Below are 42,264 nucleotides of genomic sequence, written 5' to 3'. Positions count from 1 at the left end.
CTTTACCTCCTGGCTAATTCGTTTAGCCATATTGTTGGCAATGATTAATTTAAATCCTTATTGATTCTATTTTAAACCATTGCCGCTTTATGTGGAAATAGGTGTCCGAATTTTGGGGTGCATTCCACACAGTGTAAGCACTCAAAATTTTTAATTTCTTTTTTTAAATATTTTTCGACTTGTTCTATAGTTTTTTCAATCTCATTAATTCTATAATCGTGATTCGCCTTACCCTTTTCAATAGATTTTTGATGTTGAATTGTTATATATACCGCAAACTTTGAGTTATGCTGAATAGCATATTCTGGCAACTGCTTAATACAACCGTGAAGATAGGCGGGCTCCTTTGTCTTTCCAGTCGGCTGAGAATTGCTTAGTTTTTTTAATTCAATTACTACATTACACTCTTTATAGGCTATAAAGAAATCAACGAATCCATCACCTCTACTTACCTCATTTAGAAACATAATTTCATTATTATTCCTAAACCAGCTTAACCCCATAGCATAGAATAATCGACCCACAGCATCTTCATTGCATTCTTTCTTAAAAACTCCATTAACTTTAATCCATAATTCTTTCCATCCTCCATGGTGCAGAATATATTTCTGAAAAAAATCTAAAAATTCTAAAAAAAATCTTATTAATGACTCACAATTATCAAGCTTAAATTTTTTATCAAACTTGTAGTAATAGTTTTTTATCGCAAGTAATTTATAAGGATCCTTGACAAAATCATATTCTCCTGGATTATTTATTTCTAGTTTATTTATTATATCTTTTATTAAATGTAAATTTTGTTTTAAAATAAAATGTATTTCTTCGGGTTTAATATCGGTTACATTCTTTTCTATAAATTCAGAAAATTTAAATTTTAAAACAGGGTCTAATTCAAGTGCCTGCTGTAAGTTTAATGCAATATTACGATCAAAAATTATGTCATAACCTCTCAACAATCTCTTTGGAACCAGGATAATACTTTGCTTATTGAAGGGATTTTCAGGTAACAAGGCATAACCATCCATCCATTCCTTTTTCGTGAAATTAAAATGCTTAGGCACTGGGAGTTCCTTGCGTGGTATTTTATATTTTTTACATATAAATTGAGTATAAGATATTAGATAATCTAAGACCAAGGAACCTGATAAATCACTAATTGAATCGGGTCCAATGTTTTTGGCTAACAAAGACAACACTAATGGATTCATTTTATTTAACGGGTATAACTCTTGATCTTCTAATACTTTTCTTAATGAAGTATCGATAAAAAAATTAAAAAGATCTTTTGCAAAACTTTTTCCAGGCCCTTTTCCTTTATTAGAGCTTGCTGTATAACCCAGATAAAGAGATTTACATTCTCCAAACGTTATATAATTTAAAAAATATTCTTTCTCAATTTCATTTTCAAAATTATATTTATGTAATTGCTTTATTGCATGATTAAAAAAAATTCCAAATCTATCAAATAACTTTCTTTCATCTTTCACTCGGCTGTTTTTTAATAAAAACGGATCAATAAATAGTGGCGTATCAAATTTTAAATTCACATCAAAAAAATCTAAATTTTTTTCTTTGATATTTAGTTTAAAAACTTGGGTAAAATGAAATTTATTTTCTTTTTTGGGCATATATTTTTATATTAATACCACTCGGCTACCCCGCCATGATGCGAGCAGGTTCCGCGCCTGGATTGGCTAAAGCTATAGGTTCCGTCATTACATTGAGCGGACGCGCCAGCAGGAATCGACGGAGCGTAAGCCGGAGAATGGACTTCATTGCCAGCGGAATTAATATAAGTATTATCATTTGAAAGCGGGACCTCGGCTGGAGTTTCTTTTTTTGTTTCGACTTTTGGACTCTCGACATTCTTCTCTACTTCAGTCTTTTCAGGAGTTACTACCGTTTGCTCAATAGGGGCTATTGTTTTCTGATCGACTGGAGCTTGGCTTTGAGGAAGATTGGCATCAACACAGCCGGTGATTAAAAGAACACTAAACAATAAACCAAGGTAACGCAATTTCATAGTTTTGCGCTACGACAAGCATCAACGTAACTGTTTTTTAGCAAAAAACCGGCAAAAAAGCCGGCCATAGGGTTTATGAATTATTCTGGTTTTGTCGGGTAATCCGCATATGTTTTACCCGTATATTTTATTCCTTATCTCGGCATTAGTCAATAACTACCTGTCGGTTATGACAACCTTTTTCTTGCTCTGATAACTTTCAGAAAAAATAGGGCTTACTACCGGAATATTATCTGCCATAATTACTTCGCAATTCCCGCCCTGCGTTTTCTCTATTGTCTTTAATTTTTTGATAAAATCCTTTAGCTTCATATAACTTTATATTTACCTCGCCCTAAGAAATGCAAATAATCCTTATCTCTTAACAACTGCAATTGCTGGCGAATTTTATCCTTGATATGCCTGTTTTCCGGATGCAATCGGCTCAATTCGTTTTCAAAAGCATATACTTCGTCAAGTGTAAATTCTTTTTTACCGAGTTTATCAACACATCGCATAACATCAAGCAACCAGCCTTTTGCCGATATTTCTTTTTCTTCTCTTAAAAACAAGGTCTTCTTCCAATCAGTCAGCACTTTCTCTTTCGGCTCTATCACTTTATCGCGAACAAAAAATATCTTGCCGGTTTGTGGAATATTTCTAAGAATAATATTGCAACCGACCCAGCCTGCACGTCGAGCTGTTAATGCAAGCGGCTTTCTCTTTTCTATTATTTCCGGGACAAAAAAATGCTTAGGAATAACCAAAAAATTTACAACTTCAAGATTCGCTAGATCATAATTTAGCAGGAAAAAATTTGGGTTATTACTGCTCGTGAGCCGTTCAATCATTGTGCGGTATGCGCCGTCAACAATTTTTGTGCCAATTGTATTTTGTTTACTTTTTAATTCATATTCCTCACGGCAATTTAAGCAGTAAAAATCGGCGACAGGCTGATTGTTTGGATATTTATCAATACTGAAATTTCCGCAATTCGGACAAAAAATAGAATTATCAACCCATTGTTCCGTTAAAACCCGCACTTTTTGCGATGCGTTTTTATAATTACTTGCAATTTTTTCATCAAAAGCTAAGCTGAAATGTGATTTGTTCATAACCATATAGTATCCTTTTCCGGCCTAAGTCCTCATTTTTATTTTATATATATTTAACTAATATTAGCTATATTTTTATTATTTATCGAAACTTTGCAGAAAAATGGCGGAAATTTCATTGAAATTTAATGGACTTTGTGCTATCCTATATTTAGAATCACTATGAAAAAGCACCTCTTAAGGTTCCGTCCTTAAGCGGTGCTTTTTCTTTATATAGGAGAATTTACTCTCTAAATTATTCATGAATACAATCTTTTCCTTGGCTGATTTGCGAAGCAATACTGAACACTTGCCCTGATTAGGACTAATAACAATTTCAAGCTTATTATTTTTATATAAATAATCAGCCAAACAATAAAAATCTCCATCACTGGTCACTAGAACGGCTTTTTTATATTTATTAAAATCTATCATAGCTTGTAAGACCAAATTAGCATCAACATTTCCTTTAGCTTTGCCATCGCAATCCTTCATCACAGTTTTAAATATTAGAATATAGCCATATTCCTGCAAAGATCGGTATAAATTTTGATTTTCAATCAAAAATCCAATAAATAGATAAGCTTTATCAACGCCGTATTTTTCCTTAAGGTAAATCCTGAATTTTTTATAATCCAGCCTCCAGCCCAAATCCCTTATCCCTAAGTTAAGATTTTGACTATCAATAAATGCGTAATTGTTATTTTTTACCAGCATTTTTTTGATATTATTTAGACCTGGCTTAAGTTTGACAAATTATTTCCCTTGAGTCAAACAAAAAGATTGCGAACTTTAGCAATCTTTCTAAATGCTATCAAAAGCTAATATAAAACCACCCTGATTGAAGATGCGATTTTATAGCTTGAATAAGGAGTTTTTTTATTCCGTCGCGATCGGAATTTTGCCGCATTTGGATTGGACGGACTGGTACAGGCTGATGATTAAATCCAGGGTCGGCTCTACGGTTTTTAGCCGGCGGCGGTCTTTTAGGAAAAGAGTTACCTGGCGGTCATGGTTTTGGGAGAGTCTTTCAGCTTCGCAGTTATTAATCTTGGCTTCGGCTTCCGGCCAGGACAGATCGGTTTGGGCCGGACAAACGACCGTACATTTATTTTCGAGGCAAAGCGAAGTAAAGGGACAGCGCGATTGGAGTATATATTCTCCCGACGTGAAGCAGTCGGTATTTTTTACGCAGGCCATATCTAAAACTTTCTCTATTTTATAGGAATCAAGGGAATAACCTTTGGGCAAGGATAGGGCGGCATTAGTTTCCGGGCAAGGCACAAATTCGCAATTGGGTCCGATGCGGCCGACCGCTGACCCGTCCGGGCAAAGCCTGGCTTCCATAGTGCAGTTAACTTGTTCCGGTGCTTTGGCGGCTAACTGCCAAATTGAATAGTTTAGATATCCGGCGAAACTGACCCAAAGGATATAAGGGAGTAAAAGCCAGGCGGCCGATTTGGAAATCCTATAGAAGGAGATGATAGTGGCGAGGATGGCGAGCCACAAGACAATCAGCTCGAAAAAGGCCCCCTTGGGATTATGGAGGCCGAAAAAAATAAATGACCAAAGAGCGTTTAGGACGAGCTGGCCGATGAATATGGCCAAAGCGATTTTGACATCCTTGCGCTTTAAGCCTTTTTTCCAAATTAGAAAGGCCGCGATGCCCATTAAGGCAAAAAGCGCGGTCCAGACCGGAGCAAAAATCCAAGCCGGCGGGTTAAAGGCCGGCTTGGGAAGTGTAGCGTACCAGGATGGAATGGACGGAGCGGTAAAAAATGATCCGATGATTCCGGCTGCTTCGGCGATGACAACGGCGATGGCCAGCTTAATGAAGTTATCCTTATGCATGAGTATATTATACCAAAATAATCGCCATTAAAAAACCGCCCCAAAGATGAGGCGTTTTTCATGATTGAAGCCCTCTTCGGCAAAGCCTATCAATATTCCAGTCATCCGTCATTTAAACCAAATCTTTCTTCTTCTCCTCAAACTCCTTCTTGTCTATTTCGCCTTTGGCATAGCGCTCTTTTAGGATATCAAGCGGAGCGTGGCCGCGATGCGTGGGCGAACGCCCGGATTGGTCTAACGACCATTTGATAAGAAAAACAATGCCGACTATTATTAGCCCCCACAATATTATCATAAAAATTGATCCAAACCCTCCCCAATACATTGGATTGTACCCGTAATTCCACATCATAAGGTTATCACAGGACTTAGGCGCGTAAGTCCTATATCAAATAAATTAATATCTTACATGCCTTTAGGCTGGAGCATGCCGACCCGATTGCCTTCGGTGTCGATAATGGAAACGTAGAGCCCGACGCCGGGAATATCATCCGGTTCGCCGGACTTTGCCATCCCGCCGAGCACTTTGCCGCCGGCCGCCTTTACCTTTTTTATGCTTTCGTTTATGTCGTCCACCGCGATAACGACGGACGGGTGCATCTCGCCCATATCAGCGGTTTTTTCGTAAAATCCGCCGTTAATCGCCCCGGGCTTTTTAACCATTTTCTTCTCGTCGGTTTCGGTCGTAGTAACGACTACATACTCCCCCATCTCCGGGCCGAGTATTTCGGTTTTCCAGCCAAAAACTTTGCTGTAAAAATCCGCCATGCGCTTTTTATCTTCCGCCGGCATCTCGAAATGCACTACTGGATTCATTTTGTTCATAAGTTTGTAATTAAATCTATTTGAATTAGTTATTGACCATACAAATTAAGACGCAACACCTGGCATTAGCTTTCGTAAACCCGAAACTAATTCTACCGAGACGTCCGTCGGGCATAATGAAAAGGCCCTTAACGCGTAAACGCTAAGGGTCTTTGTGTACAGGATCTTGCCAGGCTGTCACCGCCAGGCAGTTAGCCGGCATTGGCCACCAGTCCGATTTTTTGTACATCTTCCGGATCAGCGTCAGCCGGTTGGTCGGCCGTCCAGGCATCGAGAATCGGCTTTTCCGGGTCAAGAAGGAATAGGTCAATGGCCTTGAACGGCGGCGGCAGCTTCTCCATGGCTATGACAAATTCTTCTGGAGTGCCCACTTCAAAGCTGTCAATATACCCTTCGGCCTCAAAAAACAGCGCCCTGACCTCAACAATCTGAAAATCCGGATGCTTAGCAATTAAGGTCTTGGACGATATCTCATAGTGCTCTTTGACCTCAATTAGCCACCTGGAAAAGGAGAATCTTGAGCGAATGTAATCGGAAACGTCTTTCTTTCCGCATTCTATTCTCCCGAACTCGTTCTCGCGGTAATGCTTAAGGGAGCCCTCCAAATAACTCCATTCATTAACCCCGTGACACCGAATAGTCCAGCCGCTGATTAACGCGATTGTCTTTTCTATCCGGCTCTCCAGCTGGCTTCGGTAATTTTCCTTGAGCCTCTTGCGGCCGGCCGCGATTTTCTTTTGTCGGTAGACAACGCAGCCAATTATTAAGGCCGCGATCACCATGCCAGCAAATAAGTACGATGCAAATTCATTCTGTACCATAATCCTTCCTCCTTTGCTGTACCGAGACAAAAAAGCCAAAATGCCCTCGACTATATGCCCAAGCCTAAAAGCGGCGTTTAAAAAGTGCGTTAGATGAGCTTAGCTTATATTAAACGTAAAATCAATACCGATGGATCAATGCCACAGGCGCTGAATATTAACAATTGTTTAAAGCTTACTCATATATTAATCATTCTATTCTCCGTTTTCGCATAGAGTTCTGCTGTTGTGATTTTACCGCTTTTGATCCGGCAACAAAGCCGGTGGTCCAGGCCGCTTGCAGGTTGTAGCCGCCGGTCGGGCCATCTAAATCTAGAATCTCTCCGGCAAAGTACAAGTTCTTGATTATTTTAGAGCGCATTGTGCCAGGATCTATTTCGGCCAGTGAAACGCCGCCCGAAGTTATATAGGCCCGGTCAAAGCCGGACAGGCTACTGACTGACAGGTTTAGCTCTTTTAATAAATGGGCGAGCTTTTTTCTTTCGTCTTTGGTTACTTCGTTGGCTTTCTTTTGCGGGTTAATTCCGGCCAGCTTAAGTATCGCGTCAACCAGCCTCGGCGGTATAAGGCTTGGCAGGATATTTTTTAATAATTTATTCGGCTCTTTATTAAAGCTCTCCTGCAGGCAACGGTCAAAATTAGAAAATTCCTGGTCAGGGAAAAAATCTATCTTAAGGGAAATATCACGCGTGTCTTCCCGGGCGATTTCCCGGCTTATGTTCATGATTGCCGGCCCGCTTAGCCCGTTATTGGTAAAAAGAATATCGCCGGAGATAGAATGTAATTTTTTGTTTTGTTTAAAGACGCTTATTTTTACCTTGCTAAAACTTAAACCCTGGAGGCTCTTTATATATCGGTCTTTTAGTACGATTGATGTCAGTGCCGGCTTAGGTTCAATAATAGTGTGCCCGAGCTCTCTTGCCCACTTATAGCCGTCGCCGGTTGATCCGGTTTTTGGGCAGGATTTGCCGCCGGTCGAGAGCACATAGTTGCGAGCCGCGATTTCAGACCCGTCAGCCAGTACTATTTTTTTAATACTACTGTCCTCTTTATTAATTTTTTTCACTTCCACTCCGGTTTTAACTACTACCTTTCCCCGCTTCAGATATGCGATTAGGGCGTTTAAAATATCCCCGGCCTTGTCGCTAACCGGAAATACCTTGCCTTCATCTTCTACTTTGGCCTTAACGCCATGTCTTTCAAAAAAATTAACCGCATCGTCGGTGCCGAATTGATGCAGGGCGGAAAATAAAAACTTTCCGTTTTTTCCAAACCGGCGCGTAAATTCTTTTGGCCCATGCTTTTTATTGGTAAAATTGCACCGGCCGTTTCCGGTAGTTAAAAGTTTTATCCCCAAATCCTTATTTTTTTCAGCTAAAAGCACCCGGGCGCCTAGCTCCCCGGCCCGTCCGGCGGCCATCATTCCGGCCGCCCCTCCGCCGATTACTACAACATCATACTCCATAAGCCCAGTATATCATATTGCCCAGTATTTTAGAGAAGTGGTATAATGAAAATATCAATAATAATTACTTTTCGCGCGTATATTTAAGCCTGCTTGAATTTACGCGCCTGCTACTATTATGAAAAAGCAATCAATCTCCTGCCTTTTGATGGCGGCCCTGATGGGTTCGCTGGGTTTTATCTCTCCTGCCAATGCCGCCCGGCCGGCGACCCTTTCACTCTCCAACACCTCTGGCGACGCGGTCCGGGTGAGCGTTACCGGCGATCCGGAGGTTAATGTCCAGCTGTCATTCTTGCCGCCCGGCGCTTCAACCGTAACCAGCTTCCTCTTCGGCGCCACGGACGCAAGCGGCGCCCTTACTAATACAATAAGTTCCGGGGCTTACGCCATCCCGGCCGGCTCCCCGGTTTATGTCTCGATTAACGGTATGCAGTCCGCGACTTCTCTCTGGCCGGCCTATGCCTCTACCCTTGTTCTGGAAAAATCCAGCGTCCAGGCGGCGGTAGGCCAAAGCGTAACAGTCAGCGGGTCAAACTCCCTGATCTTGGCGGCAAATAGCTCAACCGCCAACATCGGCACTGCCATCTCCGGCAGTCAGGCGACTATCACCGGCCTGGCCGAGGGCGCCGGGACAGTAATACTTTGCGCTACTAACGCCGGATGCCAATCGCTGGCGGTCAACGTAGGCGGCGTCGGCCAGACCCAGGTTTCTTTTAACCTGAATAACATTGTTATGAACTACGCTGATTCGAAAACCATAACGATTTTCGGCGGCGGCAACAACGGCTTCAGGATTAAAGCCAATACCAATTCCGCTTCGGTTAACGCCAGTATTGCCGGCACCTCGGACATTATTTCTCTCTACGCCACCCGCACGGCCGGAACAACGGCCATCGAAGTCTGCGCGGCTAATGATGACTCTAATTGCGCCAGCTTGAATATCACCAATTTAGGCGAATCCAATAATAAAATCTCTTTTAGCCAAAACAACCTTAACCTGATACCGGGGCTGAACCAAAGCATCTCGGTTTCCGGCGGGCCGGACAATAATTATTTCATTTCCTCCAATTCCAATTCCGGCGTCGTCTCGGCCGTAATGTCCGGCAATACTATAACGGTTACCGGCGGATCCAATACCGGGACGGCCGTCATTGTTGTCTGCTCGGCCACTACCAATAACTTATGCGGCAATTTAAATATTACCACTAACGCCAACACCACTACCCCGTCAGCCGTCACCCTTTCCTTTAGCCAAAACGTTGTGGCTGTGGCCGCCACCGATACTTCCAACGTAACGGTTTCCGGCGGCACCGGCACTGGTTATGTCATCTCCGGCAATACCCATCCGGAAAAAGCCACCGCCATAATTAACGGCAGTGTCGTTGCAGTCACCGGCGTGGCTGTCGGCTCTACCCAAATTACCGTTTGTTCGGCTTCGGTTTCCACCACCTGCGCCAGCTTCTACGTTAATATCTCGGCCGCTTCGACCAAGCTTTCTTTCAGTAAAACCAGCATTGGAATTGCTTCCGGCGAAAAGCAGGTGATAATTATCAACGGCGCGACCAGTACGGCCAGCAATGTTATTACTTCAAATACCAGCTCCGTAGTCCAAGCCAGCTTAAGTAATAACGGCGGTACCTTGATTATAACCGGCGGAACGGTGGCCGGAACTACGAACATTACCGTTTGCGCCGGTTCAGGATCGAGTAACTGTGCCACCATCCAAGTAACCAACACTGTCCCCAGCCCTCAAGCCAATACTAATAGTAACACTAATACCAGCACCGATACCGGCAATACCAATAGTAATCAGGCTGTCCTTTCAGAAAAAGAAACCGCGGCCTCGGTCCAGCTGGGAAAAATTCTGGCTGAAGCGTCAAATATTTTGTCCGGCGCCGGAATTACTAAAGACTTAACCCTGGAAGGAAAAATAAATACCGCCTACGTAAAGGCTTTAGTTGCCGGCGCGGCTAATAGCGAAACCGCCTCCAGCCTCATCACTAGATTTATCGCCTATGGAACCGAGACCACTAAAATATTAGGGGAAGGCGAACGGGCCGGCGTAATCAGCTCTTACAAAAAAGCTTTTGGCAAACTGCCGGCCACTGAAGCCGAATGGCAGGATGCGATAAAAATAGCCAATGGCCGCTGGCCCGGTGCCGCGAGCTCTTCTGCCCTGGAATCGGCGAAAAAAGAATTTAAGAAAGTTTATAACCGCGAGGCTAACATGAATAATGGGCATGACAACGCCGCCGTCTCTATAATCGCGTACGGCTTGAGGCCAACGGCGAGAAATACTAATTCGGAAAAAGCCGCCATTAAAACCTTTAAATCAATCTATGGGCACAATCCCTCGTCATCTTTAGCCTGGGATATTGTTAGGGCCATCGCCTATTCGGGCGCGACGCGCTAAAACTCATTTCGCGAGAAACATTATTTACTAACTCTAGCTTATTAACCTTCATAGGCCTTTTTTAAGACCGCAATATCAATTTTGGTCATCTGAAGCATAGATTTTCTTATAAAATTGAATTAATCAAGTGGCATTAAACCGCGTCATTAATCATAAAGACGCCGCAAAAAACATTAGCTTTCGCTTATGCTTTTTTAGAAAATCTATGTAACAAAACTTTATGTTTTACGTATATATTAATAGAGACAATATGTGCCAAGAAATTTTATAAAGGGATTTTAAGACGGGTGCAGATAAATATATTGCCTCGCGCCAAACTTTTTAAGTTTGGTAATCTCTAAGGTAAATTTTTACCTTTGATTGTGATAAAAAATATTACGTGCTAATAGCTTCCTCTCCGTACGAAAAAAGCCATCCTAATCGGGATGGCTTTTTTCGTACGGGGTTTCCTGATAAGAAAATAAAATCTAATTATTACCCAAGCCAAATTTTATTAATAGAAAAAGGCGTTAAACGTAAATCAATAGATTGTCTTACTCTATCTTGAATTATTATTCTTATTGAAATAACCGCAGTTCAGACTCACGTTTAAGTTATCGCCAACCGGCTCGCTTGGGGCGTCGGCATTGTTTTTCAATTGGGCATGAAGAAAATTCAAATCGCAAGCCATGTGGCCAATATAATATCCGCGCCGTCCTCCTTCTGCCCCGTCGGCTTGATTATTATTATCCGATTCGCAAGTGTCGTTAAGATACTTTTCAATTTTACTAAAATCAGCCATCTTCACTCCCGAAACCGCATAGCTAATCCCGGAAATTTCAGCGTTAGCGGTTGCGCTGTTTTGCCCGACAATCCAATTAAAAGTTTTCTCCCCGGCGTACGCGAGACCGACGCCCGATTCTTTCTTGATTGAATCGGCGAGTGCCGCCACCGAGTCGGAGCAGAACTCTTCAAATACCCTTAAGCATTTTTGCTTGGCCTCGCACCAAGTGTAGCCGGCCGAACCGATACAGCCGTGCGCTTCGCGGTAGCCACCATCCTTATTTCCAGTTGTCGAATTATCAGGCGTCAGGTTAGTTAATTTTTGGAAACCGCTAGGGGCGGTTTTACTTTTAAAAATAATATACCCAACAGAGGCAAGAGCCAGAACGATTACAACTGTAATGATTACATTTAATTGTTTAGTCATAATTTTGGCAGTTAATAATCAGCTTTGTTAAATTATATCAAAAAAATGCCCCTTTAGTAAGGTGTTTTATTTTCACTCGCGGCTTGGGACGAAGAATGTAATTTAGCGGAGTTTGTCGGCCCCCAGTAGAAATCAGCAGGAAAATAAGATATAATTAAGCTGATCTTTATCTATCTGGCCAAAACAAAGGTCGAAGGCCAAAAATATTATCTATAGAAAAATTTTTAAATTTATGAAAACAGCTTCTTATATTCTAAGTATTGTTTTGGTTGCTACTTTAGCCGCCTCTAACTTTGCTTTCGCGTTAATAACCTGCCCGGCCGGAAGCCATACGTTTTCGGGCGGCACCCAGGCCTCGGGCTATGATATGTGCATCCCAGACGTCCCTGGATCATCAGGTTCATCCGGATCGTCTTCAGGGTCTTCGGGCCAATCAAGCTCGACTTTCATCCCTTCTTCTAAAGGGACAATAACTCCGTCCGGCACTACTTACGATACCCAGGTGCAAGGGACTGCTTTGGATGCGCAAGTAGACACGGAAGTGAATAGATTGTACGGCACTAGTATTTATGACCAAGCCAAAGCGCTCTACGACGCAAGCATAGTGACTAACCGGGCCGATTACAATTCAGTGGTTGAACAAATCAAAGGCCTTGACTATGACGCCGCCGACTCGCTCAAAAGAGCCTATAATGTCCGCGCCATTGAAAGATTAAACCAGGTCTGGACCGGAATAATCGCCCTGGAAAATACTTACGCGGAACAGCAAAAACAACTAATAACTACCCCTTCCACCATCTCCCCCACTCCGATCAGCCCGACTCCAATCTCCCCCACTCCGATTACTCCCACTCCAATCAATCCGACTTCCGTTATTCCCCAATCCATAAGCGCTTCTGACCTTAAGCCCGGCAAAACTTTTACTGCCCCGGCTAACCAGCCAACTAGCATTGTTAAGCCGGATCAGAGCATATTTCTCAAAGCCGGTTCGGCTATCAAATATATCGACCAATACACTTGGCAGACGGTCAACGGAGTTTTCCGCTTCTTGGAAAAGACCGCTATAAACGGCCGGTACAAAGTCAGGGTCAACGGCGGAAACGCGGTTGTATCAATCCGCGGCACGCAATTTATCGTCAATGAAACAAAAGATACTACCACCTTGACGCTGATTAAAGGCTCGCTAACCATAAAACCGGCGAAAGGCGCTTCTGTTACCTTAAAAGAAGGCTATCAATTAGTAGTTACCAAAGGAGTTTTGGGCAAGGCGGTTAAATACAATGCCGCTAAACTCGACACCTCGTGGTACTTAAACATCCAGCCCGCCGCCAATTTCACCAATTCTTCCTGGCAAAAAACATCGGCGGCGGCTAATTGGTCAAGCGACTGCACTACTACGGCCCGCCAGGCGGCGGCCGCTGAAACTTTGACCGCTGATGAACAGACCCAGCTAGACTTATTGAACCAGGCCATACCGGTTTTTAAAGCCAGGGAAATTGACTCACTTGAACTGCCAAACAAAATTTCAGCAAACTTGGAAAAAACAACTGTAAGCGTCGGCACCAAGTACCTAAAAGCTACAGTTATTGGAAAATCCCTATTTTATTCCAATGACAAAACCGGCAAAGTCTGGAAGGTTTTCCAGGATAAAAGTACGACTGACGGCATGCTAAAAAGCGCCAAAAGCCATAATATAGTTTTTGGCATTAATAAGAGCACTATGGCTTTTGACCACTGGGAAAAAAGCGGTAATACCCGCATTGCAGTCTTTAGCGCTGCGCTCACCCAGGACGGAACCGACAGTCTAATCAGCGGCTCCTTAAGTTCGGAAGCCGGATCCAGCGCTAATTTAGGCAGCGTTAATATATACATTAGCGAAGACACCCAGCAATGGATTAAGACTCAAGTTAAAGTTGATTATCTGACCGGCAAAGTTATTATGCCCATTTATCAAACCTGTACGTACGCATATGATAAGGTCAAAATCAAAGCACCCAAAGCAAAATCCGTAACTTCCAAAGCCGGCATTGCCGAAATGCAGGAAATTTATAACGCGGCGCAGTAGTTAAGAATTTCTATTGCAGTTACGAGGGCAAAGCGGCTACTGGCTAAAAAACTGCTTAGCGATAAAAAAACAAGGCTGCTTCTAGCCTTGTTTTTTGTTTGCTCCCGGGGTGGGATTCGAACCCACGACCAATTGATTAACAGTCAACTGCGCTACCGCTGCGCTACCCGGGAATATATTAAATCCTTAACGAATTCTCTTCCTCTGTAACTTTTTAATTGCTTTTCTCGTTTTAAAGCACTGACTCTACTTGGACAACTTTCACTATATACCAACTCCCACCCTCCATCAAATTTTGCCGTATAACCTTTAAAAATCTTATCATTGTGCAGGTATAACCTAGATGACAAATCTCTCGTCTGTCCGATATAAAATTTATCATTCTTCTGGTTGTAAATGGCGTAAACCTTATACATACAGTCAACTGCGCTACCTCCGCCGGCTGGCGGAGCGCTACCCGGGAATATTCAATTTTCACTTTTCCGAGCCAACTGCTCCGCACCTGCGGTGCGGATGCGCTACCCGGGAATATTCAATTTCTTGTTTATTTACATTTTGCCATCTTCCCTGCCGTTATTCATTAACACAACTGCTTTGATGTGTAAACAAAAAATGCCTTTGGGCACTAGCTATATATTAAATAATCTTAGCCAAACTGTCAACAAAGGGGGAGGTTTTACCTCCCCCTGATTCGAATATTAGATCTGCGGGCGGGGCGAAATTACTGCCCGGAACCGGAATTTGACTGGGCCGGAAGCATAACAATTGTCCTTGCGGTAATGGCCGCATTCCTTCGGTTGGCCACTCCCCTCACCCGAATTCTTCTTCCTGCCGCCAAATCGGAAAAATTAATGGCTTTCAGGCTGGCAGTGATTGTCTTATCGGCGCTGGCCATTGTCCTTTCATAAACTTTTCCGTTCGCCTCCAAAGCAACAGTAAACTCTTTTCCGTTCTTTCCGTAAGCGGCGGTCAAAGTATTTTTCGCCGTATCTATACTTTTGACTATTGCTACCCGGGTAGCGGCGCCCAAGGCCTGGATGGCGTTATTTTTTATCATCTTGGCGTCCAGCTGGCCGGTCGTTTCATTTAATCGGCCCAGCACCAAGACAGCATCGCCTTCGGAAAATTCTCCGAGTTTTGACTTCCCTAAAAATTTTCTCCGGAGCTGGGTATTAGCGTCAACCTTTACTTCAAGCTTGTCGCCGGGCGCTCCAATTAAATTATTGACGTCGCCTTTTTGATAAAATTTGGAATCCAATATTTCAATAGTAACGATTCCGGTATTAGCCGATAAGTCTTCAGGCAGGCTGACGATTTTCCCCGGCACCACCCAGCGCGAAACCTTCATAAACAAAGCCGCGCCGCGCCTTAATACTACTAAAGTTTTCGCGTCCCAGGTAAGGCCGTTCCCGTCATTATCTTCAATTACGCGGGCGCGGATCCGGTCCCCGGCTTTTAGATCAGCGGCCGTAGCGGGATTTTTCAAACCGGCTGCCATTCTGGCTTTGACTATATCCAAGGTGTAAATCACTTTTCCGTAAGTGATATCCACTTCATTTTTATCGGACCGGACTTCTTTAATCCAGCCATTCACCCCTTTATAGCCTTTTTTCACGGCTAAATTTTTTATTTGCGAGGCCTTCAGCTCCCCGCTATTTTTATTTTTAATGGCTTTGAATTTCAGCTGGTCGCCGGCAATCCAATCGTCCAGACTGGATTTTTGGCTGGCGTCATTAGTCAAACCGGTGGAATTAGTTATTTCCAAAGTTTCGTCAGTGGTTCCGCCCTGGCTGTCCGGCACCCTTACAACGACCGTAGTGCTCTCGGCCGTCGTATTGCCGATTTCAACCATCGTGCCGGTTGTTTCAATTGCTTCGGTCGGCTCGCCAGAAGCGCCGTTGATCGCCTGGACGCTCGCGCCAGCGTCGCTGGCTGTTGCCTCGACTGACGAAGATAAGTCATCTGCTTCCTCGCCTAAAACCGCCGTAGGATAGGCGGTAAACATTGTCGTTACCAAAAGAAGCGAAAGCATGGGGTATTTTTTTCGCATAAATTCTTGGTTTAAAAAATATTTAATTTTTAAAAATCCTGAAGCTTCTTGATTTGGGCGTGGCGGCGGATGCGTTCTAGCGCCTTGGCTTCGATTTGGCGGATCCGTTCGCGGGTAACGTCAAACTCCTGTCCCACCTCTTCTAAAGTATGGGTAACGCCGTCAATTAAACCAAAGCGCATCTCCAAGATTTTTTGTTCGCGCGGTGACAAATCAGAGATCACCTGCTTTACGTAATCTTTTAAAAGACTCAAAGCGGCGGTCCGGTCCGGTGTAACATTTTTTACATCTTCGATAAAATCTTCCAGGGTAGAATCATCATCATCTTCGCCGACTGACGTTCCTAAAGACACTGTATCCTGGGAAATTTTAATAATATGGCGCACCTTGTCGATTTCCTCGCTCATCTCCGCGGCGATTTCCTCCGGTAATGGCTCGCGGCCCAGATCCTGAATCAGCTGGCGTTCGACTTGCTGGAAGCGGTTGATCGTTTCCACCATATGCACCGGGATGCGGATGGTTCGCGACTGGTCGGCTAATGCCCGGGTAATTGCCTGGCGAATCCACCAGGTAGCATAAGTTGAAAATTTGTAGCCTTTGCGGTATTCAAATTTTTCTACGGCGCGGAACAGGCCGATATTCCCTTCCTGGATTAGGTCTAAAAGCGAAAGCCCTTTAGCGCCGACAAACTTTTTCGCGATAGAAACGACTAAGCGCAAATTAGCTTCAATTAAGCGCCGCTCGGCTTCCTTCTCCCCTTTTTCCTTCCGCTTCGCCAGTTCAATTTCTTCTTCGGTAGTTAAGAGGGGCACTTTGCCGATTTCTTTTAAATACATCTGGATGGAATCAACGCTATGCAGGCCGGCCAGATCAACCCTTAATTTTTCTTCGGCTTTCAATTCTTTCTCGGTTTTCTTCGGTTCGATATTTAAAAATCCTCTCGGCGCCTCAACAATCCGGATGCCGTTTTTTTGGAGCTCTTCCAAAAAGACTTCAAAATCAAAAACATATTCTTCTACTTCGGGAAAAATATGCAAAAGCTCGGTTTCAGTAACAAATCCCCGGGTCCGCCCCTTATAAATTACATTCTTCATCTCGTCCGGATCGGAATATTTTATCGGCAAAACTTCAATCGGTTTCTTGCCCTTCGGCTTAATCCTTTTGGCCGGGAATTTTTTAATAATCCTTTTAGCCGGCCGGGAATTTTTTACCGCCCTGAAAGAGCCCCCTTTTTTTTGGGCTTTCTTGTTATTCAGAGCCTTCTTCTTGGGCTTTGAATTTTTTTTCTTATTATCTCTTTTCTTTTTTGGCATTTATTTAATCGATTTTCCTTTTTTCTTCGTTAAGGGATTTAAATTCGTTTAATAAAACGAGCATTTCTTTCTCTTTTCCTTCCTTTTGTTTGGGCGAAATTTCCGCTTCGGTTATGAGCTTTTTAATTTCTTTAAGCCGGCTGTCAAAATAGCTCCTTTTCAGTTCAAGTGAAATCTTCAATATTTCTTTTCTCGCTTCTTCGGTTTCTAAATTATAATAATCCCTTTCACCTAAAAGGGATAAATGGTCCAAACTTGCTGTTAAATCGTCTAATTCGCCCGTCTTTTCTCCTTCTTTTTGGTTCTTCAGCCAATTTTTAAAATCTTCGTAAAAAAATTTGCTCAATTCCGCTTTAGAAGTGGCGAATATCAATTCCTTTCCAATGTTATTATAATAAAAAATTAGATTAATGTAAATAGATTTCAAGGTTTCCCCAATACTGTCCGGGCTGATGTTGGCGATAGCGTATTCAAGGTTTCCCGGAAATTTCAAAAGGAGAGCGAGAAATAATTCCGAAAGCCGGTCCGCCCAGGTTAAATCGGCCGTTTTCTTATCAAACGCCTTTTTCTCCCGATTCCCCGCCCCGGCGGTTCCGCTTTGCCGGTACTCCGCTTTTTCTTCCTGTTTTCTCCGGCCGGCCTTAATTTTCATTAAGGTTTCTTTTAAGATATTTTCCGTAACATCGATTTTTTGGCTTAATTTTTTCAGCCACAAATCTTCCTCGATCCGGTTTCCCAGGCGGCCGACAATACCCAGTAATTTTCTCGCGGCTTCGCGCTTGTGGTCGACTTTCTCCAAATCCAATTTGGAAAAGGTCTGGTCGAAAAAATACTGCATTAATGGCTTGGTATTTTCAATCGCTTTTTTCCACTCGGCCGGATCCTGCCGGATGCACTCATCCGGGTCTTTCCCGAGCGGAACGCAAACGACCGAGATATTCATGCCGGCCGCCATCGCCCCGCGGGCTCCCCGCTCGGCCGCCATCTCGCCGGCCTGATCCATGTCAAAGCCCAGGGCTACATTGCCCGTATATCTCTTTAATAACGCTACTTGCTCGCTGGTCAAAGCCGTCCCGGAAGAGGCGATGGTGTTTAAAAATCCGGCCTGGTGGGCGGTGATAACATCCATCTGCCCTTCGACTACGACCGCCAGGCTCGCCTTCTTTATTTCCATTTTAGCTTTATCCAAGCCGAAAAGAACTTTTGACTTGTCGTAAACCAGAGTTTGAGGGCTGTTAATATACTTTCCCATTTTTTCGGTCTTTTCCTTTTCCGGCGAAACGCGCGCCGAAAAGCCTAAAACGTTTCCGTTAAAATCCCGGATCGGAAACATTATCCGGCCGCGGAAGCGGTCATAAAATCCCGAACCGTTTTCTTTCCGGGTCGCCATTCCGGCCAAAAAAATTTCGTTTTCGTCGTAGCCGTTTTTTTTCAAAAGGTTTATTACCCGGTCCCAGGAATCAGGGCTATAGCCGATTTTCCATTCGGCAATGGTTTTCTCGGAAAGCCCCCTTTTCTTTAAATATAAAGACGCCGGACGGGCCTCCTGACTTTCGTTTAAAACTTTATAGTAGAAGCTCGCGGACAGCTCGAGGATGTCTAAGATGCGGTTTCTTTTGGAGGTAATTTGCGAATCGACTTTTTTTAAAACCACTCCGGCCCGGGGCGCTAATTGGCGCAGAGTTTCAACGAATGAAAGCCCTTCCATTTCCATTACAAAGGACAAGACGTCGCCGCCTTTTCCGCACCCGAAGCAATGCCAAATCTGCTTTTCCGAGGAAACCATAAAGGAAGGCGTCTTTTCGTTATGAAACGGGCAATTGGCGCGAAAATTCATCCCGGCCGGACGAAGCTGGATGTATTCGCGGATGACGTCCACGATATCGAGTTTGGCTTTTATTTCATCTGACGGCTGCATAAATCATGTTTAGGCCACGGCATTTTACCAGGACTCATGGATGCTCAATTAAATATTTTCCTCCACCACCCCTCTTCCTTCTTATCATACGCGATTTTTTTATTTTCCGTTCCAGATCGCGAGGCTGTATCCGGAGCGCCGGTCATTTCTTGCCTCAAAAGGCCTTTAATCCGTTCCATTTCGCCCGCCACAATTGCTCCGCCATATTCGGCATTATGCATATGCGAACCAGAATAGCTGGCCTGCTTTTGGTCCAGGTGCAGGTTAAAGGACACACTGTCGCCTTCCCTCTCAACGTACATGTGAAGCCGGGGATAGAACCCGCTGCCTAACCGCCGGACAAAGCTTTGCTGGCCGCGCCTCCGGTCTTCAATGAACCCATACCCCGCCCGCCTTAAAAACTGTTCAGGATTTAGCGAAAGTTGGCTCTTTTTTATGATTAGTTTCATTATTTTTTATAAAGAAAAAACTATTCTTAATGTAATAGTATCATAGGTCAAAAAAAGAGTCTGGTCAAAATTGACAGACCCTGAACTTTTTGTCCTAACTGGAAAATCAGCTGTAAATTCTTTCTATCAATCTATGATATTTATGCTCAATAATGCTTCGGCGCACCTTAAGGGTCGGAGTTAATTCCTCTTCTTCAATCGTAAAAGGCTTTTCGATCATCTCGATTTTCCTAATCCTTTCGTGGGACATGAGCTGGTGGTTAATATGGTCAATTTCCTTCTCCATCACCGCTTTAACATCACAGCCTTCTCCGTATTTTTCACAAAGCTGTTTCTTGTCCGCCACCACCAAGCAGGCAAGGTAAGGTTTTTTGTGCCCGATTACCAGGCTCTGGGAAATTATCGGGCTTAGATTTATTATCGCTTCCACTTTTTCAGGCGAAATATTTTTTCCGTTGGAAGTTACGAGGATTTCTTTTTTCCTCCCGATGATTGTTAAAAAATTATCGCGGTCCAAAAAGCCTAAATCGCCGGTTCTAAACCAGCCTTCGGCGCTAAGCACTTCGTCCGTCAATTCTTTTTTATTCCAGTACCCTTTCATCACGTTTTTTCCTTTGACCAGAATCTCCTTGTCCGGGGCGATTTTTACCTCTACTCCGCTTGCCGGACGGCCGACCGTTCCGACCCGGATATCATTTACTGTATTCATGGCGATTATCGGCGAGGTTTCGGTCAACCCGTAGCCTTCGATTATCTTAATTCCGATTCTCCCGAAAAACTTAATTATCCTTTCGTTTATAGCCGCCCCGCCGGAAATCGAAAAACGCAGCCGGCCGCCGAATTTTTTTCTTATTTTTGAGTACATCAGCTTATCGGCGATTATTTTCACCCAGTTCGGCTGATCGCGCTTTAAGGAGCGGTAAAAAAACTTTTTTATAAATTTGTTTTTTTTCTCTATTTCGGAAACTATCTTCTCATAGCTATTTTCAAATATCTTCGGCACTCCGATTATTACCGTCGGTTTAGACTCGGCCAGGCTCCCCGCCAGCTCTTTGATGCTCGGAGCATAAGCGATCGACGCGCCGGTTAAAACCGGAACGTAATTTCCGGCCATCCGTTCCAAAACATGCGAAACCGGCAGTATCGACAAAAATACGTCTGAAGAAAATATTTTTATTTTTTCCAAAGCCGCCTCAATATTGGAAAGCAAATTCTCGTTGGTAAGCATCACCCCTTTGGGCTCGCCGGTAGTGCCGGAAGTATAGATGATACTCGCCAGCTCTTCCCGGGCAATTTCCCCTTGAGCCTCGTCTTTTAATAAATCGTCAAAATAGGCGAACTCCTTTCCCAATTCTTCCCTCCAGCCCTCTTCCCGGCTTACAACAATCACTTTCAATTTTTCGGCGGCTTCTTTTATCGCTTCAAAATTCTTTTTTATGCAAGTATTGGAAGCAATTAAAAAACCGCTCCCGGAGTCTTTTAAAATATACTCGATGAGCGGCTTATTTGAAGTCGTATGAATAGGTACGCTGACGGCGCCAAGGCGGTTTAGAGCTAAATCAGAGGCGAGCCAGTCGGGTCCGTTTTCGCACATTAGGGCAACCCGATCGCCCGGCTTAACCCCAAGCTGCCTTAACCCTTCTGACAGCCGGTCAACCCGGTTTAGGAAGCTTAAGTAATTCAGGGTGCGCCAATGCCTTTTTTTTTCGCTTTTTCCGGACAAAGCCCAATGCACAACCGGCCGGCGTTTGAATTTCCCGGCTATCTCCCTGAATTGTAGATAAATAGTCCGCATATATACATTCTATATCATTCTTACCCGCAAATCAATCATTTCTGACTAAAGTAAGCTTAAAATTATAGTCCCGTTACCCTTTGCCAAAGATGGATAAATTGGTCTTTAAAACCGGCTACATCCTGGAAAGTGATAAAGAGGACAAAAAGCATCAATATTACAAAACCAATATTGTGGATTATAGCTTCCAATTCCCTCTTGACCGGCTTGCCTTTTATTTTCTCAATAATAAGGAAAAGCACCCGGCCGCCGTCCAAAGCTGGAATGGGCAAAAAGTTAATGACCGCCAGATTAATTGAAAGCAGGGCCGTAAACTGCAATAGGTAAACAAATCCCATCCGGGCGACTTGCCCGGTTAATACCGCGATTCCCACCGGACCGGCGACATTTCCCGAAACCGCTTCATGCATCAAAAGCGATTTTATCAGGCCGTAGAAAGCGATGATGATGACGCCGATCAATTCGATAGCGCTTCTGGCTCCCTGATAAATCGCTTCGTACCAGGGGTAGCTGACGATACCGGTTTCGGCAATGCCGACGCCGATACCCGGCTTTCCGGTTTCCCCTAGAATTTTTGGGGTAACCCGCCGGTCAAAAATTTCTCCGCCGCGCTGGATTTTGTAATTCAGCGGTTTTCCCAGCCGTTCATTAACAAAGGCCTGCAAATCTTCGTAAACGGTAAATTTATTCCCTTCAACCGATAAAATAATATCGCCGACTTGCAGCGCCGCTTCTTCGGCCGGAGTCTTGGGCATGATTTCCACAATCTGGATTTTTTCGCCGGTAACAACGGCGCCCGAGCTTAATTTTTCTCCCAAAACCTGGGGTAAGCCGATCCCGTAACCGATAGAAAGAAGCACGGCGGCTAGAATGACGTTCATGATCACTCCGGCCGAGATGATTAGCACCCGTTGCCAGATTTTTTTGCTCCAAAAACTGTCTTCGCCGCCATCCAATTCCGGGACTTCCCCTAGAACCGAACCGTCCGAAGGCCCGAGTTCGCCTTTAATTTTTACGAAGCCTCCCAAGGGAATCCAGTTTAAAGAATAAACCGTATCCACCGCGTCGGTTACCGGCTTATTGCCAAAAACCTGTTTCCATTTGCCGCTTTTCGATTTATAGATTCCCCAGCCCCGCGGCGGAAAGCCGAAGCCGAATTCTTCAGCTTTAACCCCGAAGCGGCGGGCGACGATAAAGTGCCCGAACTCATGGACAAAAACCAGAACGCTCAATACTAAAATGAAAATAATTATCGTAAATAGCATATTTATTTTGATTATTAAATCGCCGGGTTATTTAGCTAAGGGCGGCGATTGGCTGATCCTCGCCCGGTCCGGCGAAAAACGGCGCGGCAGGCTTATATGGTCATGATGTCTTTTTCTTTTTCTTCCCGAATCTTTTTTATCTCTTCGTTATAATCGCGGACAATCTCATCCAGTTCGGCCACGAATTTAAAGCGTTCGTCTTCGGAGATTTCCTTTTTACCCAGCGCCCCTTCAATAGAATCTTTTATTTCTTCCCGGACTTTTTTTAAGGCGATGCGGGCTTTTTCCTGCTTTTCATTTAATTTCTTAACCAGGTCTTTGCGGTTCTCTTCAGTCATTAAAGGAATGCTGACCCGGATTTTGTCGCCTTCATTGACCACGCCGACGCCGAGGCTGGCTTCGACGATGGCTTTCTCCAGATCTTTTAAAACATTTTTGTCCCAAGGGGAAACGACCAAGCTTTTAGCGTCAGAAATTGTAATGCTTGCCAGCCCGGCAATCGGAGTTTTTACCCCGTAAGCCTCAACCACCACCGCGTCAAAAATTGAGGGGTTGGCCCGTCCGGTCCTTAAGTTGGAAATGTCCTTTTTGAAAAATTCGATAGCGCTCTTTAGATCGCCTTGCTTGGCCTGGATATGGTTGTTCATAATTGATATGGGCGAACCCCGTCTTCGCGGGGCAAGCGAATGAGATTATATCCCGGGATATAATCATAATAATTAATTATTAACCGACCATTAACATTATACCATTACTTCTTTTTCATTCCCAGATAGACGGTGTTCGGATTATCAGGATCAATTACGAGCTTCCAGCCCATGCGGCTTCCAGGCAGTTTTTTTGAAGACCAGTTTTCGCCGCCGTCAGTCGAGTGGTAGAAAGTAGTATTAGTGACGTAATATAATTCGCTTGATTTCGCCGGATTAACGGCGATGGCGTTAATGGTAGCGGCCTCCTTCGGCGTAATCAGTTTTATATTAGTCCAGTTATCGCCATTGTCGGTTGATTTTAACAGGCCGTAATGATTGGCCAAAAACACTGTACCGGAGTCGGAACGGCTAAAAGACAAGTCCCTAAACTGATTATTGTCCTGGAATTCCTTTAACCGGCTGTTTAAGTTTTCCCAGCTTTCACCATAGTCCTTTGACCGGAAAAGGCCGTTGCTGGCTGTACCGGCAAAAATAATATTCGGGCTCTGGGGGCTGATAACGATTTTTAAAATATTCTTTTCCAGCCGGCCGGCGGTCCGCCAGGTTTTTCCCGCGTCAGCACTCTTAATTACCTCTCCGCGGCTGGTTGCGATAAAAATCTGGGCGCTTTGGCCGGGATTTACCGCTACCGAGCTCACCTGGATGCTCGGGTCATTATCAAAATAGGCCTGATCCCAAAAACGGCCGCAGTCAGTGGATTTATATAGCTGATTTTGAGTGGCGGCGTAAAGGACGCACTTAGAGTTTGGATCAACGGCTAATGAATTAACCTTAATTTTACCTAGCCGGCCTGAAGCCTGCCAAGTTTCGCCCTGGTCATAAGTATAATAAAGGCCGTTTTCCAAACTGCCGAGGTAAAGGGTCAAAGGGTCGCTGGGATCCATTTCCAAGGTATTGACGTCAAGTCCCCGGATGTTTAAGGCTTTGCCGGCTAAGCTGGCAAAAAGGGTCTTTTGGGCCCAGGTATTGCCTTTGTTGGCCGATTTAAAAACTCCGCCGTCATTATCAGGCGTAAGCCCTTGGGCATTATAAACAACGGAACAGCCGGAAAGAGACATTGCCATTCCCGATAATACCAAAAGCATAGCCCCTCTTTTTATTATTGTATTGTATTTTCTCGCTTCCAATTTCATATTAAATATTGATAACGATTTCTTCCAGGACAAGCTTTGGATTAACGTTAGCGTTTATATATTCCCGCCCTCTTTTTATCTGGGCCAGAAGTTTTGTTAATTTTAATAAGTCTAAATGCTTTCTCGCCGCCCGGATTTCGTCGATTAAGGCTTCGTGCTGGATTAAGTCGCTTAAGCCGCGCTCCTCTAAAATCAAATCGCGCGCCAGGCCCTGCCAGATATCGAGAATCCGTTCGGCAGACTTAACCAAATCTTGGCCGGTTTCTTTCTTTTTAAAGCAGCCGTCAACTTCCCGGAGGCGTTCGTTTAAATCGGCCGGCAAGATTCTTAAAAACGAACCGGCGACTTTCAAATATTCATCCTGAAAATTTTTTCCTTCAAGGAATTTTAAGGCCAAGGCCGGACGGCCTAAGGACAGCCGGGAAAGATTTTTCGCCTGGCTTCTTCCGATGCCCCGCTCTTTGATCAGGTAGTCATGAATCAGGCTGGCTTTCACCGGAGAAAAATTAAGAACCTGGCATCGGGAGATTATGGTCGGCAAAATTTTATCCAGATCCGCCGCCGTAAGAATAATTACGACTTTTTTCTTCGGCTCTTCCAAAATTTTCAAAAGGGCGTTTGAAGCTTCCTGGCTCAAATAATCCGCGTCCTTTATTATTCCTACTTTGTAGTTGCCTAAAAATGACCCAAGGCTCATCCTTCTTATAAACTCCCGGATTTGCCCGATGGAGATATTCTTTTTCTCCGGATCTTTTTTTATAATAAGCAAATCTCCGTGCCGGCCGGACAGGTCGATTTTCTCTTTTTCCCGGACTTCGCCCTTCCTCCCGTCTTGCCCGGATTTTCCCCTGCCCTCGGAGCGGGGGGTGATATCCATTTTTTTGCAGGACGGGCAAATCTCGCAGGGCAGTTTGGCATTCGGTTTGGAAACATTTTCGCAAAGTAAAACTTTGGCGAAAAATTTGGCGGCCGTGGTTTTCCCTAAATCGCCCGGGCCGGAAAAGATATAAGCGCCGGAAAGGCTTCCTTTTAGGAGGCTTTTTAAAAGAAAATTTCCGACCTTTTCATTGCCCACCAGGGGCCAATTTGTTGCGTCTTTTGTTTTTGGCATAAATTCAGTGTAGCATCCGACCCGCCGTTTTTCAATTCATTTTTAGCAGGACTAAAAGGTTTTGCCTTAAATTTTTGCTTTTTTTAAGCGAACACATTACACCCCAGTCTCTTGGGATATAAACACTCTACTTTAAAATATTTTAAGAAATAAGTCAAGAGCTAAAGACCGCCTTTTTAGCCCTGGCTGGCAGGCGCCAAATATCCTTGATTTTTAGCCAAAAACATGGTAATTTAAGGGCATGAATACTCGTTTTAAAAAATTTGTCCTCCTTTTCGGCGACATCCTGTTTCTTTATCTGGCCCTGTATCTAGCCTTGGGTCTGCGGTATTTGGCGCTCCCGACCGAGAACATCTGGCAAGCCCACTTCGCCCCTTTTAGCTTTATGTTTTTTGGCTGGGTGCTGATTTTTTACATCTCCGGACTTTATGACTTATACGCCGCCGTGAACAGCGCCCAGCTTTACCGGAAAATGTTCCAGAGCCTTGGAATTGCTTCCCTCCTCTCTGTCGGATTCTTTTATGCCATGCCGGCCGTCGGAATTTCTCCCAAAAGAAATCTCCTTCTTTTTATCGTTATCTATGTCCTGGTCTTTATTCTTTGGCGCCGGATTTATAATTGGCTTTTAAAATCCCAATTGCCGAAAAATAATCTGGCTTTAATCGGCTTATCAAATCAGGCCAAGGAATTAATCGGACTGTTTTCCGCCCGGCCGCAACTTGGCTTTGAAATAAAATTTATTGTCGACGGAGGCGCGGGACAGCCCGGCATCCCCTCTTTAAAAGACATCACCCAGCTGAAAAGCGCGGCGCTGGATTACAAAATTTCCACTTTGATTTTTGCATCCAATCCTTATGAGTCCGATGGCCTGCGGGCGGCGCTTTTTGACTGCCTGCCCTTAAATATTAAATACGTAAGCCTTGCTAATTTTTACGAACAGCTTACCGGCAAAGTCCCGCTGGAGGAAATCAGCCAAATGTGGTTTTTAGAAAATTTAAGCGAAGGCAGAAAAAATTGGTTTGACTGGCAAAAAAGGGCTTATGACATGCTTCTGGCGCTTGCCATCTTAATCGCCACTCTTCCTTTTTGGCTTTTAATCGCCATAATCATCAAACTAGAAAGCCGGGGGCCGGTTTTTATCCGGATGCCCAGAGCCGGAAAAAACGGTAAAGAATTCCGAATGCTTAAATTCCGTTCCATGATCGAAGAAGGCAATGACCGCTCGCCTACCAAAGCTGACGACCCGCGGGTGACCCGGTTCGGAAGGTTCATGCGAAAAACTCGGATTGACGAAATTCCCCAGGCGATTAACATCCTTTGGGGCGAGATGAGTTTTGTCGGCCCCCGCCCCGAACGGCCGGAATTAATTTCGGAGCTCGAAAAAAAGATTCCTTTTTACCGGGAACGGATGCTGGTTAAGCCCGGGGTTACCGGCTGGGACCAGATTTCCGGCGAATACCATTCGCCTTCTTACGAGGATAGCTTAAAAAAACTCCAATATGATCTCTTCTATATAAAAAACAAGTCCATCTATTTGGACCTGTCCATTCTTCTAAAAACCATCGCTACGGTCTTATCCCGCGGCGGGCGGTAATGGCTCGGGACCTATCTAGGCCGCGGGTTAAACATTTCTGCCGCAATAAAGTTTTTTTATAATTTTTTTGCCCTAAATATCTCTAAAATACTCAATATTCTTTAAATCATTTTTAAGGCTGGCTCCGACTTTGGGCACTTCGAATACTAAAAAGACTTCTTTATTTTCCGCCTCTTTTTCCAGGGTTGATTTTACCCAGGCTAAATCAAAATCGGCTTCCCAAAGATTTAAATGCTCGTCCTTTTTTGATTTAATATTGACGCCGCTGATATGAAAATACGCGGGCTTTAATTCCAGCGCCAAGTCATCAATGAATTTCTTATAATCAATATTCTGGCGGTTGGCGCTTACAATCGCGTGGGGGATATCCAGGCAAAAATTTATCTCTTTTTCTTCCTTTATCCACTTTAACTCATCCAAGGAATAGCCGAAAAAATTCTGCCCGTCCAGAGAAACTTTCGGCATATTCTCAATTATCAGCCTTTGGTCGTATAGCCTATCCAGGTTAGCTGAAAATTTCTCCTTATTGCCGCGCACGCCTGGGTGAAGGATGATATAGGGCGACTCGAAATAATCGGCCAAGGGCAAAATCTTATCCTTATAGATCTCCAGCATTCCCTCGTTTAACGACATTAAATCAAACCCGTGGTCGTAATGGGTGGCATGGATTGTAACCATTTTTCCCCGGAAAATTTTAAATCTCGACCAATCTTTTGAATCGGGATGGTAATATAATTCTAAAAAATCAACCCTGCCAAGGTCTAATAACTCCTTGGCTTCGGATATTACTTCTCCCTGGTTAGTTGTCCAAAGTTTTAAACCGCGTTTGATCATTTTATTTGATTAGCGTCAAAACGAGGCTGATACGTAGCCTGGGACGCGTCTTGGGGCGTAGCGCTCGTATTCCCGCTTTTTAATTTTCTTACAGTCTGCCGGCTGGTTTTGGCCGCTAAAATCGCTAATTTTTCGAATAAGCCATTCTTGGTCTCGCCTTCCTCTATTAAAAGCTCGTTTTGTATTAAGATATCTCCCTCGTCCAGCCCTTTAGTAAGCCAGTGGGCGGTTATTCCGGTTTTTTTTTCTTTATTGAAAATTACCCAGTCAATCGGCGTCGGGCCTCGGTATTTAGGAAGAAGAGAAGGGTGAAAATTAACGCAAAAAGGCACTAGCTTGATAATTTCTTCCGGAATCACCCGGTGAAAAGACGCAACCAGCAAAAGTTCAGGCGAGTAGCCGCTAATCACTTTTTTTACGTCTTCCCAGTTAAAATCATCAACGGCCTTTATACCTAACTCTTCGGCGTATTGGGAAATATTTTTTTCTTCATAAAAAGGAAAAGGCCCGGCTTCAGGACGGGTATACAAATATTTTAGTTCACAGTCTTCGGCTAATAACGCGTCAATCACTTTATTGCCAAAACCGGTTAGAGCGAATAAGAGTACCCTCATATTATTTTTCAACTAATTCCCAGGATAATGGCGTTCCCTTAACCAAATTATTTTTGGCGGCCTTTCCCAGAATATCTTCATAATATTTAGGATGGAGGCCTTGCCCCGGCCGGATAGAACGGATATTATCTTTGGTAAACTTCTCCCCCTTCTTAATATCTAAAACAACAAAAAGCGATTTTCTGAAAAGAACGCTTTCTTCTTCGCCTTTTGCTGTTCCGTAAAATGGTTCTCCTAAGGCATCCTCGGTTTTTCTAATTGCTTTCACCAATTCCTTCATTTCTTTCGGCAGAAGCGAGAAGGATGCGTCTACTCCTTCCTCGCGCGAAAGAGTAAAATGTTTTTCGATTATAGAGGCGCCCAAAGCGATTGAGGCGATATCAACTTCCCTATCCAAAGAATGATCGGATAAACCGCTCACGACATCAAACTTCTCCATGATATCTTTGATGGTTTTTAAATTCATGGTTTCGGATTCGGCCGGATAAGAGCTTAAGCAATGCAAAACCGCAACCGGCCCGGATCCGTTTTCTTTCAAGGTTTTCAAAGCCAGTTCAATATCCGCTATAGTTGACGCTCCCCTGGACATTATCACCGGTTTGCCGGTTTTAGCCACCCTCTTTAAAAGCGGAATGTCAACGATTTCCAGCGACGCAATTTTATATAGTCCGACATTCATCTTTTCCAAAAAATCCACGCTGGTTTCGTCAAAAGGCGTAGAAAAAAATATTAAACCTTTTTTTTCCGCGTAATCTTTCAGCTTGGGCTGCCAATCCCAAGGCGTATAGGCTTTTTGGTAAAGCTCATATAAGGTTTGGCCGGACCAAAGTTCGCTTTCTTTAATCCGGAAATATTCATTATCGCAATTGATGGTAATGGTATCCGCGGTATAAGTCTGCAGTTTTATCGCGTCCACCCCGGCTTCGGCCGCCGCGTCAATAATTTCATAAGCGCGATCGATTGACTGGTTATGGTTCCCCGACATTTCGGCAATAATAAAGACGCGTTGGCCCGGGCCGATAATCCTTTCTCCTCTTGGCGTTTTAATTACTAGGTTTTTCATAATCTTACTGGCCAATCCGGCCTGCATAACTCTACGCGTTATTATCGTTGGCATCGGATTTCCCGCACATCAATTCCCCAGCGCTTCGTCCATCCATTGGGCCCGATGATTCTTCAAATATCCCCATTTTTTTTCTTTCTCTCCGGTTTTGGCGTATTTGGCTTTCATTAGGGGCTCGTGGCTCGAAAAAAAGTGCTCCATTTCTTTCACAAAATCTTTCGGCCACTGGGTCGTATCCCGCGAATCGTCGCCGGTTGGCCAAATTTGCGAACATTCGGTGCATAAAGGCAATCCCGGCTTGTCAAAATCCTCATAACGCCGGTCGATAACGGTTTTTCTGAATTTCTGCATAGCCTCGCCGTTCCACAGTTCTAAGACATTCGATTCGTTGGCGTCGCCGATTAGATAGCGCGAATCGTAATCAAAAATGCAGGCCCGGACGCTGCCATCGGCGTTTATGCCGAATTGCCGCCAAGGGCATTTGCAGACCGGCCATTCTTCCCTCGGCTTTGATTTAAAAGGGTTTAAATTTATCTCTTTGTTCCAGCCAAACATATTAATTAGAGGGCTCACGTAAACATCATCTAAAGGCAGCTTAGAAAATAAATATAAATATCGCTCTTTATCGGCCTTGGTTTTTTCCTCTTCAACAAAAACCGGCCGGGTATGAACCGGAAAGCCGGCTTCGGCGTTTAACTCCAAAAAATCCAAAATGTTGTTTAAAGTTTTTTCATAAATCGCCCCCCGGTGCATTTCTTCATAAGTCTTTTTGGTTACCCCGCTCAAAGAAAACTCGATTTTATTTAGTCCGGCTCCGATCAATTTTTTTGACAGCTCTTTGGTTAACAAAGTGGCGTTGGTCGTAATCCGGGGCTTTAATCCGTTTTCGGCACAAATCTTTACGGCTTCAACAATTTTCGGATGAAGAAGTGATTCTCCTTGCATATACAAGTCAACAAAGGGCAAGCCCGGCGCTAAATCTTTTACTACTTTTTCGAAAAGCCCCATATCCATATATTGCGGCCTTCTGCGCATAGTGCTTTGCGGGCAATGCAGGCAGCGCAAGTTGCAGACATTGGTCATTTCAATATAAACCTGGTGCGGCGGGCTGGCCGCGGCCGGGTTGGGGTGGGTGGCATTATAAATAAAACTTAAGTAATTCAATTTTCTCTTGGCCTCATTATTATCTTCTTGGGATTTTTGTATTTCCATATATGATTTTTTATATTATAATTTTATTTCCTTAATTATTTCGATAGTTTTTTCTTTCCCCAAATTAAATATTATATCAATTATCGAAAGATGGGAAATAAACCCGCCGTGCGGCTGATTATAGACCGGATGTTCAAACTCTAGCGGAATGAGCTTTATGCCGGCGGCCTCATATAGGGCCTTCGCCTCGTTCATATACTCGGCCGCTCCGGCCGCATAGAGATACTCGGCTGCGCGAGTTTTTTTTAAAATGTCGATTAATAATTCATTTTTTCTTAAATCTCCTGCGCCAAGTCCGGATGAAAGGACAAATTCAGTATTAATGCCTAAATATTCGCACAGCCCTTTTATTATCCGCAGATTCAAGTCGATGAGCTTTTCCGGCGGATTGGCATAATAACTCTCCAAAAGCGGATAAAAATCTTGAAAATACGGTACCTTGGAATAATTCATCCGTACTGAATCTAAATGCTTTTTTATCCAATTTTTATCATAGCAAATTTTTACTTTATTTATGTTTTGTCCGAATTCTCTCACGATCGGGACGGTTAGAGTTAGCGCCCCGTTTTGGCCTTTTATCCGATTGCGGTGCTGCCAGGAGTGATGCTCAAACTGGACGTGGTCTAAAATGACATACGTTTCGGCCCAATCAATCACCTTAAAAAATCCGAGCCAGGGCAGATAAGTTGGCTGGAATATGGATACTTTCATCTTTGGTCTCTTAAAAATTTGTTAACCGGAATTTTTCCTTTAACCAATTTTTTTATCTCGTTTTCGTCATCATTTAACGCCCTCATTTTCCTAAACACTTCCTCGGCTGCTTTCAGAGTAAATTTTATGTCTTTTTCTTTATGGCTAAAGTTAAAAGTAATTACTGTGCCCCAGAACACGCCGCGGTAGGCCGACTGCTGGAGAAAATATAATTTCTTGGCAGTTGATTCTGTTTTGTCCGGATTGTCAAAGATCAATTTGAATTTAAATTCCTGGCCGATTAAATGGGCTTTGATCCCGTATTTTTTTATTAGGGCTTCCAGGCCGCGGTATAGTATTCCGCCGACCTTCCAGGTGTGTTTTATTACCTTATTTTTTATAATGAAATCAATGGTGGCCAGGCTGGCGGCCATGGACAAAGTTTCGCCGCCAAAGGTAGTGGAAACAAAAACCTCTTCGGTTTTTTCCATGATTTTTCGGCTCCCCACGACGCAAGAGATGGGCATGCCGTTAGCCATGGCTTTGCCAAAACAAGCCAAATCCGGAATGACTCCGTAGTATTCCTGGGCGCCGCCCAAAGACATTCTGAAGCCGGTTACGATTTCGTCAAAAATTAATACTATTCCCTCTTTTTTGGTTATCCTTCTTATTTCTTCCAAATAACCTGGTTTTGGATCAGCCATCGGCACCGGCTCCATTATGACGGCGGCAATTTTTCCTTTGTGCTTATTTATTTTCGCTTTAAAATCCTTAATGTCATTATATTTAAAAATGTCGATTAACTTCTTCATCGTTTTCGGCACGCCTAAATCCTGGGGCGGCTGCGAAGCCAAATACCAGTCTTGGGCGCCGTGGTAGCCGCCGCGCAAGACTATTTCTTTTCCGGTATAAGCCCGGGCAATGCGCACCGCCGCCGAAGTCGCGTCAACGCCGTTCTTCACGAAACGCACCATATCGGCGCAAGGAATAATTTCTATAAGCTTTTCGGCCAATTCTACTTCCAGCTTATGCGGAAGCGAATAAGTAATCCCATTTTCCAGCTGTTTTTTGATGGCAGAATTTATCTCGTTAACGCTGTAGCCGAGGATTATCGGCGCGAGCGCGCAGGTATAGTCGATATATTTGTTGCCGTCAGCGTCCCAAATATAGCATCCTTTGGCTTTGGAAACGAACAAGGGAAACTCGCCTTCGGTAAACATCTTATAGCCCTTAGAAAGGGTTTGGGTGGCGTTGGGGATTAATTTTTTCGCCTTTTTTAATAATTGGTTTGAGCGCGTGAAATTCATATTCGGTTATTATTAGTTATCTATAATTTTATCCTCTTTTAATGACTTGGCCAGGCCTTCGTTCCGTCCGATTTTTTTGTTTAAATCTTCAATCTCCGGATGCAGGCCAAACCACATAAGCAAATCTTTCATTCTAAACTCGGGGTTATTAGCATACAATTTTTCATACACACTTTTCATTACCTCGTAATCTTCCGGATTGTCGAGGACCCAGCGCTTGGCCGATAAATCAACGCTATTATTTAGATGCGCTTGCTTGAATTTGCCGGGGTTCTGCCACATATAAACCGTAACGTGCTCCCGGCCGGAATTGAGCTTGGCCTCCCTCCAGGCCTTTTCCAAAGCCGCGAAAGAAAAAATTTCTGCGTCCAAGCCATCCGGGTAAGTCGGCGGTATGACATTAGTCGCGTAATCTACGTCTTCCAGGCGGTATAAGCTGATAACTTCGTCAATTATTCCCGGATCAATTAATGGGCAGTCGCCGGTTACGCGGACGATGTGCCCATAACCGTAATGTTTCGCCACCTGATAATACCTGTCCAGCACGTCGTTCTCGCTTCCCCGAAAGACATCTATGCCGAGCTTTGTTCCCAGGCGGTCGATTTCATCATCGTCTTTTTTTCCGCTCGTGGCAATTATTATTTTATCGATTAACTTGGACTTTTTCACCCTTTCAATAATTCGGGCCAAAACCGGCTCGCCGGCCAGGTCCAAAAGCACCTTTCCCGGCAAGCGGCTTGACCCCATCCTTGCCTGGATTATGCATAGCACTTTATCTTTCATAACGTAGTAAACGGGCACAGCGCGATGAAAAACAAATGAGAATTCCATCTAACTGTCTGTACACATTTTTTATACAACTCACTTTAGGCAATATTTTAATACGTCAGCCGCCCGTGTAATATCATTAAAAGTTTTTTTCCTGGATCTAACGCAGTCTAGAAAATATTTTGTTTCTTCCGCGTACATCTTGTTTGGGTCGTAATTTTTTATTGACCATAATTTATTTTTTCCTTTTTCGTCAGCGAGCCAGACTATATTTTCTTTAAAATCCCAAGCGAGGTTTCCCTTCTCCCCGACTACTTTTGCTGTCCAGGAATAAGCCTTCTGCAAATAGTCGCCGATTACGGACCCCATAACTTTATTTTGAAATACAAAACCGGCCACAAAATTATCTTCAGTCTCAATTTCCAAGCTCCCTACCCGGTCGTACACTAAACTGGATTTTTTTACCCTATTAAAATCGTTTAGCCAGAATAATAAATCAAAATTATGAATCCCGTCTAAAATTATGCCGCCGCCGGTCTTTTTCTTGGCGGCATAATTTTTTCGGTAATCGGAATTTGGGCGCCAGAAAGGAAGAAAATAGCCGGTCTGTAGCTGCAGGCTATGAATTTTGCCGATTTTACCATCTTCCAGGTATTTTTTTATAAATTTCAGGGCCGGATGAAAACGCATATTGCAGGCAACCATATTTACTAATTTGTTTTTTTGGCAAATTTTAGCCAATTTTTCTACATTCTCCAGTTTATGTGATAACGGCTTTTCAATAAATAAATGGCACCCGGCTTTAGCGCAGGCTAATGCCGCTTCAACATGAAGCTGGTTGGGGTTGCATATAAAAGCGATATCAAAGCTTTTTAGCTCTTTCTCATCTAACTTTTTTAACAGCTTCACCTCTCTGCCTGGCTGGCTTATGTATGGATCATAAACCCAAAGGTTTTTATAGCCCAGGGTTTTTAAATTTTTGTAGTGCCTTTGGCCGATTGAGCCGAAGCCGGCAATAATTATATTAGTGTTTTTCATGGAGAAATTCTTTAATGGTCTTTGCGACATAACCCGCATCTTTTCTAGTTAAACCGACAAAACACGGCAGAGTAATGCAGGAATTCTGGTAAACTTCTTCATTCGCCATTCCTTTTTTCTTATATCCGAGTTTTTTATAATATGGATGCGAATAAACCGCCGGATAATGAAAATTCGCTCCAATCCCCTTTCTTTTCAGATGGGTCGACAGTTTGTCCCGCAGCCGGGCATTTTTTACTCTAATCACGTAAATGTGCCAAGCGGAATAATTACCGGCCAATTCCTTGGGCAATATAATTTCTTCTATTCCGGCCATTTCTTTTTTATACCATCCAACAATCTTTCTTCTTTCCCGCACCATCCGGTCCAGCCTCTTTAGTTGGGAAAGGCCTAGCGCGCATTGGAAATCGGTAATGCGGTAGTTATACCCGAGCTCTACCATAACGTTTTTCCCTTTAGAGTCTTTATAAATGCCATGGCTTCGCAGGGAAACAAGCTTTTTATATAATGCCTCGCTGTTGGTCATTATCGCTCCGCCTTCGCCGGTAGTTATATTTTTAACCGGGTGGAAGCTAAAAACCGCCATATCGGAAAACTTGCAACGGCCGATTTTACTATTTTTATATTTGGCTCCAAGGGCGTGGCAGGCATCCTCAATAACCATTAGCTTTTTCTTTTTAGCCAGTTTATTAATCACTTCCATTTCACAGGCCTGGCCGGCAAAATGCACCGGAACAATCGCCTTGGTGTTTTTTTTCACTGCTTTCTCGATTTTTTTTTCGTCAATATTATAAGTATCCAGGCGGATGTCGGAAAAAATCGGTTTGGCGCCAACTGCTAAAATCATATTCGAGGTGGCGGCAAAAGTGTTTGGGGTAGTAATTACCTCGTCGCCTTTTTTTATGCCGGCGGCCAGATAGGCCAGATGCAGGGCGGAAGTTCCGTTTGAAACCGCGACCGCGAATTTAGCCCCGCAGTATTCGGCTAAAGCTTTTTCAAACTCCAAAACCTTCGGCCCTTGGGTGAGCCAAGCCGATTTTAATACGCTAAGCACTGCCTCTATGTCCTTTTTATCGATTGACTGGCGGCCGTAAGGAATCATATTATAGGCTTGAGAATAAGTCATTAACGATTTGCCGGAACTCCTCCGGGGTGAGCACATGGGGATTATTATTACTTAAGTAGCAATAGTCTTCAGGCAATTTTTTTCCCTTTTCAAAAAAATGGCCGTAGCGCTCACCGATTACCCTGTCAGTATGGGGGGTCTTTTTAAACTCGGGAAGAATCACAAAATGATTATCGAGTTCTAATGTATGGCGGGACTCCTCGGCGGTGATTAGCGCTTCATGGAGTTTTTCTCCTGGCCGGATGCCGACTATTTCTTTTACTGCGTTTGGCGCTAATGCCTCAAAAAGATCAATCAATTTCATGCTGGGAATTTTGGGAATAAAAATTTCCCCGCCGCGCATATGTTCCAGGGCAAAAAGGACCAGCCCGAAACTCTGATCCAGGGTAATCCAAAACCGGGTCATTTCTGCGTGGGTAACCCTCACTCTTTCCAAATTCCGGTTCTTCATCAATACTTCGACTATGCTTCCCCGGCTCCCAATCACATTGCCGTAACGGACGGAAGAAAAAGTCGTACGCCCGCCGGAGTAAGAGCCGGCGTTAACGAAAAGTTTTTCCGCGCAGTGCTTGGTTGAGCCGTAAAGATTGGCCGGCTGGGCCGCCTTGTCGGTAGAAATAAACACTGCTTTGTCCACGCCCTGGTCAATGGCGGCTTCAATTACGTTTTGCGAGCCGATGATATTGGTTTTTACCGCTTCAAAGGGGTTATATTCTAAAGTAGGCACCTGCTTTAAGGCCGCGGCATGGATGACGATATTCACCCCCCGGAAAGCGCGCTGGAGCCGGTCCTTGTCCCGGATGTCTCCCAAAAAAAATCTTAGCCGGTCGCTATATTCGCGCAATTCGTTTTCCATATGAAACTGCTTCAATTCGTCGCGGCTGAAGATAATTATTTTTCTGGCTTCCGAATTCTTGAGTAAAAATTCTACAAAACCCCGGCCAAACGACCCGGTTCCGCCGGTAATTAAAATCACTTTATCTTTCAAAATTTCGGTATTCATAAATGATTGAACGATCCGCACACTAGCAGTGTGCGGAGAGCGAATAAAATTTGTATTATCAGACATTTTTAATTTATATTTTAAGTTTTCAATTCTTTTAATAACGAACTTGAAATATTTTCTGCGTTTTCATTCAAAGTAAGCTTAGATTGAAGCTTAACTACATCTTCGAGGTAAGCATGGAAAGTTGACCGATCCAGGGCAAATAAATATCTAATAATTTCACCTTTGGAAAGCCCGCGCCCGGCATTAATTTTGCCTAATGCTTCTCTAGCCGTTTGCACATTTTTTACCCGAAAATTTCCCGGACAGTCCCGGTACCAGGCGTGGCCAAAAGTTATAGCCGGGATTAAATTAATCAAAGCCTCCCAGCCGGCCGTCCCGGTAACTGTTGCGACAGCCTGGGATTTTTTAATCAATTCCTTGGAGTTTGTTTTGGCAGGCACCAGCCTCACTTTATCGATTTTGGCCATCTCTTCATAATACCCTTTATAGCGGTAGGCCGAGTAGGCCAGCCCGCTGGGGAGCCACTGGTAAGGATGCTCTTTTACGTAAATTTCCCAATTTTCCGGGATCGCCGCCGCCAGTATCTTTATCATTAATATCTGATCGACAAAAACTCCGCCCAAAGGGCTGGTTGAACATTCGGGCTGATAATGAATAGCGGCGTAAATGTATTTTTTTTCGAAATCAGGCTCTTTCTGCAGGCTCTCATATTCCTTTTTTAAATTGCTGTTTCGCTTTTTTATGGCCTCCAAAATTTTCTTAAGAATGGTAAAATCCGCGATGCTTCTAAGTACTGCCTGTATTTTTAAAAGGGCTAAGCGCAATCCCCTGAATCTCCCGCTTAAAATCTGCATGTCCGGGGGAAGCTCATATTTTCCGTCCCTTGTCTCGTTTAAATAATATTCTCGGACATCGGCGCTTAAGTCTTCGAGTTTAATCTCCCGGTTTTGCGCTTCGGCCAGCTTGGCTTTTAATTCCCGGCTGCCTTCGGTAAAATCATTGATCAGCAGCAGCCGGTCGCCAATCCGCGCGTATTCAAACATCACGGTTTTTATCTTTAAATACTTCGCCATCTGGTAGACAACGTAATTATATCCGGTATGAGGCCAAACTCCGAAAACTACCGCATCCGGCCTAAATTCATCCAGGACGCCATGCCAATATTCCAAAAATTCATGAAACAGCCTTTTTTTTCCCAGTCCCGGCAAGGGCGTTTTTTCGAAATTCTTCATCGCGAGGAGCGTCGATTCGGTTTCATAAAACCGGCTTATCATATCTTCCCCCGGCGGCAAAAATTTCTTCCCGCCCGTCTCCTTGGGCCGCCTGCCCCGCATTGCGTCCTGGCGCCGGTGAAAAATTGTACCGGGGAAAATCTTCCGGCAATTTTCATAGCCTTCTTCCCTGTCGCCGCCAACCCAATAAACGATTTCGATGCCGCTGTTTTTTAATTTCTCCGCCGTCCGGACATAGGCTTCATCCGAATTGTCCCAGCCGATTAAAAATATTTTCATAAACTTTTAGTTCCAATTTTACCAAAATAATCTTTCTCCGGGATCCCGGACAAATATCACTTTTTCAATTAAAAATAAAAATTATTTATCGATCCGTTCAGCTTATATTCATCCTTTATGAGAAGCTTCTTTATCTTCTCCACCGGCAGGCATCTTTTTCCTTCGGTGGCATAATCCCCAACCCGGCATTTTTTCGCGTCCTTGTATTTTGGCTCAACGTTGTGGCCGTAAGTGATTACCGGAGTGATGATAACCATATCCTTATTTTCCAAAGCATAGCGGGATTCATCTTTGGTTAAAAGTTTTTCGTGCATCCGCTCGCCCCGCTTTAAGCCGGTAATTATAATTTTTATTTTTTTCGGATCATGGCCGAAGCGCGGGGCGTAAAGCTCGATCATGGCTTTGGCTAAATCATAAATTCTGACGATGGCCATATTTTTCAAAACGAATATCTCGCGGTCCTGCATTAAGGAGGAGGCTTTAAATACCAGCTCCACCGCTTCTTCTATGGACATAAAAAAACGGGCAACATTCCTGTCAGTTACGGTTACCGGCCCGCCTTTGGCGATTTGCTTGTAAAATATCGGTAAAACCGACCCGCGGGAATTTAGGACATTGCCAAAGCGGACAAAACAAAACTTAGTCGGGTGCGATCCCATGTAATGGGCGAGCATCACCTTTTCGGCCAAGAGCTTAGTACAGCCCATGACGCTTACCGGATCGGTCGCTTTATCGGTTGAAATGCCGACTACTTTCGCGACGTCGTGGGCCATAGCGCAGTCAATAATATTCTGCATCCCCCGGACGTTGGTTTCTACCGCCTCGTAGGGGTCATTTTCGCAGGATAAGACGTGCTTCATGGCGGCGGCGTGGAAAACAATATCAATGTTTTCCATAGCCTTAAACACCCTTTCCTTGTTTCTTATGTCGCCGATTAAAAGCCTCACCCTTAAATCGCCGGAGAGCTCCTGGGCGAGAGCCTGCTGTTTGGATTCGTCCCGAGACAAAACCCGGATCTGGGCCGGTTCGAATTTTAAAAGGCTCTTTACAATAACCGAACCAATCGAGCCGGTTCCGCCAGTTACTAATATTTTTTTGTTTTTAAATTCATTTTGCATACTTTAGTATTGAGCGCCCGATTGCACGGCTTTGCAATAAAAATCGATAGCTTCAATGGACGTTTTTCTTTCCTAAGAAAACAATGTTTTCTCCCAAGCCGTTTTTTTCCAGTATCTTTTTATATTCAATATCCATTTTTCTTACTATTTTGTTTATTTCCCGCTTGGCCTTCAGATTGCCGCCTTTTTCTACTGCCAGCCCTGGCGCGCTATTCCCGGTTTGAAAATTATCCTGCGGGCTTCCGGTTAAAACCCAGTTAATGTGATTTAAGATGTTATAGCATTGCGCGGTAAAAATTTTGCCTTTAAATCCGGCTTGAGCTAAGAGCATTTTTAAAGTCCTTTGGCTAAAATAGGATACATGGGCCTCGCGAAAATAGAAGTCAAAATAGCCCTTAACTGCAAATAGCTTCAATAGCGCGTCCTCGACGTTCGGCACTTCAATGTAAAGCCATCCGCCGGGCTTTAAATTTTTTTCAACTTCCTTTAGGAAATATGCCGGATTTTCAATATGCTCTAAAACCTGAAGGCAAGTTATTAAATCAAACGGCCCTTCTTTTATCGGTTCGCTCCCCAGCGGCTTGGAATAAACTTTAAAGTCAAGATTGCGCCTGATGAAATTCACTGCATCGCGGCTTAATTCCAACCCCACCCTTTCCCCAACCAGTCCCTTCAAAGAGCTAAGAAAATGTCCGGTCGAACAGCCGATATCCAGCACTTTCATTCTTTTATTCAGTATCGGCCTTAAATTTTTCAATATCGGCTCCTGGAATTTTGAATAAAGGCTAAAAATCTCCCGGCTGGCCGAAGTTCTTTTTAAACTCGGACCGAACTTTTTCCGATAATCCTTGCTTTGATAATTTATTTGGCTTTGGGAGGGGGCAAGGAAAATAAATCCGCAAGCTTGGCAGCTTAAAACATTTCGCCGGGTCTTATATCTTAATTCCCTTTTAAGCACTTTTATTTTTTTTGACTGGCAAAGCCGGCATTCCATAGTTATTTTCTTCCTAAAAAATTTTTGTATGTCGCAACCAATCCTTTTTTAATATCGTATTCAGCCCGGTATCCCGCTTTATCAGTAATTTTTCCGTTAGCTCCGACAATTCTCTCTTTTTCAATAATCTTCGGGGCGTGCCTTACCTTAATCTCTTTATTGCAAATCCCTCCAATCATTTTAACGAGTTGGTTTACCGAGGTTCCTTCGCCCGTACAAATATTGTAAATTTCTTTTCCCTTCCCGGCATCGGAAAAAATCAATAATTTAAGAAAGGCCGTTAGGTCGCTGATATAAATGTAATCTCTCACTGAATTGCCGCCGCCGTTAATAGTAAGCTCTTTCCCTTCTAAACAAGAGCTGAATATTTTTTTTATTATTCCCCGGTTCAGATTGTTGCCGTAAACATTCGCCAGCCGGGCGATAATTATCGAATGGGTTTGGCTTATTCCGCCCAGCCTTTCTTCTTCCCAGATCTTGCCTTTTTCATATTCGGAAACCGGCTGGATTGGAGATTTTTCATCTGCCAGTTTCAGCTCATCCCGGTATATGAGCATTGAGGAAAGATAAATAATCTTTTTTCTTTCTTTCAGCTCTTGAAATATTTCTATTAAATTGTCAATAATCTTCTTATCCGGCTGGGTTAAAATAACGATAATATCGCTATCATCAGCCAATTTTTTCAAATCCTCCGAAGGCCGGGTTAAATCAATCTGATGGCTTAATAATTTACCATAGCTCCCGCTATCTGGCAAGGAATTAAGGCCAACTAAAATTACCTCGGCTCCGGCGCCAATAAGCTCCCGCGCCAGGCTTGTTCCAATGAATCCGGTCCCGCCTAATAACAAAGCCTTCATAATGCTTATGTAACGATGAAAATCTATAAATAAATACAAGAAGCGAGCTTGCCCATCCTTCATTTTCCGGGCGGCTAATAAGTGATTACCTTCTGAATCGGCGGTAATTTGATAGTTTCCAAAATCTTCACCACCTTTTTAGCCGTCAGCCCGTTATCATAAGGATTTTTTCCGCGCCTTACTTTGGCAATAAATTTTTTATCAAACAGGCATTTCTCCACTGCTTTTGTTATATCCCTTTTACTGCATCGCGAGTCAATAACATTCACTCCCCGCTCGCGGTATTGTTCGCGCGAACCGATGTTAACGGTCGGCAGTCCGAAGGACGGCGCTTCGTGGATTCCAGCGGAAGAATTCCCGACTAAAGCATCAGCCACTTTCATAAGACGCAAGTAATCTTCATAAACAATATGCGGCAAGACCTTTATCCCGGATTTTTTCAGGCTCGAGATTATGCGCTTTCCTCCGGCGTCATTATTGGAATAGATAGCCAGGACTTCCAGGTTGTATTTTTTTGCTGCGTATTTTAAGGCGTTGATGCTCTCATTAATTTGATTAACCACTTCTTTTACTTCGGTGGTTACCGGATGCTGGGAAAAAATTATCAGTTTCTTTTTTGCATCCAAGCCATATTTTTTGCAGATCGTTTCTTTTGAAGGATATTTAATTGACCGGATAGTATCGATAGTAGGCGAGCCTACATTAAAAACATAGCGCGGATCTTCTCCCATTTTTATTATCCGTTTCACGCTTTTGTAGGTTGCCGCTAAATGAATATGTGAAAATTTTGTAAGGGCATGGCGCAAAACTTCATCTATTGTTCCGGATACTTCCCCGCCCTGGATATGGACGACGTGGATGTTTAAATGCATTCCGGCTATGGCGGCGGCGAGATGCGCGCCTAAGTCAAAGCCACAGAACACTATATCAGGCTTGAGCCGGTTAAAAACATCGGCCATGCCGATTAAAGCCTTGCCCATGGCTTTTATCATGTGCGTTCCTTCGTCATCATCTTGATGCGTAAAAATCGGCAAAACCGCGTCCACTCTAAAACCATCGC

At 43.8% G+C, this 42,264-nt stretch carries 39 protein-coding genes and 1 tRNA gene (1 of these 40 running past the window's edge); 3 read left to right on the top strand and 37 right to left on the bottom strand.

Annotation, left to right across the window (positions count from 1 at the left end; genetic code table 11):
- Window positions 1-71 precede the first annotated feature (71 nt).
- From WC715_04245 to WC715_04200, 10 genes are all read right to left on the bottom strand, one after another.
- Window positions 72-1,628: a hypothetical protein gene (locus WC715_04245; protein ID MFA6171630.1), complete on the bottom strand. Its 1,557-nt coding sequence runs from the start codon at window positions 1,626-1,628 to the stop codon at window positions 72-74.
- An 11-nt stretch (window positions 1,629-1,639) separates the two neighbouring features.
- Entirely contained in the window at window positions 1,640-2,023 is a 384-nt protein-coding gene (locus tag WC715_04240; GenBank protein ID MFA6171629.1) for a DUF3761 domain-containing protein, read from the bottom strand.
- Window positions 2,024-2,179: 156 nt separating this feature from the next.
- The gene (locus WC715_04235; protein ID MFA6171628.1) at window positions 2,180-2,335 is read right to left on the bottom strand and encodes a hypothetical protein; all 156 of its coding nucleotides are present in this window, start codon (window positions 2,333-2,335) and stop codon (window positions 2,180-2,182) included.
- Entirely contained in the window at window positions 2,332-3,117 is a 786-nt protein-coding gene (locus tag WC715_04230) for a DpnI domain-containing protein (protein MFA6171627.1), read from the bottom strand. Before WC715_04230 ends, WC715_04235 begins: the two co-directional genes overlap by 4 nt.
- A 177-nt stretch (window positions 3,118-3,294) precedes the next feature.
- A complete protein-coding gene (locus WC715_04225; protein ID MFA6171626.1) occupies window positions 3,295-3,813 on the bottom strand; it encodes an NYN domain-containing protein in 519 nt (172 codons plus the stop codon).
- Window positions 3,814-3,975: 162 nt separating this feature from the next.
- On the bottom strand, window positions 3,976-4,947 hold the full coding sequence (locus WC715_04220) for a TspO/MBR family protein (protein MFA6171625.1): 972 nt from the start codon (window positions 4,945-4,947) through the stop codon (window positions 3,976-3,978).
- A gap of 112 nt (window positions 4,948-5,059) precedes the next feature.
- The gene (locus WC715_04215) at window positions 5,060-5,299 is read right to left on the bottom strand and encodes an SHOCT domain-containing protein (GenBank protein ID MFA6171624.1); all 240 of its coding nucleotides are present in this window, start codon (window positions 5,297-5,299) and stop codon (window positions 5,060-5,062) included.
- A 53-nt stretch (window positions 5,300-5,352) separates the two neighbouring features.
- Window positions 5,353-5,772, bottom strand: a complete 420-nt coding sequence (locus WC715_04210; protein MFA6171623.1) for a VOC family protein — start codon at window positions 5,770-5,772, stop codon at window positions 5,353-5,355.
- A gap of 191 nt (window positions 5,773-5,963) precedes the next feature.
- The gene (locus WC715_04205) at window positions 5,964-6,593 is read right to left on the bottom strand and encodes a hypothetical protein (GenBank protein MFA6171622.1); all 630 of its coding nucleotides are present in this window, start codon (window positions 6,591-6,593) and stop codon (window positions 5,964-5,966) included.
- Between the two features lie 190 nt (window positions 6,594-6,783).
- On the bottom strand, window positions 6,784-8,058 hold the full coding sequence (locus tag WC715_04200) for an NAD(P)/FAD-dependent oxidoreductase (GenBank protein ID MFA6171621.1): 1,275 nt from the start codon (window positions 8,056-8,058) through the stop codon (window positions 6,784-6,786).
- 118 nt (window positions 8,059-8,176) lie between these two features.
- Between WC715_04200 and WC715_04195 the strand changes: the two genes are divergently transcribed.
- Complete coding sequence (locus WC715_04195) at window positions 8,177-10,471, top strand: hypothetical protein (GenBank protein ID MFA6171620.1); 2,295 nt, start codon at window positions 8,177-8,179, stop codon at window positions 10,469-10,471.
- Window positions 10,472-11,009: 538 nt separating this feature from the next.
- Here WC715_04195 and WC715_04190 read toward each other — a convergent pair.
- The gene (locus WC715_04190; protein MFA6171619.1) at window positions 11,010-11,660 is read right to left on the bottom strand and encodes a hypothetical protein; all 651 of its coding nucleotides are present in this window, start codon (window positions 11,658-11,660) and stop codon (window positions 11,010-11,012) included.
- 232 nt (window positions 11,661-11,892) lie between these two features.
- Between WC715_04190 and WC715_04185 the strand changes: the two genes are divergently transcribed.
- Window positions 11,893-13,725, top strand: a complete 1,833-nt coding sequence (locus tag WC715_04185; GenBank protein MFA6171618.1) for a hypothetical protein — start codon at window positions 11,893-11,895, stop codon at window positions 13,723-13,725.
- Between the two features lie 101 nt (window positions 13,726-13,826).
- Here the strand turns inward: WC715_04185 and WC715_04180 are convergent.
- The 11 genes from WC715_04180 to WC715_04130 all read right to left on the bottom strand — a co-directional run bounded on the left by WC715_04180 (window position 13,827) and on the right by WC715_04130 (window position 25,469).
- Window positions 13,827-13,898: transfer RNA gene (locus tag WC715_04180), tRNA-Asn, on the bottom strand.
- Window positions 13,878-14,141, bottom strand: coding sequence for a GIY-YIG nuclease family protein (locus WC715_04175; protein MFA6171617.1), 264 nt, complete (start codon window positions 14,139-14,141; stop codon window positions 13,878-13,880). Before WC715_04175 ends, WC715_04180 begins: the two co-directional genes overlap by 21 nt.
- Before the next feature lie 305 nt (window positions 14,142-14,446).
- Entirely contained in the window at window positions 14,447-15,775 is a 1,329-nt protein-coding gene (locus tag WC715_04170; protein MFA6171616.1) for a hypothetical protein, read from the bottom strand.
- Between the two features lie 29 nt (window positions 15,776-15,804).
- Window positions 15,805-17,088 (bottom strand): sigma-70 family RNA polymerase sigma factor, encoded by a 1,284-nt coding sequence (locus WC715_04165; GenBank protein ID MFA6171615.1) that lies wholly within the window; start codon window positions 17,086-17,088, stop codon window positions 15,805-15,807.
- 4 nt (window positions 17,089-17,092) lie between these two features.
- Complete coding sequence (gene dnaG / locus WC715_04160; GenBank protein MFA6171614.1) at window positions 17,093-19,006, bottom strand: DNA primase; 1,914 nt, start codon at window positions 19,004-19,006, stop codon at window positions 17,093-17,095.
- A gap of 44 nt (window positions 19,007-19,050) precedes the next feature.
- Window positions 19,051-19,455 carry a hypothetical protein gene (locus WC715_04155; protein MFA6171613.1) on the bottom strand — a complete coding sequence of 135 codons (405 nt, stop codon included), beginning with the start codon at window positions 19,453-19,455 and terminating at the stop codon, window positions 19,051-19,053.
- Window positions 19,456-19,561: 106 nt separating this feature from the next.
- Window positions 19,562-21,250: an AMP-dependent synthetase/ligase gene (locus WC715_04150; GenBank protein MFA6171612.1), complete on the bottom strand. Its 1,689-nt coding sequence runs from the start codon at window positions 21,248-21,250 to the stop codon at window positions 19,562-19,564.
- A 62-nt stretch (window positions 21,251-21,312) separates the two neighbouring features.
- Entirely contained in the window at window positions 21,313-22,515 is a 1,203-nt protein-coding gene (gene rseP, locus WC715_04145) for an RIP metalloprotease RseP (GenBank protein MFA6171611.1), read from the bottom strand.
- Window positions 22,516-22,607: 92 nt separating this feature from the next.
- Complete coding sequence (frr, locus tag WC715_04140; GenBank protein MFA6171610.1) at window positions 22,608-23,162, bottom strand: ribosome recycling factor; 555 nt, start codon at window positions 23,160-23,162, stop codon at window positions 22,608-22,610.
- A gap of 104 nt (window positions 23,163-23,266) precedes the next feature.
- Window positions 23,267-24,358, bottom strand: coding sequence for a YCF48-related protein (locus WC715_04135; protein MFA6171609.1), 1,092 nt, complete (start codon window positions 24,356-24,358; stop codon window positions 23,267-23,269).
- A 1-nt stretch (window position 24,359) separates the two neighbouring features.
- Window positions 24,360-25,469 carry a hypothetical protein gene (locus WC715_04130; protein MFA6171608.1) on the bottom strand — a complete coding sequence of 370 codons (1,110 nt, stop codon included), beginning with the start codon at window positions 25,467-25,469 and terminating at the stop codon, window positions 24,360-24,362.
- 241 nt (window positions 25,470-25,710) lie between these two features.
- On the opposite strand from WC715_04130, the gene WC715_04125 reads away from it, so the two are divergent.
- Entirely contained in the window at window positions 25,711-27,063 is a 1,353-nt protein-coding gene (locus WC715_04125; protein MFA6171607.1) for a sugar transferase, read from the top strand.
- Window positions 27,064-27,135: 72 nt separating this feature from the next.
- On the opposite strand, the gene WC715_04120 is transcribed toward WC715_04125, so the two are convergent.
- The 15 genes from WC715_04120 to neuC form a co-directional block, all read right to left on the bottom strand.
- Window positions 27,136-27,897, bottom strand: coding sequence for a TIM barrel protein (locus WC715_04120; GenBank protein MFA6171606.1), 762 nt, complete (start codon window positions 27,895-27,897; stop codon window positions 27,136-27,138).
- On the bottom strand, window positions 27,894-28,511 hold the full coding sequence (locus WC715_04115; protein ID MFA6171605.1) for a formyltransferase family protein: 618 nt from the start codon (window positions 28,509-28,511) through the stop codon (window positions 27,894-27,896). The genes WC715_04120 and WC715_04115 overlap by 4 nt, the downstream gene beginning before the upstream one ends.
- Window position 28,512: 1 nt before the next feature.
- Window positions 28,513-29,574, bottom strand: a complete 1,062-nt coding sequence (gene pseI, locus WC715_04110; GenBank protein MFA6171604.1) for a pseudaminic acid synthase — start codon at window positions 29,572-29,574, stop codon at window positions 28,513-28,515.
- A gap of 69 nt (window positions 29,575-29,643) precedes the next feature.
- The gene (locus WC715_04105) at window positions 29,644-30,786 is read right to left on the bottom strand and encodes a radical SAM protein (protein ID MFA6171603.1); all 1,143 of its coding nucleotides are present in this window, start codon (window positions 30,784-30,786) and stop codon (window positions 29,644-29,646) included.
- A gap of 15 nt (window positions 30,787-30,801) precedes the next feature.
- A complete protein-coding gene (locus tag WC715_04100) occupies window positions 30,802-31,497 on the bottom strand; it encodes a WbqC family protein (protein MFA6171602.1) in 696 nt (231 codons plus the stop codon).
- Entirely contained in the window at window positions 31,494-32,783 is a 1,290-nt protein-coding gene (locus WC715_04095) for an aspartate aminotransferase family protein (protein MFA6171601.1), read from the bottom strand. The genes WC715_04100 and WC715_04095 overlap by 4 nt, the downstream gene beginning before the upstream one ends.
- A 12-nt stretch (window positions 32,784-32,795) precedes the next feature.
- On the bottom strand, window positions 32,796-33,566 hold the full coding sequence (locus WC715_04090) for a glycosyltransferase family protein (GenBank protein MFA6171600.1): 771 nt from the start codon (window positions 33,564-33,566) through the stop codon (window positions 32,796-32,798).
- Between the two features lie 78 nt (window positions 33,567-33,644).
- Window positions 33,645-34,589: a Gfo/Idh/MocA family oxidoreductase gene (locus WC715_04085; protein MFA6171599.1), complete on the bottom strand. Its 945-nt coding sequence runs from the start codon at window positions 34,587-34,589 to the stop codon at window positions 33,645-33,647.
- Entirely contained in the window at window positions 34,576-35,715 is a 1,140-nt protein-coding gene (gene pseC, locus WC715_04080; protein MFA6171598.1) for a UDP-4-amino-4,6-dideoxy-N-acetyl-beta-L-altrosamine transaminase, read from the bottom strand. Before pseC ends, WC715_04085 begins: the two co-directional genes overlap by 14 nt.
- Complete coding sequence (pseB, locus tag WC715_04075; protein MFA6171597.1) at window positions 35,693-36,718, bottom strand: UDP-N-acetylglucosamine 4,6-dehydratase (inverting); 1,026 nt, start codon at window positions 36,716-36,718, stop codon at window positions 35,693-35,695. The genes pseC and pseB overlap by 23 nt, the downstream gene beginning before the upstream one ends.
- An 80-nt stretch (window positions 36,719-36,798) precedes the next feature.
- Window positions 36,799-38,235 (bottom strand): hypothetical protein, encoded by a 1,437-nt coding sequence (locus WC715_04070; protein MFA6171596.1) that lies wholly within the window; start codon window positions 38,233-38,235, stop codon window positions 36,799-36,801.
- Between the two features lie 68 nt (window positions 38,236-38,303).
- Window positions 38,304-39,353 carry an SDR family NAD(P)-dependent oxidoreductase gene (locus WC715_04065; GenBank protein MFA6171595.1) on the bottom strand — a complete coding sequence of 350 codons (1,050 nt, stop codon included), beginning with the start codon at window positions 39,351-39,353 and terminating at the stop codon, window positions 38,304-38,306.
- A 52-nt stretch (window positions 39,354-39,405) separates the two neighbouring features.
- The gene (locus WC715_04060; protein ID MFA6171594.1) at window positions 39,406-40,347 is read right to left on the bottom strand and encodes a class I SAM-dependent methyltransferase; all 942 of its coding nucleotides are present in this window, start codon (window positions 40,345-40,347) and stop codon (window positions 39,406-39,408) included.
- A gap of 2 nt (window positions 40,348-40,349) precedes the next feature.
- Window positions 40,350-41,204 (bottom strand): NAD-dependent epimerase/dehydratase family protein, encoded by an 855-nt coding sequence (locus tag WC715_04055; protein ID MFA6171593.1) that lies wholly within the window; start codon window positions 41,202-41,204, stop codon window positions 40,350-40,352.
- Window positions 41,205-41,278: 74 nt separating this feature from the next.
- Window positions 41,279-42,264, bottom strand: partial view of a UDP-N-acetylglucosamine 2-epimerase gene (gene neuC, locus WC715_04050; protein MFA6171592.1) — the 3' portion only. 172 nt of this gene lie beyond the right edge of the window; only the last 986 of its 1,158 coding nucleotides appear in the window; its start codon lies off the right edge, out of view; its stop codon occupies window positions 41,279-41,281.

Source organism: Patescibacteria group bacterium (assembly GCA_041661505.1).
Classification (GTDB): domain Bacteria; phylum Patescibacteriota; class Patescibacteriia; order Patescibacteriales; family JBAZCA01; genus JBAZCA01.
Note: the sequence above shows the minus strand (reverse complement) of the source record. Positions and strands in the feature narration are given on the sequence as shown.

What these genes read in the sequence shown, in the direction of transcription:
- WC715_04245 (MFA6171630.1), bottom strand. Translation starts at nt 1,628, where the DNA reads ATGCCCAAAAAAGAAAATAAATTTCATTTTACCCAAGTTTTTAAACTA.
- WC715_04240 (MFA6171629.1), bottom strand. Translation starts at nt 2,023, where the DNA reads ATGAAATTGCGTTACCTTGGTTTATTGTTTAGTGTTCTTTTAATCACC.
- WC715_04235 (MFA6171628.1), bottom strand. Translation starts at nt 2,335, where the DNA reads ATGAAGCTAAAGGATTTTATCAAAAAATTAAAGACAATAGAGAAAACG.
- WC715_04230 (MFA6171627.1), bottom strand. Translation starts at nt 3,117, where the DNA reads ATGAACAAATCACATTTCAGCTTAGCTTTTGATGAAAAAATTGCAAGT.
- WC715_04225 (MFA6171626.1), bottom strand. Translation starts at nt 3,813, where the DNA reads ATGCTGGTAAAAAATAACAATTACGCATTTATTGATAGTCAAAATCTT.
- WC715_04220 (MFA6171625.1), bottom strand. Translation starts at nt 4,947, where the DNA reads ATGCATAAGGATAACTTCATTAAGCTGGCCATCGCCGTTGTCATCGCC.
- WC715_04215 (MFA6171624.1), bottom strand. Translation starts at nt 5,299, where the DNA reads ATGATGTGGAATTACGGGTACAATCCAATGTATTGGGGAGGGTTTGGA.
- WC715_04210 (MFA6171623.1), bottom strand. Translation starts at nt 5,772, where the DNA reads ATGAACAAAATGAATCCAGTAGTGCATTTCGAGATGCCGGCGGAAGAT.
- WC715_04205 (MFA6171622.1), bottom strand. Translation starts at nt 6,593, where the DNA reads ATGGTACAGAATGAATTTGCATCGTACTTATTTGCTGGCATGGTGATC.
- WC715_04200 (MFA6171621.1), bottom strand. Translation starts at nt 8,058, where the DNA reads ATGGAGTATGATGTTGTAGTAATCGGCGGAGGGGCGGCCGGAATGATG.
- WC715_04195 (MFA6171620.1), top strand. Translation starts at nt 8,177, where the DNA reads ATGAAAAAGCAATCAATCTCCTGCCTTTTGATGGCGGCCCTGATGGGT.
- WC715_04190 (MFA6171619.1), bottom strand. Translation starts at nt 11,660, where the DNA reads ATGACTAAACAATTAAATGTAATCATTACAGTTGTAATCGTTCTGGCT.
- WC715_04185 (MFA6171618.1), top strand. Translation starts at nt 11,893, where the DNA reads ATGAAAACAGCTTCTTATATTCTAAGTATTGTTTTGGTTGCTACTTTA.
- WC715_04175 (MFA6171617.1), bottom strand. Translation starts at nt 14,141, where the DNA reads ATGTATAAGGTTTACGCCATTTACAACCAGAAGAATGATAAATTTTAT.
- WC715_04170 (MFA6171616.1), bottom strand. Translation starts at nt 15,775, where the DNA reads ATGCGAAAAAAATACCCCATGCTTTCGCTTCTTTTGGTAACGACAATG.
- WC715_04165 (MFA6171615.1), bottom strand. Translation starts at nt 17,088, where the DNA reads ATGCCAAAAAAGAAAAGAGATAATAAGAAAAAAAATTCAAAGCCCAAG.
- dnaG (MFA6171614.1), bottom strand. Translation starts at nt 19,006, where the DNA reads ATGCAGCCGTCAGATGAAATAAAAGCCAAACTCGATATCGTGGACGTC.
- WC715_04155 (MFA6171613.1), bottom strand. Translation starts at nt 19,455, where the DNA reads ATGAAACTAATCATAAAAAAGAGCCAACTTTCGCTAAATCCTGAACAG.
- WC715_04150 (MFA6171612.1), bottom strand. Translation starts at nt 21,250, where the DNA reads ATGCGGACTATTTATCTACAATTCAGGGAGATAGCCGGGAAATTCAAA.
- rseP (MFA6171611.1), bottom strand. Translation starts at nt 22,515, where the DNA reads ATGCTATTTACGATAATTATTTTCATTTTAGTATTGAGCGTTCTGGTT.
- frr (MFA6171610.1), bottom strand. Translation starts at nt 23,162, where the DNA reads ATGAACAACCATATCCAGGCCAAGCAAGGCGATCTAAAGAGCGCTATC.
- WC715_04135 (MFA6171609.1), bottom strand. Translation starts at nt 24,358, where the DNA reads ATGAAATTGGAAGCGAGAAAATACAATACAATAATAAAAAGAGGGGCT.
- WC715_04130 (MFA6171608.1), bottom strand. Translation starts at nt 25,469, where the DNA reads ATGCCAAAAACAAAAGACGCAACAAATTGGCCCCTGGTGGGCAATGAA.
- WC715_04125 (MFA6171607.1), top strand. Translation starts at nt 25,711, where the DNA reads ATGAATACTCGTTTTAAAAAATTTGTCCTCCTTTTCGGCGACATCCTG.
- WC715_04120 (MFA6171606.1), bottom strand. Translation starts at nt 27,897, where the DNA reads ATGATCAAACGCGGTTTAAAACTTTGGACAACTAACCAGGGAGAAGTA.
- WC715_04115 (MFA6171605.1), bottom strand. Translation starts at nt 28,511, where the DNA reads ATGAGGGTACTCTTATTCGCTCTAACCGGTTTTGGCAATAAAGTGATT.
- pseI (MFA6171604.1), bottom strand. Translation starts at nt 29,574, where the DNA reads ATGAAAAACCTAGTAATTAAAACGCCAAGAGGAGAAAGGATTATCGGC.
- WC715_04105 (MFA6171603.1), bottom strand. Translation starts at nt 30,786, where the DNA reads ATGGAAATACAAAAATCCCAAGAAGATAATAATGAGGCCAAGAGAAAA.
- WC715_04100 (MFA6171602.1), bottom strand. Translation starts at nt 31,497, where the DNA reads ATGAAAGTATCCATATTCCAGCCAACTTATCTGCCCTGGCTCGGATTT.
- WC715_04095 (MFA6171601.1), bottom strand. Translation starts at nt 32,783, where the DNA reads ATGAATTTCACGCGCTCAAACCAATTATTAAAAAAGGCGAAAAAATTA.
- WC715_04090 (MFA6171600.1), bottom strand. Translation starts at nt 33,566, where the DNA reads ATGAAAGATAAAGTGCTATGCATAATCCAGGCAAGGATGGGGTCAAGC.
- WC715_04085 (MFA6171599.1), bottom strand. Translation starts at nt 34,589, where the DNA reads ATGAAAAACACTAATATAATTATTGCCGGCTTCGGCTCAATCGGCCAA.
- pseC (MFA6171598.1), bottom strand. Translation starts at nt 35,715, where the DNA reads ATGACTTATTCTCAAGCCTATAATATGATTCCTTACGGCCGCCAGTCA.
- pseB (MFA6171597.1), bottom strand. Translation starts at nt 36,718, where the DNA reads ATGAATACCGAAATTTTGAAAGATAAAGTGATTTTAATTACCGGCGGA.
- WC715_04070 (MFA6171596.1), bottom strand. Translation starts at nt 38,235, where the DNA reads ATGAAAATATTTTTAATCGGCTGGGACAATTCGGATGAAGCCTATGTC.
- WC715_04065 (MFA6171595.1), bottom strand. Translation starts at nt 39,353, where the DNA reads ATGCAAAATGAATTTAAAAACAAAAAAATATTAGTAACTGGCGGAACC.
- WC715_04060 (MFA6171594.1), bottom strand. Translation starts at nt 40,347, where the DNA reads ATGGAATGCCGGCTTTGCCAGTCAAAAAAAATAAAAGTGCTTAAAAGG.
- WC715_04055 (MFA6171593.1), bottom strand. Translation starts at nt 41,204, where the DNA reads ATGAAGGCTTTGTTATTAGGCGGGACCGGATTCATTGGAACAAGCCTG.